Genomic DNA, 57,671 nt, shown 5'->3' on the forward strand with positions numbered 1-57,671 from the left:
GCCGCGGCAGGACCGTTTCCCATATGAACAACCGCGACGGCAAGCGCAATGCAGGTTGTAACCGTAGCTGCGTCGTAGGTGTGGCCGTAGAGAATGCGAAGAACCCATGGCATCACCGTGATACCGACGGACGCTATCATGAGAGAAGCAAATGTTGCTCCGAAAGTGCAGAGCGCCATGACGTGTTGAGGCGTCTCGGAACCCTCGCCTTCTGGATCCGTCATAAAGGCATAGCCGGACTCCGTCAGAAGACTCGGAGGAAGTGCGGCGATATTGCGCAACTGACTAGCAATCGCAAAAAAGCTCATTTGCACAAGCGTCGTATCCGCTCTGGCCACAAGAGTGGTCAACCACCATCCGGAAAGGTTCAATCCAATCAGCCCTGCCAGTTGAACAAAGCCAAACGACCAAACCTCTCGCAGCATCGGTCCGAGCTTGCCAGTAGCGGCTGTTCCAGGAGTGAAGAGTCCCAGCGACCGGGCTAAAAGCATGCAGACCAAAATCGCACCGATCGCGATCGAACCTTGGGAGACGATCATTCGAATCGGGCTATGCATCTTGGCGGCGAGAGGAATAAACGAAATCATTCCGACGCCAACCAGAGTCGAAAGAAGCACCAGGGCTCTGAGGTGGCGTTGTCCGACGAAGAAACCACGCGCGCATTCAACCAGAACAATACCCGCAGCTGAGAGCGCAGCCCAGCGCAGTAGAGTTGTCAGACTCTGCTTCTGAAGAAGGTGTGCGATTGGCGCTGCGCCAAACCAAAGACCTGCCGCGGCAATCACCGCCGAAACCAGAGAGACGATCGTCAGGGCCCTTGCAAAGGTTGAATAGCCGCGGCTGCCCCGGGGATATTTTCCCGAGAATCGTGCTGCCGTTGCTCCAATTCCGCCTGCGGCGTATGTGGATATGTTGTTCGCCGTACTGATGGCCAGAGAATAGCCGCCAAATGTCGAAGCGCCTCCAAGCCGTGCTGCCAACAGATTGGCTAGGAACCCTGCGCCTCGTTCGATGAAAACGCTCACACCTAGCGCTGAGGTGCCCCCGATCAGACGTTTCGTGACGTGAGTCGGAATCTTATCAGCTGAAGAAGTCACCGGCTGTAAGGTATCTACCGTCGCAGCTTCCGGAATACTGATCGAACTCATGAGCCGGTGCTCGCCTTCTTCAAGGTTTCCGCTTCCTGTTTGTAGCGATGGTAAGACTCGTAGTATTTGGGGAGACCTTCTTTTACCGGATGGAAGGCATTAAGGATTGTCCCAATCAGTCGCACACGATCTTTTTCGAAGAGATCGCGGGCTTTTGCCGCTTGTTCGCGTGATGTCGATCCTGCACGAACTACAAGAATCGCACCTTGAGAGTAGAAGGCAAAGATTCTGGCGTCGGTCATATGCACCATGGGCGGCGTATCGATCAGGACGACATCGAACTCTCTATGAAGTCGATTGATCAACTCGCCAAGAAGAGGTGAATGCAGCAGCTGGACGACCTCCTCTGACCTCGATCCCGAAGGAATGACCGAGAGATTCGGTATCTTTGTAGGCTTGCAGAACTCTCCAAGCGGGGCGAGCGCCGGGTCAATTTCGCCTCTTAATATATTTCTTACGCCAATGTCATTCGGCAAGTGGAAGGCGTTATGTATCGCCGGCTTGCGTAGATCACCGTCAACGATAACCACGCGCAAATTGGATTTGCTGAGAGCCACCCCCAGATTGGAAGTGACGGTGGTTTTGCCCTCACCCGCATTGGGACTCGAGACTACATACACTCGCGCGCGCTTTGAAGAATTCCCCGTCAGCAGAATTGAGAACGTCGCACTGCGATACGCCTCAGCAGCGATGGAGAAGTTGCTGCTCCATCCAGTCACATCCAAAACGTTTTCGGAACGAGTCGCAGATCCGTTTAGACTGATCAGCGAATTGTTCCGGACTACTGGGAAAGACTTGTCCCCATATTCGGTCGCTGGGATCACGCCGAGTTCGTTGACGTTGAGATATCGTTCCATCTCGCCGGGAACTCGAAGAAGGTCGGAGTTGCGCTCTTTGAAGAACGCAAAGCCTATTCCAAAGATCGACCCTAACAGCAGGCCAGCCATCGTGGCGGGTCCCCTTCGTGGCGAGAATGGAATCTTCGGACTCCGAGCAGCATCCACTACGCGAACCGTAGAGGCCTGCATCGCAGATGCGAAGCCAGCTTCTTTTGCTCGCTGAAGAAGCGTCTGGTAGAGTTGCTGCTCCGACTCGACTTCACGACGCAGCAAGGACACCTGGGCCGCTTTTCCCATATCAGAAGAGACGCTGCCCTCCTGTAAGCGATAGGCCTCCGTCAGAAGCATCTCGCGATGTCTTGCTGTCGCCAGCTCATTCTTTAATCGACTCGAGTTGGCGTTGCGCGTCGCTTCCATAACCGCTTCTATTGCGCGGATCTCCGAACGCAGGTGGATGACCTTGGGATTCTCTTCAGTCAGCGGAGGGACTAGTTGTGCGACCTTGTCTTTAAGGTCGGCAAGCTTCTCCTGATAGCTCCGATATTCCGGGTTATCCATGACGCTAGGCACAGTAGTCGGCGCAGCAGCAGCAGCAATCTGAGCCTGCGATTCTTTTTGGATGCGGTCGGCCTGCGCCCTCACCAATTCAGCCTGAAGTTCACGAAGCCTGTCTTCTCCGACGGTGGCGCTCTCCTGGCTGAGCACCAGGCCGTTCCCCCCCGTGGCCTTCTCGAGCTTGTGCTCCGACTCCTCCGCCTTCAGCTTGATATCCGCTGCCTGTTGCGCAAGCCACAGGCTGGTCTTTTCAGACTCACTGCTTCGCGTCTCAAGATCAGCCTCTTTGAACTGTGTCGTCAGCGTGTTACAGAATTGAGCAGCAAACTCCGCGTTCCACGAGTCACAGGTAATTTCGACCAGTCGCGTGATCCCCAGCGGCTTCACCGTGACATGCTTCGCGGTATCTTCGATCAATGCGTCGTTCGAAAGAGGCTTTCCCAGAGAGAACGGGAGGTGAAGCATTGCGATTATCTGCGAAGCCAGATCGAGACGCGGCGTCGTGGTAGAGTGTGGTTCGACAGCGAGTTTCGCTTTCGTACGTTGAAGCAGCGTTTCGCTCTGAAGGAGCTTGATCTGGGTCTGCACATTCGTCTCAGCCGACGAACCGCTTCCCTCCCCAATCGGAGAGGACGCACGCATATTCATGAAGTCGCTGTTCAGACCTTGAATGTCTAACGACGTACGTGCGCGATAGTAAGGAAGAGAGGTAAAGTTCGCCAGGAAGCTGAGCAGAATTCCGGCTATTCCGAATCCAAGGATCGCGCAACGGTGACGGGACAGGGTTTTGACATACTCCGCGAACAGACTCTTCCTCGGCTCCTCCCGATCAGTCGCCTTCCACGACTTCGAGAGAGTCTCACCACTCTCATCACGCGCAATGATGCCCAGTGGCTGGCGATCAATCCCGTTGGTGTTGAAAGTGTTTCCCATGTTGCTCCTTTTATCCGTCTCTTTCTTCCGGTAGCCGTTTAAAACCTGTAGATCGCGGCACCGCTGGCGACCTGCAGAATGTCCATCGCGCGATGAGAAGCTGACTTCAACCCGCTGTTGGGGACGAAGAGAATATCGTTGGCAAATAAAGGTTCATCCGGTGCCTTTCCCGCGAGGATTGCCTTAATATCCACCGGAATCTCCCGAGGATTTCCATCACCGCCCGGTGCAGGACGGATGATCTTGGACTTGCCTTCGGCGGAATCACGCCCCAGGCCCTCCGCGAGCGACAACGCCTGCAACAAAGTGATGCTGGTATGCGAGGAGAGTTGAAATCCTCCTGCCTTCTTTACGTTGCCTAAGACGTAGACCACCTCTGCCTTCGGAATCGAGATAATGTCGCCCGGAGAAATCAGGATGTTATCGGAGGGATTCTTGGACGCCATCAGATCCTCAAGCGACAAGCTGGCCGTGCTTATGCCTGTTACTTTGTCTACCGCCGCATGCGGCAACGGTAACGCTCCCCATCTCTTTTCGCGCGTGACGATAACCCTCGAGCCGGCGTCCGATTTCGTTCCTCCCGCCAACAAGATCACGTCGATGAGGCGTTTCGGGCCCTGCAGTTGATGAACTCCAGGCGCATTAACAGAGCCAACAATCGAGACTGGCCTGCTCGAATATTCCGTAAGACTGATCGAGATCTGGGGTGAACTTATGTACTTGCTCAGCTTCGATGCCAATGTCGTCTTCAGTTGTGAGATTGTGAGACCCGTCGCTTCAATAGGACCCGCGAGCGGCAGGTCTATATAACCGGATGGATCGATCCGAACCGGCTTACTGGATAGCTCCTCTAAGTCTTGGACATTGATAACAAACTGATCGCCATCTCCGAGAACATACTCATTCATCACAGGTTTGCGGGGAATCAGCGTGACTTGTCCATAACAGCAAAATGAGACTAAGAGCAACGAGATACACAATGGACGTCGAATTGAGTTTTGAAAATTCATTCGGTCGATTGAAGTACGAAGTTGTTGAGGTCGTTGGATGTCAAAAATCAGTCGGCTGATAGACGGTCCGGTAATTCGGAACCCGTTCTCACAAAACGATAGCTTCGGCGTCGCGGGAACAGTTACACCAAAGACATCGCAATTTGTGTGCCAAATTCGATTTCGTCGCTTGCGAGCGAAAAAATGCAGGCAGCGACCATCGGGAATTTTGTCGCTCTTTAAACGACGCTACTTCAGAGGGTAAGAGATATGACAGCTGTCCCAAAGAAATTTGGATCAGGGATCGTAACGATGAAGACATGAGAACATCTCGTTGATTCTAGGATGATTCTGGCATGAGTCCATTTTCGAAGAATTCAAAATCGACATGCGAGGAGCGCAGTTCAACGCTCCGCCTATGTTCGCTCGTCCTGAGGAAATGCGAGTTTTAAAGTCTTCCTTGCGTCAGAGAATGGCAAAAATTGCGTTCGCGCTTTACCTCGAATGCAGTAGAAAGATCAACACCCAAAATTAGCCGTCCTCGCAGATTTTTTCACAACTCAGGAAATGGATTACACATCGATCCAAACAGCAGATATATCACGTCTTCTGCTGGGTTTGTGGAAGCCTCTCCAGTGGCGAAGTAATCCGAAGGGTCAGTTCTTCTCGAAAACCACATGAAAAACTTTACCCACGCGAGGAACTGCTTAATTAGTTCTTTTCTTAGGCATGAGATTTAGAATGTCTAGCCATTGGCCACGCGCGGCAAGTTCCGCGTATCCGGTCTGTCAGGGGGAACGGCAATGACAAACTTACCGTTAGCTGGATTCGCTTCTCTTCTTTGCTTTACAGTGACAGCCAATTTAGTTCGAGCTGATCAAGGCTCGCCCGTGGTGAAATGGCGCGATCGTCGCCCGATCGGAGAACTGATGCTTGCACCAGTATCGGGCCGTGGCGCCGTTAATGACGGCTTCGGGGATGCAAATCCACGTGGCTGGCTCAACGATAGAACAATTGATATTACGAACAGTGCGGGTATCGCCAATTTTCAGCGAAAAGTTTTAGCGTACGCTGATCAGAGCATCGGAATTTTAAAGAGCATGAATGCTCAAGGTGCAATCACATGGGATCTCGAAGGCGAGCAATATCCCCAGGACACCACGTATATCGGCGATCCGTCGCTTGCTACAAACATCGCTCCTGAATGGGAATCAATCGTCTTAGGGTCGGACACTCCTTATGACGGAATGAAACTTATTGATGCATACTTCAAAAAGTTTCTCGATGCTGGTTTGCGTACGGGTATGACAATTCGCCCGCAAACGATGGAATTTGGCAATTTTTCAGACTGTAATTTGCCAGGAGACCTCAATCATTCCTGTCAGCCTTTTTCCATTGACGAAAATGCACAAGTAAATGCTTTGAAGCAAAAGATTGCCTACGCGAAACAACGGTGGGGAGCCACTCTGTTTTACATCGACTCAAACGTTAAAGCGGATCAGGTTTGGCGTTGCTATCCTCCCGAGTGCAATAACAACGCAGCTTCGTGCCCTGCGACTTGCAGCACCGGTTCGACATTGATTTTAGGTGGAGGAAAGAGTCGCTTAGGGGGATCTCCACTTGAGGGCTCTGTGTTTGCGAGTGTTGCTGCCGCGAATCCTGATGTCTTACTCATTCCAGAGCATAACTACAACGTTCATGACGTTGGCCACGCAGACTACTTTGCGGTAACGACCCCACTCTACCAACTTTCCCAAGACTACAACGGAGTGCCCGCACACACATCGGATGAAGAGCGAGCCTCTGTGTCTGACGCCTTTAGTGCCGTCATCATCAACAATGCCGGTCTCGCTGTCGGGGATCAGCGGTATCATGAGCTCGTTCAAGGGGTGAAAAACGGTGATATTTTGATCGCACGTGCGTGGTTTCGAGATTCCGATCTTGACATCGTCCGTGCAATCTACAAAGAGGCCGGTGTTTACCGACATCGGCAGTAACAATACCCGTGTCAGTTTAACTGATACCAGCGACGTCATCTATACCCGCGGGTACAAATCTAATTTCTACTCGTCTTCATTCACTTTGATGACATTGAGATCGCCTGGCGCTCAAATCAACACTACAACGGTTATAGAACTGGACGTTTGAGAGACTCATCGGAGGGCATTCGGTACCTCCACAATCTTTGCTTGGTGTACATCGGCACCTTCTGCGGCCCACAAGCGAGCGAGGTTCTCGGCCTGCAGCGGAAGTCCTGAACGGAACAGCACTGGTTCCCACGGAACTGCGTTTGAAGGGCGTTTGTATCCCTGGCAGTCTGAAGTATCGTTTGCGTCGGGCACCAAGTGGCGCACCGGAACAGGTGTGACCGGACATCGATGCATGGAGGAAGCTGGAACTCAGATTCGTCAGAGGCTCAAACTTATGGGGCGGAGCCTCTGGCCACCAGTACGTTTATTTTTTCATTTCGATGGTACGACCGATATTAACCTTGTGGTCACAGGCCAGGCTAAAAACCTCGAAGGACAAGTGCTCGATTTCGCCCCCGGAACCATTGGCAGAAGCGTTCTGGAGAAGGCTCTCGTGGACAGGTATTAAGGCGATTGAAGCGAGGAATGGCATATGACGCAACAAATCGCGGCTTGAGCCGACACTCTGAACGACGGACTGAAATAGCTGCGATAAAACTCAATTGGTCATTGATCGCCATTAGTCAGAATCTCAATTGAGAATTTCAGCAGTTAGCACCTATTGAGCTGACAATGGACGTGCGAGTTGTCGATTAAAGACATTCGGTGATCTCGCGTTTGGCGGACAAAGGTCGATTTCGCGACGGGCTGCCATTTAGTCCTCACGTGGAAACTAGACGGCACCACGGCTGATCTGGAAATAGATGGTGACGTGAAGTATCTTCTCGAGAGTGATCTCTGGGGTTGGTAGCGAAATCGATGAGGAGTAGAGACGATTCCTTATCGATGTGATACACACCGGGTCCTTCAGAGGAAACTGTAAAGCCACATTGTTTGACGACAGTCCTCTGTCAACATCGATGAGACTCGGACTTTGAGCAACTAACGAGAAAATTTATTGAATTTATTAACCGGACTTAACGGTCGATTCGGCAATTTGCATGGAAACACAGGTGGGGTTCGGCCTATGGTTTCGTGACCGTTAGTGGTTGACGACTCAAATAGCCACATTGACGCCGCCTCGGGTTTTCGCAAGGCGAAGCTCATGATCCGTGTTCATGAGCGTCTCACTTTCGCACTCAAATACAGTGTAGTCAAAGTGTAGTCAACGGATGATCCGGGGCTTCCGCCGGCAAACCTATAACGTGGACCCTCCAATCTTCTTGTATGAATCGGAGTAGTGCGGAGTTACTCAAGAGCCGCACCGGTTTACCTTCGTTTGAAGACCCGAGAGCGAGACGTCGCTTCCCGGCCAGAAATGGACATGCATATAGAGAGTGTTGCCGCGGCGCGTAAACATTGCATGCGAAGGGCGCCACGGTTGGCAGAGATCCGTATCGAAGATGGCTTCGCCATTTCGTTTTTAGCCAATCTCCAGCTTCGGTCAAAATACGCACGGCCGGCTCGGGAAACGTCCCGTCTGCTCTAGGCCCAGCATTTCTCAAGAAGTTGCCTTGATCACGGGCGCAGGTAATCAAATTGCGCAAGTGTGTGCTCGGTGATTTCCACTCAACATCCTCCGGGTCATAGCCCAGCTCTCGTTCAGAGTCATGCAGCTTTCGCGGCTCTCCCGTTGTGAGCCGCGATGATGCTTTGTTCCGGAGTGGAGAAATCGCCAGGTGCCCAATTGCGTCCGTTCACCACGATATCCGGTTGAAGCTCGAAGACCATTTTGTTCATGCGTTCGGTTTCCCGATAGAGCCCGTGGATAAAGAGACCGTACCTCGCTTCGCGCCACCACTTCAACCTTCGAATCTGTTCAGCTGTTGGTGGAGGAGACGGAGGTCGCGAGGATAAAGGCTGGCATGGCTGAGGCGCGCGTTTGCCGCTTTGGTCTCAGCCTCCATAGGGATTACTGCGCCGATCAGTGCAGTACCGCTACCGAGCAATAAACCTCTAGGTGTGATGTGATCCAAGGTCTCTCCTTCGGAAAAATTCCGACCATAGACAACCGTAACTCACTGGAATCAGTGAAGCTTAATTCTATTGCCGAACCTGATCGCGAAGCTTTATTTCATGGATCTCAAGAAGATTTACGGCTAGACCGCTGAGATTCCGGGGTGCATGATGGGCCGTTTGAGCCTGGAGACGGCAGGTGAGAATCCGCAGTTAAGGCAACAGATAAGCGCAGCTTTTGCACATTGGCAGCATGCGATCGCCATGGTTATCGAGCAGGCGGTTACACAGAAGGAACTTCCGACGAATACGGATTCGGAATCGCTGGCGGGGTTCGTGCTCAACGGCTGGGAGGGGCACTCTTGCGTTCGCAGGCGGAAAAAAGCAACGCGCCGCTTGAGATTTTCATACGCTACGTCTTCGATGGGTTGCTGACGAAGGAACCGAAGACAAGGTCGGCGGCAAATACGGCGACATTCACCGCGTCAGCAAAATAGGTCCAAGGACTTCGGAGCAAGGCGGTGCAATTTCATTTACATGAAGGACGGTCATCGATCGTCTGACAAACAGTGTTCATCAGAAAGGAAAAACAAATGTCCACGATTCATCTTCATCAGACAACTACCCTCACACCGGAGCAGTATATCGCTGGGCTTACCGACTTCGGGCCGAACCGCTCGAAGGTTTTTGGCAATAGCGCGAACGAGTATCTCAAGGTGCATCAACGGGAAGCCTCGCAGGCCGATGTCACCGAAGGCTCAGCCGGCATCTGGGAACGCCTGCACTATGACTGGTCCAATCCTCAACATGTCGTTCTCACGACGACAGATTCCAATGTGTGGGGCGGCGCGTCGGGCCACAGCTACACCTTCACGCGCTTATCCAATGGCATGACCGACATTGACGTGGATGTCGTGCGCGAGGGCAAAGACCTCAAAGGTCGACTGCTTGGCCTCGTGCTTGGGACGGTTGGCAAAAGCGTCCTGCAAAAGGCATTTATCAACAGCGTCAAGGCCCTCGAAGCGCGTGACGGCGGGTCCCGGACTCCGCGGCCAAGTACCAGCCGTGGTTCTAAAGGTGACCGAGAATTCCGTTACATCCACCCTTGACACGATACTCTTCCGTACACAAGAATCCTCGGAGAGAAGCTGTTCTCCTTCATCACCGCCCGCCTTCTTGTTCCCGATGTCGTGGAACCTCCGGCCGGGATCATCCATCACCTAAGACCTAGGGGATATCTGTGAAAGCATTGATCTTTCGCGAGACCGGTGAACCGAAGAGCGTATTGGAACTGGCTGAGATCCCTACTCCGCCTTTGCGCCCTGGCGAAGCGCTAGTCCGGGTACTGCTTAGCCCCATCAACGCGTCAGACCTGCACATGGTGCGCGGGCGCTATGGCTATCAGCCGGAGTTGCCAGCGAGCCCGGGCATCGAAGGCGTCGGGATTGTGGAGGCCATAGGTCCGGGCCTGCAAGCTCCGACCGTTGGAACTCGCGTAGTCTTCGTAGACATCTGGAACACCTGGCGCGAGCAGATCGTATGCCCCGCGGATAAGCTCCTGCCCGTTCCGGATGGGTTGAACGATTCGACCGCTGCTGTTTCTTACATCAATCCTTTGACGGCGTGGGCCTTGGCCATATCAACTCACAACCTCAAGGAGGGCGACTGGCTTCTGCAGACGGCGGCAGCTTCCAGCGTCGGGAAGCTCGTTCTTCAACTGGCGCAGCAGTATCGATTTAAGACCATCAACGTCATCCGGCGGCGCGAGCAGGAATCGATCATACGCAGCCTCGGAGGCAACGAGGTCATCTGCACCGCCGACGAGGATCTCAGGGTACGCCTTCAGGAATTGACTGCGGGCAAAGGCGTTGAACGAGCCATCGACTGCGTTGCCGGGGCTGTTGGCGCTGAGGTTGCTCGCAACCTTGCTCCGGGTGGAACCATGCTGGTGTATGGAGCCCTTTCCAGTCATCGGCAGACGGATCCCGCGAAATTCATCATGCCGCTCTTCGCTCCACGTTTGATCTATTCGACAGCAACTGTTCGCGGGTGGTGGCTTCCGCGTTGGGTGCCTTCCCAGCCGCTCGCTGACGTGCGAGCAGCGGTGAGCGATCTTCTCACCATGTTGGCGGAGGGAGCCCTTACGCCAGCGGCGACAGTGCGGTACTCGCTTAAGAACTTCCAAGAGGCGGTACACCTGGCCGACGGTGAGGCAGGACAGGAAAAGGTTTTGCTCGACTTCTCCGAAAGGGCCCTATAACCCGTGGAGCCTTATGGCGATCGTCGCGAAACAGGCCGTAGCGTTCGGCCACAAATCTTCACTCACGGCGAAGCGAATCGGTACTCCTCAAGGGGTGTCATCGGTTACTTTCGGAGTTTTTTCTTCGACATCAACGCCAGAGATGCGAGCTTGAATCAGATTTCCGAGCCGGATCTTTGTGGCGGGCCAGTCGTTCATCGTAAAGGAGTAGTTCACAGTGTCGCGAACGAAGCCATCACGCATCACGGTGTGGCAGCGCAAAACTCCGTCGCGAACAGCACCGAGTCGTTCCAAGGCACGTTGCGATCGAATATTTCGTGCGTCGGTATTCAGCTCGACTCTGTTTGTCAGAAGCGTTTCAAATGCGTGAGTGAGCATTAAAAATTTTGTCGCTGTGTTGATGTGTGTCCGCCGGTAAGGTGCTCCCAGCCAGGTCTTTCCCAGTTCGAGCCTCCTATGTTCTGGCACGACGCGGTAAAAGCTCGTTGTCCCGACTGCCGATTGATTGGCTTCATCGATGATTGCGAAGTTCATCTCAGTCCCGTGCTCATTGGCATCCATCGCAGTGCCTATCCAGGCCTGCAGTTCGGCCTTCGATGCAAGGTGCGCAAAGGTCATATACCGCCAGATATCCTTCTCTGCTGACCAAACAGAAAGCTGATCGAGATGAGAGTAGTCGATGGGAGTGAGACAAACAGAATAGCCTTCGAGAACCACTCGTTGCAGTGGCCATTGAAAGCGGCGGTCAGGAAAACTTCGTGTCAACATGTTGATGGCATCCTTCACTCTATATCAATCGTGTTCCCGCGTTACGAATCGATAAGCCTGTGCGTTCACCGGGAAAGACGCACTTATACGGGGTTACTCGGCGACTGTTGGGCAACAGCGATTGAAGGCGCCAAACAGGCGACCAGGATCAGATCATTTCGCCTATTGAGATTCAGGAACACTTCAAGAGAAGTTAGCGGCACCACTCACCGGATTGATATGAAAGGCAATTGAGCGGGTCGTCACCTCAAATGGTAAATCGCTGCCTGACCGGAGGGGCCTATCAAATGGCGCCAGGATGTTGTTTCCGCAAACATCTTCGAGACTCGAGGCAACACGGACGTGATAGGACCCTGCCGCCCACGGCGATGTCGGTGTAAAGCTCCATCGTTTTTCGCCCTGATCGATTACGATCCGGCCGTTTATCGATTGCCCATCGGTGGATGCAATGGCGATCGCATGCCCAAGCAGTGCCCAATCCAACGGTTGTGGAAAGAGCAGCACCAAGGGCTCGCGGCTTTGACTCACGGGAGACACGATCTTCCACTGCTCGACCGCGATGTGTTCCCGTACGGCCTCTGTGATAACGAAGCGCTTGTTGACAGTCGCCGTCAACGGACGACCATCAAAGTCAAGCATCCCTGCACCTACTGCGAGCGTGTACACCTGACCAGCCTTGAGTGGTGGGCCCAGCTCGCGGTTCGGCCCTACCTTCCGTTTAAGCCTGCCAGGATCGAGCAGTATCGTTAGACACCGCATGCTCCTGTCCCAGAGTTCAACGGGGGCACGATAAAGTACGTCGGTCGCTGGTTCTCCATCGGGGCCGAGAAGCCTAATCTCAGCTTCGGCTTGACCGCGCTGCATCGGATTCGAAAAACCCACGTAGAAGCGAAGCAGGTTTTCTGGAAGATCGTCGCTAGAGGGGAAAATATGTTGCACCTCCGCAGGCGCGGCGCTCAGCGCTTTCGGAAGCGAAAACTCAAGCGTGAGCACTTCTGAGAATTCAGGACGACCGAGCGGTCGAGGGTCGAAGCTTGCTCGATAGGAGAGACCCCGTTCGAATGGAAAGTGGGGGATGAACCGCAAGCAGTCTTCCAAAATCTGATAGCGGCCGAAAATATTGGGAAGGTCGTCACCACTCGATGCTCCCGTTCGGACCACGCTCACACCGAGCAGGGACTTCAGCAGGCCATTCGTCAGTGTGCGCTTGCCGAGTGAGACCATCAGATCTGGATCGAGGCCGCGTACGGTGACACCGACCAAACCCGTCTCAGGCAGATCGGAGTCGACCGTAAGCGTCGGTTGGCTTGTCACATGTGCGCTCATAGGTCCTCTTTGACCGGCGTCTTCAAACCCATTACGGCATGTACGATATCTCTCTGTGATGCTCGCGGTAGTGAAAGGGATCCGGACCATTGGGCCAGTTCATTTCCGACATATCATCTTTGCGTTCGAAGCAGTACGGCATCGCCAGGCTGCTGAGATCCAGGCGGTACCCTGTCTTGGGATGCCGCCAAATCTGGACTGCCCATTTTGGACTAAGGACCGCAAAATGCTCGGCCTTTATCGGAAGAGTGGCCTGTGTTTTACCCAGGCCACTCGGTCCGAAGTCGATGGGGACACCTGTAGGTTGAGGCTTCGCCGTCGCAATATCCAAGACAGAGAGTCGCGACGCGCTTCGCGTATCCATGGTGACGAGCAGATATTCCTTCTGATCGAAGGGATCGGTGAATGTGAGCATGTCAAGCGGGTTGGCACCATACCCGAGCTCTCCGATCACATCGCCACGAACGTGAGCGCCATCCTTCAGAGAACTTAGGGGGATGCGCACCAGAGGCGTACAACCATAGACGGCGAACAGATATGGCTCGCCTTGCAGCTCTCGGATGAGTTGCCGAATGATGGGAGCTCGCGTTTCAAATTCACCGTGTACGGTGTGCCAGATTTCTACGGTGCTCGTTGCCATCTGAGCGTTGAAAGGGTAAGGGATTCGATACAGCGTTGAGGCGAACCGCTGGTTCGAAACGCCGGTTACGAATATCTCCCCTTTGTAATACTTAACGTCTGTGATTGCGAATGATCGCTGCGTGGCAAACTCAAGCATCGCTTTCTCATTGGGCTCGTGCGGAATACGGACTTGCGAGTGCGGAATGCCGTCCAGTTCCAGTACCTCCAGTTGGCCATGGTTCACCTTCACGATCGCCGAAATGGCATCCGTACTGCGGCCGCGTTCAACCGATAAAAAGATCTGCCCCGAAGGTTGGTGAACGACCATGTCGTTGACAACGATCTTGTCGTACGTTGTGCCCAAGAGTGCGGCGAGCTTCTTATCCAGACCGGCGACGAGGTCGCGACCTTCAAAGTTTTTGAAATTGCCGAGCTCTACGCCCGTCTGTGACGTCAGATCCTTATCTCGCAGCGCGAAGGCATGAACCGCCGCGCCTGTGATGTCACCCACAAAGAGAATGCCGGATGCAAAGTTTCCGGGAGGAAACCTTTCTTTTTCAACGAATCCATTGTGAGTCCGGATTTGTCCAAAGCCACCCGCTTCGCGTAGAGCACTGTACCATCAGACGCCAAGACAATGATCGGATTGGCAATAGCATCAGTGATCGTGCGTAGATGTTCCTCACTTCACTTCAGCTTCTCCTCGGTGCGCTTACCTCGATGTCAACTGCCGCAACGTACCAGCGGATGATATGGCCATGTTCGTCCTTTAGCGGGTTGTACTGAGCGAGATGCCCGAAGGCATGGCCACATTCTCTGGCGGTGTGATTGCCGTCATCATCACCATCATGGTGCTGGATCCTAAAGTTACAAAGCGTGATCGGACTTTCCCGGGAGCAGTGTGAAATGGGTCTCAATGATGAGGAATACTGTCCCGTTCGGCGCGGAATACTTCGTCGAGATCTGAATCCAGAAATGAGGAGAGTCCCATGGACGGAAGTAAAACGCTCTTGAACCCATCGGAATGTTGCGACGGACGTCTTCTTTTTCCCAAAGACCAGAGATGACTCTACGCCAAGCGATAAGCAATGGGAATTACTGCTTAGCCTTATGACCTCTGATAACTCGGCGCATCCGCGACGTGCCAAGCATACTCAGCCGCTGAAGCCGTTGTTTGCTCGCTTGGTGCGGAGTTTCGTCGGTGTAAGAGTCAAGGACGGCTGAGACGTTCAGTGATCGAGACGGTGAGATCGTCCCAGGGCTTTATCTTATGGAAGAAGAGTTCAAGGATTGCGGCCATAAGGGTCGCCAATGAAATGGCACAGCGTATCTTCCACCTTCCGCTTAGCCGGAATCTGCAGATCCCAAGCGGAATGGTGATGACGAGCAACCACTTGTCGTGAGGTACTTCTCTCAGTCGGGTGGGCCTTAGTGGCAGGAACGCACAGTTCCACTTCAGTACGTACGCCAACTTCGCTCCGCACCTCGAGCGTTCCTCCCATGATTGTGGCGCGCTCCCGCATCCCGCCAACACCGTAGTGTCCTGCACAACTCTGACCGGATAGAACCGCTGGATCAATGCCTTTTCCATCATCCCGCACTCGCACTCGGAACTGCTCATCGTCGTATCGGATTTCAACCCTGATTGTTTGCGCATCAGCGTGCCGAAAGGTGTTGCGTATCGCTTCCGCGGCAATCTTGTAGACCTCATCGCGAAGTATGGGATGAAGATTTTGCGCTTCACCCTCAACGGACACACGGAATTCCGGTGGTGGACGATTGCCTGCGTCTTTTGCGAGTTCTTCCCCAAGCGTGTTGATAGCCTGCGCGAGATTGTTGGCCTGGATTGTGGACTCGCGCAATCCCTGCACCGCATCCCGGCCTTCGGTGATAGCGTCTGCCGCCTGCGCATCGCACTTTGCAGCTTCTCCTTAGCCTCCACTGGGCGATCGGGCAGCAACTCGGAAACGGTTTGGAAGCGGAGCAACAAACCGTGAAAGCTTTGCAGCAGAGTGTCATGAATTTCACGAGCAATGCGTAAGCGTTCGGCCACGCGCGCCTCCAGAGTTGCCTCTTCGGCTCGCTTGCGCTCAGAAATATCGCGGACAAGAGCGAGGTTGTAGCCGATACCGCCGTATTCGAAATAGGTAACGTTGATCTCTACCGGAAAGTCGTGACCGTCTTTGGCACGGTCCCGGCTTTCAAGAGTTTCTGAACGGGTTGACCGGCGGCGTCGGGCCCAGCTTTCAGCCCAATCAGCCATAGGGTAATAGGGGTCTATATCCTTGATCCCCATACCGAGCAGTTCTTCGCGGGTGTAATGCAGGGCCCGACAAGCTTCCTCGTTGACATAATGGAAACGGCTTTCTTGATCAAACAGAAAGGCCGATACTTGCACGTTATTAAGGGCAAAACTTGTGAGAGCGAGTGATTCTTCGGCCCGCTTGCGCTCAGTAAGGTCGAGCACGAATGCCACACCTTGCCCTTCGCTCTTCGCCGCACCGATGAGCACGGGAACCCGAGTCCTATCTTTGCGGAGATATCCCCTCTCGAATGGTTGTAAGCTCCCGGAGGCCTTCAAGTCCGGCACCCATTTTTGTCCGTCAACGCTAAGCCATTCCGCAGGCGTCAGGTCCGTCCAGCACATGCGACCCGCATTGAGATCGTCACGATCGTATGCCACGATCCTGAGAAAACGCGTCATTAGCCTCAAGAATCTTTCCTTCGATATCCCAAATGAATATATTCCAACGATGTTGGCATCGAACAGCTGTCGAATCGTGGCTTGACGCTTAAGGAGCTCCTGTTCCGCTTGTTTGGCCGCCGTGACGTCTGTGATGGCTCCCACAAATTCGGTCTCGCCGCCTGAATCACGCACAACACGACCTGCGACCCGAAGATACTTGACTCTGCCGTCCGGCATCAGCAATCGGTGCTCGTGGTGCAGGTGTTGCGCGTCAAGTGTTGTCTGATTCGAGATAGGCGCCAAACACGTTTGTGAGATGTGAGCAAGAATCTGCCCTAGGTGAGCTTGATCGTCAGGATGCACACGCTGCCGCACAAATTCCAGCGTCGGTTTCGTGAGAGGATCCAAATCAAAGATTCGGTACGTTTCCACCGACCAGAAGATCTCGCCGGTAGCAACATGCCAACCGAAGCTGCCGGTGTGACTCAAGCTCTGGGCGAGTGCCAGATAGGCTTCGCTCCGGCGCAGCGCATCCTCGGAATACCGGAGTTCCCTTCGCTCTTTTGTTTCGCGCATTGCCCGCTTGACCGAGGGTACTAGGCGAGACAAGCGCGTTTTCAGAATGTAATCCGTCGCGCCGATCTTGAGTGATTCGATTGCAACATCTTCACCCAGAGTCCCAGAGACAAAGATGAACGGCATGTCTGGGCTTTGCCGCTGAGCAATCTTCAATGCCGAAAGACCATCAAACGAGGGCAGCGTGTAGTCCGCCAGGATCAGGTCGAAGTCGCCCTGCTTCAACGCAGAGATGAATTCGGATTCCGTTTCGACGCGAATCACCTCACAGTACACCCATCCGTTGCGAGCGTCTCACGAACCAACTCCGCATCGGGGACGTCATTCTCCAGATGCAAAATGCGCAATCGGACACTCATTTGTTTCATCGCTTCCTTGCGCTGCCAGGCGGCGGTTCGTTGATCACCGCCCAAACACTCCTAGTTCCTTGATGGCGTTCACAAATTCGTGAAAGTCCACTGGCTTAACTACATAAGCGTTGACGCCCAATTCGTAAGTGGCCACCATGTCCTTTTCTTCGCGAGAGGACGTCAGTACGACCACCGGAATCATCTTCAGGTTCTGATCCGACTTGATCTGCTTAAGCACCTCGAGTCCATTGACCTTGGGCAGTTTCAGATCGAGCAGGAGGACAGCAGGATTTCCGCGCCCGCGCTGCAGGTAGTTTCCGCGGAAGTACAGATAATCGAGCGCTTGTTCACCATCGGCTGCAACAACAACCTCGTTCGCAAGGTTGTAGTCATCTAAAGCCGTGAGCGTGAGCTCCACGTCTTTCGGGTCGTATTCGACGAGTAAGATGCGTCCCAAAATGTCCATCGGTCAGTTCACTCCCGTGCTCTTGCAAAGAGAGAAGTAGAAGGTGGCGCCGCCATCCACTTTGCCTTCCGCCCAGACGCGGCCGCCATGGCGGTGTACGACGCGTTGAACCGTGGCCAATCCGATACCGGTGCCTTCGAAGGCCTCCTGCGGGTGAAGTCGCTGGAAAACGCCGAACAGCTTGTCAGAGTATCTCATGTCGAATCCCACGCCGTTGTCTCGAACAAAGACCACCAGTTCCTCCTTGCCCTGGTCAGTGCATCCGATTTCGACTTCCGCCTGCGGACGCGTGCGGGTGAATTTTGCGGCGTTGGAAATCAAGTTGATCAAAGCCAGCCGCAACATCGAACGATCCCCGTAACAATCGGGAAACGAATTTAGCTTCCAAACGATCTTGCGCTGCGTCACGTCCTGGCGGACCTCGGCAACGGCCTCATGAACGAGTTGCTCCAGGTTGACGACGGACTTATGTGCCTCAGCGCGGCCGATTCGCGAAAACGCGAGCAGGTCGTCGATGAGGCAGCCCATACGGTTGCTCGCTTCCATAATCATCGATATGTAGCGTTTGCCTTTTTCATCGAGAGATGTGGCCGCACTCTTGCGCAGTAGCTCCGCGAAACCCGACATGTGGCGCAGAGGCGCGCGGAGATCGTGCGAGATAGAATAGGCGAAGGCTTCTAGCTCCTTGTTGCTGGCCTCAAGCGCGAGCGAGCGATTTGCAAGCTCCTTGTTGAGAGCTTGAATCTGTTCCTCCCAACGCTTTCGCCCGCTGATGTCGTTGCTGGTTTCGAGGATCGCAATCGGGGTGCCCTGTGAATCGCGCCGCAGAGACCACCGGCTCGCCACGATGACCTGTACGCCATCGGCTTTCGTGCGCGTGAGTTCACCTTCCCAGCAGTCCTTCACCAGCAGCTCCGCCCGGATTTCCTCGATTGGCTTCGGGAAGATGGTACGCAGGAGTTCGTCGGAATGCCTGCCAATGGCTTCGCTCTGTTTCCAACTGTAGAATTTTTCAGCGCCTCGGTTCCAGTACGTAATGATGAAGTTCGTGTCGCCGACGAAGATCGAGTCGTGCGTCAGGTCGAGCAGGCTGGATCTCTCCTCTACTTCAACCTTGAGCTTGTCGCGAGTCTGGAGAAGATCTCGCTCGACGCGGCGTCGGATCGTGCTGAACCATGAAACGAGCGAAGCGAATGAGGCAAGAATGATGAAGTAGGGGACATCCTGGATTGGATGGAGAAACTGTGGAGGGGTTCCGTGAAAAAATAATCGAAGCTTAGCGACGACAGGACCAGCGCCAGCACCGCAGGTCCTGCTCCTCCATACCAGGAACTTACGGCGATCGCAAAGAGAAGCAGTGGAATGCCGCTGTCGTGGAATTCGAAACCATTAAGGAGGAGCGCGGCCGAAAACGCGATCCCCACGGAAACGAAGGCAAGCCCGTCGCGTTGGAGATGCGTTAGGCGTGGCCATGACGCTGACCGATGCACTATCGAATCGCGAGCATCAGTAACTGGCACGTTCATTCCATACCCCAAGGCCGGTGCTTGTAACACCGATATGACGCTGACCAGGGCACCTAATCAGGAGGCACCCATGACTGCACATTACCGTAGCGCCACATCCCGGACGACTCAACCCAGATTTCCATCTGGATGGATCGTGCTGCGCGGAAAGCGATGGTACGGCTACTACCGCAGGCAGGTCATTCACCCTACAACCGGGGACGTCCGAGTTAGAATCGTTCCCATTCGACTCGGCCTTAAATCGCAGATGACGAAGCTCGCGGGGGAACGCGCCGCGAGATGAGATCGCCAAGTGAACAGGCAAGATCGCAGATGCCAGATTCTGAAAGACGGACCTGTCGCTCTCGATTGGTTTGTTCCCAACCGCTATTTCCCGCTACGCGAAGGGGGACTGGCGACCTGAAACGGCGAAAGAGAAGAAAGCTCAAATCGAGCTTGATTTGATCTCAAAGTTCGGCGCGGATCCAATCGAGTCGATCGACAAATTCGAGCTGCAAACGCATGTGAATCATCTGGCAAAAACCTACTGCCAGGCGCGCTCTTATCTCAAGTCCATCTTCGACGAAGCAATCGAATGAGAGTTCCTCGTCAAGGACCCGACCTGAACGCTGAAGATTCCGAAAAATCTCCGGCCGAAGACAACCAGATCTTGACGTGGGAGCAGTTGCGAGCGGTCTTGAAAGCAGCCACTCGGCGGGATCGCATTCTGCTGATGCTGGACATGACCGATGCGCTCCGGCCCAGCGAGCTCTTCGCTTTTCGCTGGAAGTCCTTCGACGACGTGAATACGTTGTCGATTACCGAAACGATCTACCGAAGGAAGATTCGTCCCTTCGGAAAGACCCCAGGGAGCATGACGAAGGTCCATCTACCCGATGGACTTGCCGGCGAGCTCAGGCAGTGGAAGCTGGAATGCCCAGATCCGTCCCCGGACGCGCCGATGTTCCCGAACGCGGACGGCGGGTTCCTGGACCCGGCCAACTTCCGGTATCGAGTTTTGAAGCCCCTTCGGGAGGCGTGGGAACTTCCCAAGCTGAACTTCCAGGTGCTCCGGCGGACGATCGCTACCCGGGCACAAAAGCTGGGTTTCGGTGAAGGACGTTCAATCACACTTGCGTCACTCACGAGCAGACACCACAGCGAACGAGTACATGCAGGAGCTTCCGGAGAGTGTGCAGCAGATGGTAGGAACGGTCTACGCGATGCTCACGTCGACGGCAACAGAGCGGAAGGCAGGGTAGGTTTGAGCCGGTAGAACCGGCGCAGTTGATGCCAGCCGGTTGAGTTTGGCATGAAACCACTAACGCCGGTGTCGCTAAGTTATTGATTTCTATGGTGGGCGCAGCAGGATTCGAACCTACGACTTCCACCGTGTGAAGGTGGCACTCTACCGCTGAGTTATGCGCCCTGATCCCTCCAGGCCGTCAATCCAGCGCCGAGGATCTGCCTCAAAGAATAGCATCTCGCAGCTGCAACCCGAAACTCTCATCTAAGTCACTCAGCAACGGCCACTAAGTGGCCGTCACAGGCCTCCCGCGCAAAGGATACAATCAGCACAATTGCTTTAGCATGCCTTCTCCTCCCCAGTCCGGCCCCGCAAATGAAAATCCTCGGTCTCCGGACTCCACTCCTGCCAGAGATGTGTCGCAAAAGCACGATCAAGCGCAACCTGACAGCGGAGATGGGGTTACTAAGGATATGGCCACGCTCGCAGTCAGCCCGACGCTCCTTGAGGACCTCCGGACAGCTGAGCAACAACAGCGTCGTCCCGGCGAATTCGCCAATATGGACGATGCCGCCATCATGCTTGAGCTCCGCGCCGGAAATATGGCCGGCTTCGACTACCTTATTCAGAAGTATCGCAAGCCCATCATTCACTTCATGTTCCGCATGGTTCACAACCAGGCCATCGCTGAAGAGCTCGCACAGGAGGTCTTTCTTCGCGTCTATCGTTCCCGGGAGACCTACCGCGCCGAGGCCCGCTTCAGCACCTGGCTCTACCGTATCGCCACCAACCTCGGGGTCAATCACGCTCGCGATACCCGGCACGAACGCAACGCCTCGACCATATATCTCGACCAGGTCGACGCCGAGACTGGAACCACCCCCGACGTCGCCGATTCCACTCCCGGAGCCGAAGCCAGCATCCTCCGCCGCGAGCGGATGCAGGCCATCCGCGAACACGTCCTTGCCCTGCCCGAACGCCAGCGCATGGCCGTCCTCATGCACAAATACGAGGGCATGGACTACAAGCAGATCGGCGATGTGCTCAAGCTTAGTGAGTCCGCCACCAAGTCGCTGCTCTTCCGGGCCTATCAGACCTTGCGTGGAAAGCTGAAAGGTTTTATTTAGTCCCTTGGGGACCTTTATTACACCGCCTTTGCCGGTGTAGCTCGATAAGAGAAACTGGAGAGAATCTCATGAACTGCCGTGACTGCCAATCCGCGCTTCCAGATCTTCTGCTCGATCCCACTGCGCCATCCATTGCCGACGCTCAGGCCCACGTAGACTCCTGCGCCGAATGCCGTCAGGAGCTTCAGGCGCTGCAGGCGACGATGTCCTTGCTCGATACCTGGGAGGCTCCCGATCCCTCCCCCTACTTCGACCAGAAGCTCGCCGTCCTGCTCCGCGAAGAGCAGTCCAAACCTCCGGTTGGCTGGTTTGAGCGCATGCGCTCCCGGCTGCTCTTCAATACGGGCCGCCAGTTCCGTCCTGCTCTTGCCGGGGCTTTCGCTCTTGCCCTGCTCATCGGCGGCGGAGCCTTCGCCGACCTCGCCAATGTTCACCTCAACCAGTTAGACAAGGCCCCTGCTTCGGCAATCGTCACGGACCTTCAGGTGCTCGATAATAACGACCAGGCCCTGCAGACGATGGACCAGCTCCTTCAGGATGAAAACTCGCCTGACGATGCCTCTGGGTCTCCGATCAGCTAAGCAAGAAAGCATAATCTACTCTGAGAGGAGCCCGAAGAAGTAAGCTTCTTAACGAATCAGAAGTTCCTTGCACGAATCCCTTACGGTTTATGCCCTTGTCTGTCACATCCCGCCATGCCGGTGCTTCAGCGCTGACGGCTCTGTTGCTGTCTGTTCTCTGTCTTCCTGCCGCCGCACGGCAATCCGCGCCTGGCCAGAGCTCCCCCCAGCCGCCTCGCGCAATGAAACATCCCGGCTTCCCTGGCCCAAATCATCCAGGAAAAAATCAGGAACACCTCCTCCAATGGATGAACCGCCACAGCAATCTCACTCCCGAGCAGCAGCAGAAGGCTCTCGAGCGCGAGCCCGGCTTCCACGACCTGCCCGCCGAGACCCAGCAGCGAATGCAGCAGCGCCTCTCGCAGCTCAACAACATGAGCCCCGAGCGACGACGCCGCTGGCTCGAGCGCAACGAGGCCATCGCACAGCTCAGCCCTTCTCAGCGGCAGCAGGTTCGCGATGCCATGGGGCAGTTCCGCGGACTCCCCCCCGATCGCAAGCACCAGGTCGCTCAAGCCTTCCGCGAGCTTCGCGAAATGCCGGAACCGCAGCGCCAGGCCCTGCTCAACTCCGATCAGTACCGCAGCCAGTTCAACGACCAGGAACTCGGCGCGCTCTCAGGACTCCTCTCCATCGAGCCTTACCACGTGATCCTGCCCAACTCGCAGGGCTCGCCGGACAGATAGCTCCGCCCCTGCAGCAGACATCATTGTCTTCCAGGGATGCCATCGCTCTATCGCTGTAACCCTTGCGCGAGAGCCGGACCGCCCTGTGCGGCCCCGGCTCCGATATCGTATGTCTCCTATTGCGTCACGCCAGCATTGGATGGGCTTAGACCGAGTAGGGCTTTCCGTTGACGATCACGTTTTCGAGCCTGAGGTTAGTGACGCCGGAGGTATTGAGCTTGTCGTTCTTGATGGTGACGTTGAAATCCTTCAACAGGACGTCGCTGATTTCGGTCTGGCCGGGGTTGGGCTTGATGGTGCCGAAGGAGGTGAACGTGCCCTTGATGCCGACGATGTTCAGGTTCTTGACGATGGATTTGGGCGGCTCCATGCCCTGGAGATCGAAATACTGCGACCACGGTGCCATGTTGATGATGCCGCTGGAGGGGCCTTCGGATGTGATGTTGCGGAAGGTGATGTCCTCGTAATGCTGGGGGGTATCGGGGCGCAGCTTAAGGGTGGCGATGCGGACGCCGCCAGTAATCTTGCAGTCTTCTGCGATGACGTCGCGGACAATGGTGGCCTCGCTGCCGCAGGTGAGAACGCCGCCGCCGCGCTTGAAGGTGCAGTTGCGAACGCGGATGTGCTCGACAGCCGGGCTATCCTTGTCCTCCATGGCGCGGGGGCCCTTGGAACCTTTGCAGGCAATGCAGTCGTCCGTGACAGAGAAGACGCAGCCATCGACAGTGACGTTGCGGGAGCTGTCGATGTCGATGCCGTCAGTGCTGGGAGCCTGCCTATAGTCGTCGGGCACCTGGAAGTGGACGTTGTGCACAAGAACGCCGTCGTTTTTATAGAGGTGGCAGTTCCAGAACTGCGAATCCTTGAAGGTAATCCCTTCGATCTTGACGTCCTTCGAGCCTTCGATGAGCGCGAGCCGGGCGCGCGGCATGCCGGTGTTTGCAAAACCTTTGTTTTGGGCTCGATTCTTCCAGAAGAGCTCCCAGATGGGCATGCCGGCACCGTCGAGAGTGCCATCGCCGGTGAGCTGGAATCCGTCGCAGTTCTTCGCATTGATGAAGGCTGGAGTGAAGTTGTCCATGAAGTGGCCTTCGATACGGGTCCGCTGCGCGGGGAAGTTCGAGAGGTCGGTGGAACACTTGAGGACGGCGCCTTCCGTGAGGCGAAGATGGACCTTCGTTTTGAAGAAGAGAGCCCCGGAAACGAAGACGCCCTTGGGGACGACAACGGTGCCTCCGCCCTTTGCGGCAAGCTGATCGATGGCAGCCTGGATAGCCTTCGTGTTGACGGTGGAGTCGTCGGCGATCGCACCGCACTTGGTAATAAGGAGCTCGCGAGTGGGAGCAGCGAAGACTTTCGCGGCGAGTGACCAGAGAGGGGCCGAGGCGACGAGGGAATTGAAGCGGCGGCGGGAGTAGCGCTCAATAGACATCAGCGGATCCTTGGAACGGGGTCTGGGCCCGAGTGACGTCAGGTCCCGTCTCTGATGATCAGACTTCGGAAGGTTTGTTGTCCACCGCGGATGCTGATTGCGAGGGTTCTGCATTCGACTGCCAATGAATACTCGGAAGCGGCTTCTCGTCAGCAATCTTTCATCTCCGAGAAGCGCCTTTGCGAGTAGTAGTCCAACCGCCACGCGTGATGGATTGTTCCGCGTGAACGACTGTTCAAAGGTGCCTGGATCGCTAATCTATCCGCCGCATCTGTCACCGCATTGAACCATGCCTACCGGGACTGATCAGCTCCTGAGCATGTGCCGCTCTCTTCACATGCTCGCCTCCGCAGTTCATCCTCAAGTCTCTTCTGGTCATCGATATCGTCTGCGCTGCCATACCAGCGGATGATCTTTCCTGTCTCATCGCGCCGCGGAGCTCCCCGGGAACGGACCCAGCGCCACTCTCCGTTGGAGGAGCGTACGCGGCATTCCACATCAATCAGGTCACCGGTGCGCACGGAATGTTCGATCACTTCCTCCACGCGCTTCTGGTCGGCCGGGTGAAGTGCGCTGACGAATCCTCGACCGTGATAATCCTCTTCGCGCATCCCAGTGATCTTCTGCCAGCGGGGGCTGATCATGATAGCCATCCCTTTTTCATCGAGCACCCAAGGGATTTGCGGGTTCAATTCCACCATGTGACGGTAGTGATCCTCGCTCTCCCGCAGGGCCGCTTCAGCTCGCTTGCGGGCCGTGATATCAGTCACTGCCACGGAGATACCAAGCACCTCGCCGGCTTCGTCGAATACGGGCACGTAGGACAGGAGAAACGCTTCTTCCTCCCGCCCCTCGAGCTTCGGCCACGTGACCACCACGTTGGTGGCAGATTCTCCAGCCAGCGCGCGCCGCAGATATGGTTCGATCTGCGGATAAAGAGACGGAAGCATCTCGCTGACAGTGTGCCCCAGGTGCCTTTGAATCGTAGCGCCGTGCATGTTCGCTAGTTGCTGGTTGATGCTGACGTACCGCAAGTCAGGGCTCAGAAACGCAAGACCAGCAGGAGCACCATCGTAGAGCGCCTGCAACTGGGCGAGCCGCTGGCCTGGAGGCGAATTATAGGAAATGTCCCGCCATAAGCCGGAGGTAGACCGCGACGGGGATCGAGGTGGCTGCGCGGCAGTTACTTCGCTTAGCTTTTCTGCTGGAACGGGTCTTCCGAAAAGCCATCCCTGCGCCATCTCGCACCCCAGCGACAGCAGCATCTCTGCCCGTTGCTCGGTCTCCACGCCCTCAGCAATGGTCTTCATTCCCAGGCTCTGACCCAGGCCTACGACTGCCGAGACGATCTTCCGGCTCTCCCGCCGTTCCGTCATCGACCCCACAAAGCTGCGGTCGACCTTCAACCCGTCAAAGGGAAGGGACTGTAGATGAAGCAGGCTGGAGTACCCGGTCCCGAAATCGTCGAGCGCCAATCGGCATCCTTCTGCCTTTAGCTCCGCTGAGATTGTCTGCGCATGTTCCAGGTTCTCTAACAACGCACTCTCGGTAATCTCGATCACCACCCGGTTCAGGGGAAAACCGGTTGCTTCCGCGGCCTCTCGGATGCGCTTAGGAAGTGTCAGGTCGCGCAGCAGATGCGGGGAGATATTGAACGCAAGCCACTGCGGACTCGGTAACATTCTGCCGGCCGTGAACGCCCTGCCGATCAACATTGCAGTCAGATCGCCGATCAGCCCTTCCTGCTCTGCCTGAGCGATAAATGCGCTGGGTGGCACAATGCCTAAGGTTCCGTGTAGCCATCGGCCCAGGACCTCCACACCAGCAACTTCGCCAGTACGAAGCGTCACTACAGGCTGAAAGAACGGAACAAACTCTTGGTTCTGTAGGCCAACGCGAAGCTGTTCATTGCTGATGTACATTGAAGAACCTGCAGTTCAGCACCGCCACTATAGAACATCCTCGGGTTATCTGCTCGCCCTGGTAATAGCTCAAAGGCGGAATTGAACCTGGTTCAGTGAGTCCATTTTCCCTGTTGGCGACAGTCGAGGCATCAACTGCGGAGGTCCCTTTCACAAACCGCGAGGCCACACCGGACTCGTAAGCACCATCGTCCATATGGGGCCTTTTTGATAGAGGGCGCCCACCATCTTGAGGAACGTCGGTACTTCTCCATCCATGACCCAGACCTTGATATCCGAAGGTTGTTTACCAATCACAGGGGCAACGGCACCGGCGACCCCCCCGATCTCGATATGAATGTTGAACGCACCTGCCCGCCGGCTAGTACCTCCTACATGAAAACGGTCCTCTTCACTCCGCTTGATTGCTAGCTTCACCAGGCGCGGCTTGGAGCCTCCTGCGATATAGGACACCTTCATCTCTGTCGCCTTCACTGGGAAGTTCTCAAGGATGGGTGACATGATGCCATTCGCCAAGTCTGGAGGAATATCCATCTCTTGGCTCTTGACTTCGTCTTTGCCGTCCTTCATCTCATGCCAGGTAACCTGCTTGGTCGCAACGTTCACCGTCATATCGAGAGGTTCTGGGAACGACGGCCCGCGCTGGATATGATGGTCGCTCACTAAGGCAAGGACAGTGCCTTGCCTGAAGACGGTAGTCTCATCATCGATAGACCCGTCTCTGAAGTGGAAGACCAGCCGGGAGCGCACCTGGTCGCCGTGAGTGATACTGATCTGATCTCCCACGGCTATGACCTTGCCATCAGAAGACTTCAGCAATAGAAAGCCGTGACTCGAGCCCTGCTTACGGTGAGCGGCCACAGGTTCCCCCGATGCCAGGCTACAGGTCGCAAAGCAACAGATCAGAAGCCACAGTACGTTAGAACGTAAGCCGATCACGATGCTTCCATTCGTGGTCCGCCTTCCGGAAGCCACTAGCCACCTGCTTGGCCGTATAGAGAAATCCCACCACATCGACAAGTCCCACCACATCGAAAAATCTCACCACATCTCCCTTTTCGTATTTCGATGTCAAAAACGAATCACCGGCTGTCCGGCACATCTGGACATTCGACAAGCAAACAAGCCTCGATCCGCATCGAATGTCATTGCGATGCAACCAGCCCCATCAGCTCCGCCGGAATCCCTCGCCCAGGCATTACCCGAGATGATTCGAAGCCCTCTTCGAACGATCGTGCCTCCGTGGAGTTCGAAGGCAGCTGCATGCACCGCCACGGTGCGTGCCGTGGCTTTCTTTGTGACGAACCTTCAATCCGGACGCGGAGAAGCTACGAAGGCTATGCTCGTCGAAGCCGTTTACGCCATCTTTGCCGGAGGATTGATCGGAGCGGTCTCGCAGCACTTGCGACGCGCCAGGCCTCTCTGGGCTACCGGGCTTCTCATCTGCATCGCTCTTCCCGGAACGATGACCCTTGCCCAGCTTGGAGTACATCACCTCGTAAAGACCCCACATCAGAGCGGGGGACTTCTTGTCTCTTTTTTCCTTGCGGCACTCGCGGCAGCCTACACCTGGTACGCCATGCGCCACGGCGCCATGTTGGGAGGCATCGACGAAACCACAGTCCGGCATGACCTGCGATCTCTGCCGCGCATCTCCCTGGATTTCCTTCTGGCCGGTCCGCGATGGATAGCCTCAAAGCTTAAATATAAAGACAAGCGCAGTTCGACCAGCGAAACTCCGGACCCCGGTGAGCGATAGATCGCCGACTCATCGAGAACCGATCGATACTCACAACTCGGCTTCTCGTCAGCAATACACTCCTGGCGGGAAGCGTGTTTATGGAATCGATGCGCAGATCGCCGGAGGCTGACTTCTTGGAATTGTGCGTAGGGCTGGGACTAATGGACTCTGGGGGACAGGCCGATTCCTTCACCTGCCCGCCTCCACAATTCTTCCTCGAGTCGCTTCTGGTCGTCGATATCGTCTGCGCTGCCATACCAGCCAATGATCTTTCCTGTCAGGTCACGTCGCGGAGCTCCCCGTGAACGGATCCAGCGCCACCCTCCGCTGCAGGTCCGGACGCGGCATTCCACATCGATCGGGTCACCGGTGTGAACGGAATGCTCGATGGCTGCTTCCACGCGACTTCGGTCAGCCGGATGGAGTGCGTTGATGAAGCCTCGTCCGCGATACTCCTCTTCGCGCATCCCCGTCAAGCACTGCCAACGGGGGCTGATCATCGTAGCCATCCCTTTTTCATCGAGCACCCATGGAATCTGCGGGTTCAACTCCACCATATGCCGGTAGTGATCCTCGCTCTCCCGCAGCGCCGCCTGGGCTCGCTTACGGGACGTGATATCGACCACTGCCACGGAGATACCAACGACCTCGCCCGCTTCGTCGAATGCGGGCAAGTGGGACACGAGAAAGGTTTCCTCATCCCGACACTCAAGTCTCGGCCGCGTTACCTCCACATTGATGGCAGATTCTCCCGCCAGCGCATGCCGAAGATGTGGTTCGATCTGCGGATAAAGGGCCGGAAGGATCTCGCTGATCAGGCGGCCATAGTGCTCTTCAATCGGAGCCTCGTCAATGTTCGCTAGTTGCTGATTGATGCTGATGTACCGCAACTCAGGGCTTATAAACGCTAGGCCTACAGGTGCACCGTCGTAAAGGGCCTGCAATTGGGCGAGTCGCTGGCCCGGAGGCGAGTTATAGGAGATATCCCGCCACAGGGTGGAGCTGAATCGCGAGGGTGTTCTGGGTGGATGCGCAGCCGTTACCGCACTGATCTCTTCTGCCGGTACGGGCCGTCCGAAAAGCCATCCCTGCGCCATCTCGCACCCCAGCAACAGCAGCATCTCGGCTTGCTCCTCGGTCTCCACACCCTCAGCAACGGTGGCCATTCCCAGGCTCTGCCCCAGGCCTACGACTGCCGACACAATCTTCCGGCTTTCACGCCGTTCCATCATCGACCCCACGAAGCTGCGGTCGACTTTCAATTCGCCAAATGGAAGGGACTGCAAATGAAGCAGGCTTGAGTAACCGGTTCCGAAGTCGTCGAGCGCCAGCCGGCATCCTTGCGCCTTTAGCTCGGTTGCGATCGTCTGCGCATGCTCCAGGTTGTCCAGCAACGCACTCTCGGTAATCTCGATGACTACCCGGTCCAGGGGAAAGCCGGTGGCTTCGGCAGCTCCCCGAATACGCTCCGGAAGCGTCAGATCGCGCAGAAGATGCGGCGAAATATTGATGGCCAGCCATTGCGGACTGGGCAACATCTTCGCGGCGGTGAACGCCTTGTCGATCACCATGGCGGTGAGATCGCCGATCAGCCCTTCCTGCTCTGCCGTTGCGATAAATAATCCGGGCGGAATAACGCCTAGCGTGCTATGAAGCCACCGCGCCAGGACCTCCACCCCAGCAACTTCGCCGGTTCGAAGCATTACGACAGGCTGGAAAAATGGAACAAATTCTCCGTTTTGTAGTCCGGAGCGAAGCTGATCACCGCTGATATACATGGATACCTTGAGACTGACAACGCAACTATAAAACATCCATCCGGCCTGGTCACGACCACGAAAGTGGGACTAGAGCATACCTCTCAAGCGATTGCAAAGAGCGTGGGCGATACGGGTCCATCGAAGGGATGAACACGCGAATCATCAACATTGACGGTTTAACTCGCATCAATTCTGCTGGTTACCGAGAAGCCGGCTTCTCGTCAGCAATACACTGCGTCCGGGAAGCGCATTTATCGTAGTTATGCATCTGGCGTGAGCTGGATTGCTCAATTCGGGAGAGTTTATGACCGACACAACCGAGTTTGACGGCGGACGAAAGGTTACCGTGTATATTCCGCTCACGCCGCCTGAAGCCATCGTGTTTGCAGGTGATGGTCAACGAATCGCCGGGTGGGGCCGTTCTCTTGAAAGCGCTATGGTGCCGTCAACCATGATCGTGGGCGTCCATAGCCTGAACGATGAGAGACTGCGCCTTCATGACTACTCGCCGGGCTTTGACCCAGAGCGCTTCGCTGCACATGAAACATTCTTCGTCGAAGACGTACGCCGATGGACGAAGGCTCGCTTCGGCGTAGCACTGCCTGCGGAACGTACCGCGATCTTTGGTGCTTCGGCGGGTGGAGAATCGGCTCTTGCTCTCGGGCTTCGGCACCCGCAAGTCTACGGAGCGATCCTATGCGCTTCTCCCGGCGGCGGCTATAAGCCGCCCGCTACTATGCCGTTCCCACTTCCACGCACGTATCTTGTCGCCGGTACGGAGGAACCTTTCTTCCTCGACAACGCTAGAAGATGGGCGGTCGCTCTGCACAATGCGGGTGCGGATGTCGTTATGCAGGAGCGAGCTGGGTCGCACGGTGGCGCATTCTGGAGAGAAGAGTTAGCCCTGATGGTGGCGTGGGCGTTTCCTCCCTAGTCCTGATAAGTTCGGCTTCTCGTCAGCAATACACTGCTTCCGGGAAGCGCATTTATGGAGAGAGATCACCGGACCGCCGCTTGTAGACTTCGACGATGTCCATCCACGCACAGCCGCTGACGATGTACGTCAGCCCGGAAATCAGACGGCGTGTATGTTTGTTGCAAAGCATCACGATACTTTGGTTGCTGGTCGAATCTGCTGTCTCGCGTTCGCTGCATCCGATTTGCACAATCTGTCACTTGTCGCGTTTGTCGGCGACAGGATCGTCGAACTGTTGTCCGCGCCTCTTGTTCTCCGTTCGTTCGGGCCGAAGTAATCCCTTACGAAGGCTCAAACCCATCAGTTATAGGAATTAATATGCGCAAGCTCAAAATCATCGAACATATCTCGCTGGATGGCATCATCCAAACCACCAGCGGTCCGGAGGACGATTTCCCATACGGCGACTGGACCGCGCCGTATCGCTCGCCTGCCGGGTTACAGGTAGTGAACGAGATGTACGGCAAGACCTGCGACGTGCTGCTTGGCCGCCGGACCTACGACACGTTGGCGAGTTACTGGCCGAAAGCGCCGAAGAGTCCGATGGCGGACCGCCTGAACGCATCGATGAAGTACGTCGTAACCCACAGGCCGGAGAGTCTGGAGTGGGGCCCGTTTGAGACGGTTGGATCGGATCTCGTGGAGAGCATTCGACGCATTAAGGCCAGGAACGGCCCGGACCTGATGGTGCCTGGCAGCGGTTCGCTGATCGCCACCCTTCTCGAGCACGGGCTGGCGGACGAGCTGGTTCTGCTGGTTAATCCGATTGCGCTGGGCAAGGGCAAACGCTTCTTCGAGGGCGGGACGCTGCCGCGCGGCTTTGCGCTGGGTAGCTCACAGGCTTTGCCCTCCGGCATACTCGTGAACGTCTACAAGCTTATTCCCACGCTGGCAGAGGAGGCCCTCTCACGCGCCAAGCTGGACCGTGAAATGGAGATTGCCCGCGAGGTGCAGGAGCGATTGTTCCCGCAGACGTTTCCTGACGTTCCCGGCGTAGAGATGGCCGCGCACTGCAGACCAGCCCACACGGTCGGCGGCGACTACTACGACCTGATCTCGATCCGTGATGGCTCGCTCATCGCAGCAAAAAATGCGCAAGGCTGCGACCGCCTGGGTATCGCGATTGGCGACATCAGTGGCAAGGGCGTCTCCGCCGCGCTGTTGATGGCAAGCCTTCATGCCAGTCTGCGCGGTCAAGTGCTGAGTGGCGCGGGCGGACTTGGGACCGATCTGGGAGCCAAGATGGCCAATGTCAACCGCCTGCTCTACGACGCGTCCGACTCCAACCGCTATGCCACGTTCTTCTACGCCGAACTGGACTGCGGCTCGCGCACCTTGCACTACGTCAATGGCGGACACAATCCTCCTGCGGTGCTGCGCAAAGAGCACGGCGCTTGGCAGGTATTTCGCCTGGGAGACGGCGGCCCCGTCGTCGGGCTGCTTGACGGTGCGGCCTACAAGCAGCAGATGCTTCCCCTGATCCCCGGCGATATTCTACTGGCCTTTACTGACGGCATCAGCGAAGCCATGAACGCTGCAGAAGACGAGTGGGGTGAAGACCGTATGATCGCCGAGGCGCAGGCCCACGCAGACGGCAACGCTGCGGAGCTGTTGCAACATCTGTTTCGTGCGGCCGACGCCTTTGCTGCTGGCGCGCCGCAGAACGATGACATGACGCTGCTCGTGCTGCGGATTTCAGCTTGAGATCATTCGGTTGATCCTCGGATCAGCCATGGCTTTCTGGTCTGGTCGACCGAAAGTCGTCATCCTGCGCTTGGTTGATCGGACGGGCACATCCTGGCACCATCCGGGGTAATCAGGCCTTGAACTCTACATTTGTTACGTTGACCTCCTCCGTTGCGCCCGCGACGACTCAAGAGAAGGTCCTCACAAGTCCGCTTCTCGTCAGCAGTACCCCACGCTGCTTCCGGGAACGGCGTTTCCGGATACTCATCTGCTAAACGAAGCTCAATGAGTTCGTTGGCCTGTTATCGCCATTGCGATCAGGAGAGTAAGCATGCCGAGGGTGGCAAACTGGCAACGAACGTTGGTTGACCTCTGAGATCCGGTTCGCATAAGACAGACCATGTTCATTCGATTTTTCCCAGTATCGAATTGACCCCTCTTGGTGCCCAGCGTAAGATTTGCCCGGCGCGTGAGTGATCCTCGCGACGTTCCTCGGTCCTCGTCCGTGGCTCTCTTCAGAATTCTATCTGCCCCCTAAATTCCCAGGAATCCCCGGCTCCCTGCTTCATTCCAACTAAACCGATGCCTCATCGAGAGCCCTCATCCGCTCTCGAAAAGCTATCTACCAGGCTCTGAAACAAATTCAGATCAACCATTGTGCAAACTCTCGGTTATCTCCTGTATCTCCCGTGTGGGTTGCCATTCCGGCTTCGGGCCTCTCCGAGGTTCACTCTCAGCAGCAACGCATTTCTTCAATTGGAGAATAGACAATGAAACGCAGAGACTTCCTGAAAACTACCGCCGCCGTCGCAGGCGCCAGTGTCGCCACTCGTCTTGGTTTCTCTCAAAACATTACCGAACCAGGAGCGAAACCCAACATCCTCTTCATCCTCGTCGACGAATTGCGTTGGCCCACCGTCTTCCCCGTCGGCGTCAACAGCGCCGAAGAATACTTCAGGCGCTTCATGCCGAATCTCTACAAACACGTCTGGAAAGGCGGCGTAAAGTTCTCCAATTACCACACCGCGGCATGCGCGTGCACGCCTGCTCGCGGCACCATCATCACCGGACTCTACTCCCATCAAAGCTGGCTCATCTCTACCATCCTCTCCAATCCCAAGCTGCCGGTCCTCAATCCTTCATTTCCCACCTACGGCAAGCTCCTTCAGGCGGCCGGCTACACCACCCCCTACTACGGCAAGTGGCACGTCTCCATCCCCAGCGGCCCCAGCGACACCGCCCCCTACGGATTCGCCTGGAACAGTCCCCCAGACGTAGTCGGATTCAACCTCCAAGGCACCTACGGCGACCCCATTCCCCCACCGCCTCCCCCCAACCCAACGGAACCTCCTCCATACCACAACGACGCTTACACCACCAACCAGGTCATCTCCTACCTGCAAAACGTCAAGACCACCGATGCCCCTTGGTGTCTGACTGTCGGCTACGTCAACCCGCACGACCGCGAATTCTATCCCGCTGGCACCGAGTTCCTCACCTACACCAACGTCTTCGCGAACTACAACCAGAAGAAACCCCCAAGTGCCCAACTCAAGCAGTTCACCGACTACACAACGACTCCGCCCATCGTTAACTGGAACATCAACAAGCTCAAATCACCTCCGCCTCAGGGGTATCCCTTCTTTCCCCCTAACTGGGAGAATCCCACCAAGTACGCGGCATTCAACAAACCCACCACTCACACCTACATTCAGCAGTTTTCAGCCGCCATTTGGGGAGGCATTGCTCCTAACCCATTTCAGCTCGGCTTCGAGGTCACTCCCTACGGCAAGGGAAACCTCGGCTTCGGTGTCGGCAACGCGCCCTTCTACTACTGGCAGCGCGGGCTCGACAGCTACACCCAGGTCACCAGGCTCGTCGATCAACAGATCGGCGAGGTACTCGATCAGCTCCACAAACTGCCCCAGAGCGTCATCGACAACACCGTCATCATCTTTGCCTCCGACCACGGCGAATACAGTGGCGCGCACGGCTTCGTTCAGGGCAAGATCGGCACCGTCTATGAGGAGTGCACCCACATCCCGCTCATAGTCATGGACCCCAGCGGCCGCTTCACCGGCGACACCAACACCATCCGCACAGGCCTCTGCTCCTCCGTCGACCTGCTCAACATGTTCGTCACCCTCGGCAACAAGGGCGACACAACCTGGCTAACGCAGGCCCCCTATAACCAGATCTACAACAACCGCCATGACATATACTCCATGCTGAAGTCGCGCTGGGCCCCCGGCCGAGACCATCTTCTCTTCGCTACCGACGAGATTGCTCCCAGCTACTTCAACTTCAACAACTCCCCGACCAACATCCTCGCCCTCCGCACCGAGGACACCAAGGTCGGTGTCTATGCCGACTGGAAGCCGCTCTCCGTCACCATTGACCCCACTACCGTGCAGCTCGAGTTCTACGATTACTCCACCAAGGCCGGTAAACTCGAGCTCTTCAGCAACCCCAAAGACCCCCGTGCCCAGCAGGGGTACGACGCGCTCATCAACAACTACATCCCCAACGAGCTCGCCGCGCCTCTACCCGGCAATCCCCTCGATCCCAACTCGCTGCGCTTCCAGCAGATCAAAGCGGAGATCGCCCACGTAGCATTCCGCGATCTCATCAAGAACGAGCCGGACTCCACATGGCAGACCGGCAACGGCTTGCGTAAGCTGCTCGGTTACGGTGGGCAATTCTAACGAATGGTCCGAACCGCAAAAACTCAGGGGGCGCTCATTCCGCGCCTCCCTTTGAGTCTTATTCAACACCTAACGCCTTGAGTAGCCAGCCTCCGAGATCTCGTTCGATCAGCGAGATCGCGCACTTTCCATACTCGCAGTCACAGATACTGACTGAATCTGCAATCAAAAGTGTCTGCAATCCGGCTATCGCAAGCTCGCGCCTCTGGGAGAGGAGGTATACAGTTTCCGAGGACGAACTGGATTACTCCCTACAAGTCGGCTTGTCGTCAGCAATCCTAAACTGACGCTATGAGCGTTTATCGGGACTTGGCGACTCTCCCGCAAACAGACTCGAATTGCTTCCAGACCGCTGCGTCGTCTGTGACGCTGAAAAACGGTTCCATCTTTTTATGCATCATGATCTCAGTTACGCCCGCCACCGTAACCGCGGTGTATGCCGGGTAACTAAATGGTGCTCCGTTTCTGAAGGGGTCCTTCAAAGACCAATATCCGCAACCCTCGCTGCCTTCTGCACTTCGCAGAGTATGCTTCGCATGGTCTTGCATAACGAATCCTGCTCTGCTTCCCCAAGGGTAGCTGTAGTAACTCATTGTTACGGAGACATCCATTGGCGCGAAGCCTGCAGGTAATGCAAGCCACCGTGGGAGCCGAGAAGCCTTCTCCAACTGGAACGTTGACTCAGGGAGGGCATGGCAACCGACGTAGGTCAGAGGCAGCATCGTTGCAAGAACGATCAAGAAATACGCCACAGTACGCGAACGGGATAAGGTCATCACTACGCTCTCGTCACCTAGTTGCCTGATTGCATGAACTGCATTCTATAGAAGCGGTCCATTCCAAGTCGGCTTGTCGTCAGCAATCCTAAACTGACGCTATGAGCGTTTATGAGGAGTAATCCTTTTAGTACCGCTGTACTGATTAATCTGAATCTTCGCGTTCGTGGGAGTACAGGTAGTAGAAGTCGCAATCTATGCCGACATTCAATTCGGCCAGCCCAGCGATAGTCGAGGAGTCCAGACCAAAGCCGGGATAGTCAGTGTGGAACCAACCAACAAGCTGAATGAAGACTGTGTGCGCACGCCCTACCTGCCGGATCTGCTCTGCGTAATTGAGACTTTGTTTTAGTACATCGCGAACGTGATCCTCAAGCGAGGCAGACCGAGCCAAGCGTGACTCCAGAGACCAGCGGCTGAACTTACGCTCGTAGTGTGTGCGCTCATTTCGGTCGCCCTTACTCCAGCTCTCTGAAGGCACCAATCCCAAGACAGACGTGATCTGTTCTGGGTCGAAATCGCCCGTCACGGTGAGGTACGCGTATTGCTCGTTATCTTTGACCATCAAGGTCAGCATATCGTTTAGCTTGGGTATTGAGAGCGTCCTCGGCCTCATCAACCGCAATCCACGTGATTACTCCTGATATGTCGGCTTCTGGGAAGTGACTGGGCGGTTCTCCGAGCTTCGGGAGAATACAAAGGCGTTCTTTGAGCCTTCGACCCAACGATGGCATTCAAGAAGGAGGTCCTGGTCGGAGTCGGAGGTCGTTCACGTCAAATTGGCCGACCACCTATTGACGATAGGCCAGGATGCCAGCACCCCCTGAGAAGCGCGCCGCTGTCGCTTGGGGATGTCTCCAGGAACCCCGCACGCGCGCCTGGCAGATCACAGATCTCCCGAGCCTTGGCGGTGTTCCTGCGAGCGATAGCGACGCCTGATCAGGTACCGGACCGTCCCCGCGCTCATCGTGAATCCTCGTCTCCTCCAAGGTGTCATCCTGAGCGAAGCCGAAGGATCGTGGTTCTGACCGGATTTCAGGCAAAAGACCACTTTGTCCTCAGCATGCAGAGTGCAGATCCTGAGAGGAAGCAGGAACGAAACTGCCTATCCTCTCCCTTCCAAGCCGTACGGCAGACCTCCATCTCACTTGACGCCTCCGCTCCGCCGTCCTATCCTTAAATAGGATGAACGCTAACTACACCCTCTGTTGCCGCTGTCGCCGCTCCTAAGCTGGCCAGCGCAGAGGCGTGTACGCTGTAGCTCTTGAAAGCGTTCCCTTCCTGCATCCCCCCACACTCCATACAACCTGAAAAGAGTCGAGCCTCTATGAAAGCCCTTGCTCGTAAGTTTTCGGCTGCTTCGGCGCTGCTTGCAGGCCAGCTCCTGCTCACAGCCGCGCTCCTCCACGCCTCCTCTCCCTCCGCCATCGACGGTCTGTGGGAAGGAACGGCAACTGTGCGCGGTCAGCAGGTCCCCGTCCGGCTCCAGATCACCGGATCCGCCTCTCACCTGGAGGCTAGTCTCCTCAACGGCCCTGAGCGATCGCCCGCGTCCTCCGTCACCTTTCAGGACGGCAAGCTCCTGCTCAGCTTCAACTACTTCGCCCGAACCCTCGAGGCGAACCTCGCCGGCGATCAGCTCACCGGCACCTTCGGCCTTACCTCCAACGCGCCTCACGCCACTCCCCGTGTCCCGGTCGCGCTCCACCGCGGAACCGCCAACGCTTCCTCGAGCGAAACCGGTCCTGATAGCTCGATTAGTCCTGATATTCGCGGCGACTGGGAGATCGCCGTCTCCAGCAACAAGGGCGAATCCGCCTGGCTCCTTCGCATCCAGCCCTCCGCAGATCCCGGCTCCCGGACTACCATCAAGGCCGTGGTCCAGCGCATCGATGGCGACACCGGTTCCCTCTACGGATCCTGGGACGGCCATCAATATACAGCGAGCCACTTCACCGCCGCCGGTCCCGCTCTCTATTCCATCGTTCCCCAGCCTGACGGAACCCTTCGCGTCTCCAATCTTCTGGCCTCGGATGCCCTGCGCGCGCAGTCTCGGGACCTGGTCGCTCGGCGGCCCGTCGAGGCACGAAAAGAGAATCTCGCCGCGCCAACCCAGTCCACCCAGCAGACTCGAATCAAAGATCCCGCCACCCCGTTCACCTTCAGCTTCCCGGATCTGGCCGGAAAACAGGTCTCCAGCTCTGACCCGCGCTTCCGCGATAAGGTCGTCATCGTGGCCATCGGTGGCTCCTGGTGCCCCAACTGCCACGACGAGGCTCCCCTGCTCGAGAGCCTCTACAAGCAGTTCCACTCCAGGGGTCTGGAGATCGTCGACCTCAGCTTCGAAGAAGAAGATCAGCTCCAGAACCCCACCCGTCTGCGCGCCTTCATCCAGCGTTACGGAATCACCTACCCGGTCCTCGTCGCCGGAACACCCGATCAGCTGACCGAGAAGATCACCCAGGCGGACAATCTCAACTGCTGGCCCACCTCGTTCTTGCTCGGGCGCGATGGCCGAGTCCGCGAGGTTCACGCAGGCTTCGCCGGTCCCGCCAATCCGGAGGCCCACAACGCCCTTGAGGAAGAGGTCACAGCGACGGTTCAGCGGTTGCTCGCCGAGCCATCACCCTCTCGCACAGCAGCCAAATGAACCTGCATCGCAGATGGGGCTCGGCCACCATGTCAAGCCCCATCTGCCCTCAATCCTTTTTCCTTCAACGATATAGAATTGCCGTTTTGTTTCCGTCCACCAGCTATCCTTAATTAGGAGGAGAGATGCGGGTACCGTCTTTCTGGAGCCGACCGCGGTCTCCGCACGAAGGGAAATACCAAGACGATCATTCCCGGGGAAAATCCCATAAGTCTCCTAAATAGAATAATTTGCATGAGAGAAGCAGATAACGTTCTTTATTTTCAATAGTTTGACTTACGGGCAGCAAAAGAGGTCCGAACCTAAGTCCTTATCTTGGAAGATTTTGCGCAAAATGCGGGGAGGGGTACCTAGGATTGCACAAGACTCTTGAGAAGAAAGATCACGTTCGCCGGACGCTCCGCCAGCCTCCGCATAAAGTATGGATACCACTCCGGACCGAAGGGAACATAGACCCTGACGCCGAACCCCATCTTGATCAGCCGTCGTTGCAGGTCCCTCCGGATCCCGTACAGCATCTGGAACTCGAAGGCCTCCTTCGGAACTCCCTGCTCGCGGACAAAAGCCAGCAGATTCTCGACGATCGCCTCGTCGTGAGTCGCAATCCCGCAGAACACCCCGGAGGTCATCATCCTCTCCGCCAGCTTCACGTAGTTCGCATCCACGTCTGACTTCTGCGGAAAGGCGATCTCGGCCGGCTCCTTGTAAGCGCCCTTACACAGCCGTATCCGGATTCCCTGCCCCAGCAGCCGTTCCGCATCGGCCTCTGTGCGGTAAAGATAAGCCTGCAGCACCGTCCCGACACGAGCCTTCCCGTCGCCGCGGCTTTGCAGACGCTCCGTGATCGCAATCGTCGCCTCGGTGTAAGAGCTTGCTTCCATGTCGATCCGAACGAACGACTGTACAGCGGAAGCGTGCTCGACCAGCTTGCCCACAATCCTCTCGGCCAGATCGGGATCGAAGTCCATGCCCATCTGCGACAGCTTCAGACTGACATTCGCATTCAGGCTGCGAGCTGCAATCGCATCCAGCAATCGGTGATAGACCTCAGCAGATGCCTCGGCCTGCGGCCCTGTCGTCACGCTCTCGCCCAGCGCATCCAACGTGGCGGCGATTCCTTCGCGATTCAGCCGATCACAAGCCGCGAGCACATCGTCGAGCGTCATGCCCGCCACAAAGCGCCCGGACATTCTTCTTCCCATCGAAGAGCGCTCTGCAAACCTTCTCAACGGACGGTTCTGCGACAGGGCTATGAAAGCAGATCGAAGCAAATTGCAAAAGACCTCGGTGCGGCCCGCGCCGCCACTGAAATCTTCTCACACGCTTCTATCCTGCGACTCCGACAGCTCGACTCAGGGACGCTTTCCAACCTGGTTCTTCTTGAGCGCAACCTGCAGCGGAATCGTCGTTGGCCCTGCCGCGCCGATGTACTCGAACAGGCTGTTCACGTAGTTGTCCGAAGTCCAGACGTTCCCCGATGCATCGATAGCAATGCCGACTCCAGCCGTCGCTCCGTTCGAAACGTATCCTGTCGACGGCGAGATCGCTGCTCCCTGGTTCGTGAACCTGCTGACCGAGCCGTCCGAGTTTGCCGTCCAGACCGTGTTATCGCCATCCACAGCGATCGATGCCGCGCCCGCCGGAATCCTGTAGCCCGCCCCGGACAAAGCCGCCCCGGAAGGATTCAACTTGCTGACGATGGGCTGATCGAAGCTCGCGATCCAGGCATTTCCTCCGGCATCCATCGCAACACCGACTGCACCGTTGATTCCGCCGCCGGTGTAGCCGGTGGTTGATGCCGCTGTGCCCGCGTTGGAAAATTTGCTGGCGCTGTTGCTGTAGCCGTAGTTCGCGACCCAGACGTTCGCCGAGTGATCCAAAGCGATTCCGTAAGGAAAGTCGAGACCACCCTGCGAGAACTGGCCAGCAGCGCCGCCCCTCGCATTCAGCTTGGTGATCGAGTTATCTCCATTAGCCGTGAAGATATTTCCGCTGGCGTCGAGGGCCAGCGCGTAGGGCAGCTTCAGTCCGCTTGCTCTGAAGCCTGTGCCTGACTTCACACCACCGCTCGGAGTGTGTTCGCTGACCGTGTTATTGCCTTCGTTTGCCGTCCATACATCCCCCGCGTCGTCCACCGCCACAGCCTGCGGATAGCTCAGTCCTCCCCCGGTCACGCCGGAAGATGCAGTCAGAGCCTCTCCCGCAGGACCAAATTTGCTCAACGTGCCAGGATCAGTCGCGTTGGGAACCCAGATGTTTCCATCGCCATCTGCCGCGATCAGCTGACCATACGTCAGGCCGCCGCCGGTGTACTCCACGCTCAGAGTCCAGTCATTCGGCACCCCCGCCAGCCAAGGCTGATAGGGACCAGTCAGCCCCAGAGAGTTCAGGCGAATCGCAGGATTCAAAGCAATATTCAAGATCGAGGCCAGCGTATCCTTCGGAGCGACTCCCGATATAGTTGTCGACTGGAAGAGCTTCGTACAGGCCAGCGATCCGCCCGAAGATTTCACACAGTTGGCAAGAAGATTAGCCAGACTATCGATCTTCGTCTGCGGCACGGTGCCGTTACCTGCGGGGGTCTTCGCGCGCAGACGGCCGCTGTACCTGTCATACAGGTTGTTAGCGGTCTTGAATCCGTTTGCGATCCCAATCGAGTTCGTACTGCTGCTGCCAACCGCCGTGCTGCCAACTTTCATGAACTGCGCCAGAGCATACGCGCTGGCAACCGTCGTAATCTCGTTCACCACGAATGCATGCCCATCTACCGTGCCGCACGCTCCCAGCGCGGACATCAGGACTGCGCCGCTATTTCTGCCCGCTCCCGCATCGCCTCCAACAACGACCAGATAGACCTGTACGGCCGCGGAGGGGCAGGTATACATTCCCACGAATGCTCCCTGGCTGTCGGTAGCGACAGAACCGGATCCGCTGAGAATCGAGCGAGCTCCCGTTCCATAACCTGTCGTTCCCACCGCATAGAGAGACACGCTCGCACCGCTGACCGGCAGGTTTTGCCCACTATAGATCTTCCCTACCAGCGAGGCCGAGGATGCCGTGACAGGCGTAGAAGGTATCGAAGGAGACGTAACCGGAGGGCTTGTTGTGGCGGGTGTGCCGGCGGCGGGTGTGCCGGCGGCGGATGTGGCGGCGGCGGATGTTGTTGTCGACGTCGGTGTCGACGGATTGGCGGGCGTTGTAGCAGGTGGAGTTGTGCTCGTTGTACCCGTCGCTGGCGGAGTGGTCGTCGTAGAAGACGAAGAAGAGCCGCTTCCGGACGGGACGGAGCCGGTCGATGAGAAGGATGAGCCGGGACCTGCTCCGGTCCCGCATCCGATGAGCAACATTCCTGTCGCGACCACGAGGCACGCACCTATCCCCTGCCGGGATTTCGTACAACGCATAACACTCCTTGGCTGACTCGCCGTTCAAGGCGATTCAGAAGAAAAAAGGGCTGCAGCGATTCATGGAACCAAGGGGGCGGCACACGTCATTTCTCCCTCATTGAGGGGAGAAGAAAACACAGCAGGGTCGTGCTCTACAGAAGGAATGATTGAGTGTGTCGTGAAAGACGGTGCCGGGCTATCCCACATTGGTGGAATGCAAAAGAAAACGGGAGAGCGAGGGCTCTCCCGTTTTCGCCATCTTGAAAGGAGTTATTTGGTGACAGAATCCTGAGAAGGCTGTACGACCACAGGCGGTGCCAGACGAACCGGCCTCGTCACCATCGACGTCGTGTCCCGGATCTCGGCTATCGCCTCGTCATAACGCCCGGCGATCGAGTTTGCCCGAATCACCGCCATATCTTCCAGCATCTTCATGCCGTCTTTCAGATAGCTGAGACGGCTGCGTTCGTCATGGCCCCAGGTAACGGGAACTTCGCGAATCTCGTAGCCAAGTTTCTGCGCGATAAAGAGGATCTCCGGGTCGAAGCCCCAGCGCTCGATGGTCTGCAGACGGAAGACCACCTGAGCGGCAGAGCGACGAAATGCCTTAAATCCGCACTGCGTGTCTTTGAACGGAAGTCCCATCACCGTCCGAGTGATCCAATTGAAGCAACGTCCGAAGAACTGTCGATAGAGTGGCTGATGGATCGTCTGCCTGGCGCGATCGAGCCAGCGAGAACCGATCGCCACATCGGCTCCGTCGCGGATTGAGGCTAACAGCCTGTCTGCCTCCTCCATGGGAGCGGAAAGATCGGCGTCGGTAAACATGACGATCTCGCCCGCTGCCTGCAGCAAACCATTTCGGACGGAGTAGCCCTTTCCACGATTTCCTGGATTCTGGATAAGGTGCAACCGGGGATGAGTTTTCATCCAGCGCTTTACGATTGCTGCGGTGTCATCGGTTGAGCCGTCATCGACGACCAGAACCTCGGCGTCCCATCCCTGCTGCTCTGCGCAGGACAAAATGCGATCTAATGCATGCTCAATGCGTGTGCTTTCGTTGTACGCAGGAACGACGATACTGAATTCTGGGTGCGCCATGGCGCGGTCCGGCCCTCCCGGGGGTTAAATCCTGCATGACGACAGTGAATCCTTGGGATAACGCCGTTCATCATACTGCAACTATTTGACGTGTGAGAACCACTTTCTGTTTCAGTTTCATACACAAGCATAAACTGCCTATCGCCTGTTTTCCCAGAGACAGTGTCCTGCCGGTGTTTACACCGGTGAGTGCCTGCTACACTCCACAACATGCCCGACGATTTTGCGCCGCAACCGTCGTTTATGCCTCCGTCACCACCCCCACCTCCACCGCCCGCAGGCGGATATGGTGCAGGGCCTTACAACAATGCTGCGGGGCAGTATCCTCCGGCCTACCGGCCCGGTCCACGGACCAACCGCTCTCCGTGGTTCTACGTGCTAACCATCGGAGGTTCTTTCGCAGCGGTCTGTCTGGTGTTCGCCTGCATGTTCTGGTTCATGTTTCGCTCGATAAAAGGGACCGAATCGTCCGGGCTCGGAATCGGTGGTACGGACAGCATCGCGGTGATCGACATCGAGGGCGTCATCCTCTCGCCGGAGACGGTAAACAGTCAGTTGCGCAAATTCGGTGACGATTCCTCTGTGAAGGCGATCATCCTCCACATCAACTCGCCCGGCGGAGGTGCCGCGGCTTCGCAGGAGATCTACCACGAGGTTCTGCGCGTCCGGGAAGAGAAGCACAAGAAGATCGTGGCCTCCGTGGAGAGCGTCGGTGCCTCGGGAGCCTACTACATCGCCAGCGCCTGCGACCGGATCTATGCCAATCAGGCCTCTGTAGTAGGTTCGATCGGCGTAATTATGGAGTGGATGAACTACGGCGATCTGCTGAAGTGGACGAAGTTGAAGAATGTAACCATCACGGCGGGCGAACTGAAGGATGCAGGGGATCCCAGTCGGGATCTGACCCCGAAGGAACAGGCTTATTTTCAGTCGCTTGTGGACAATATGTACTTGCAGTTCGTTCACGATGTCGCGACCGGCCGCCATACGAGCGATGACAAGATCAAATCGCTTGCCACTGGCCAGGTATGGACCGGGCAACAAAGCCTCCCATTGGGACTGATCGACAAGATAGGCGGCTTCCGCACGGCGCTGCTGGATACGGCCAGGCAGGTGGGTATCTCCGGAGAGCCGACGATCGTTCGCCCGGCGAAGAACAAGCGGGGCCTGTTTTCCATCCTGGCCGACAATGGGGAGGACATCTTTCCCAATCCTGGCCAGATGCTCAATCGAGCTCCGGGTTTCTACTTCATGTGGAAGTGACCGGGCACCAGGCTTTAGGCACTGATCCCTCTCTCTCGAATTTTGACTCAGTTTTTTCGCCTCGGCTCCCGGGTTACCGGGAGCCGAGTTTTCAGGCCGCCTTCGTGAGCCCAGATATTCTTCCTTTCCTTTCCGGAAGCCGGGTTTCCTTTCGGCCTCGAGATGCATCCCATTTATAATCAAGCTAGTAAGCCGGCATTTGGATGCAGCCCGCTCGGCCCTCCCTGATTGAAAGGACCCCGCTCATGACCAAAGCTGATCTTGTCGACAAAGTAACCTCCCTCGGCGACCTTACCCGTCGCGACGGAGAAGTAATCGTCGATACGCTCTTTGAATCTGTCATCGGCGCACTCAAAGCTGGTGACAAAATTGAAATTCGCGGATTCGGCAGTTTTCGAACCCGGCAGCGGAATGCGCGGACCGGTCGCAATCCAAAGACCGGCGACAAAGTGGACGTTCCCGCCAAAAGAGTGCCGTACTTCAAACCTTCGAAGGAACTTAGGGATTCGGTGAATCCTACGGGGATGAAATCTTCTCCGAAGACGGAGACTGCTTCCTCCTCTGAGCAGGTGGATCCGCATCATCCGCCGGCGATGTAAGTCGTCGTCTTGTTTTGAGAACGGGCCATTGTCTTCTCCATTGAGACACTGGCCCATTCGTATTTTGCTAACAAACTAGTGAGCAGCCGAGTCTTCTTTTCAGCATGCTTTGCCAAATGCTCTATACTCGGTAGAACGTGGAGCTACTCCTCAATTTCTTGTGGCTGTCTGTCTCGATCGCTCTGGTCATCACTTGGGCGCGAGCGGTCCGAAACGGCCACTCGAAGCAGAACTGGAGCGCCTTCATAGCTCTGGTACTTCTTCTCATTCTCCTGCTCCCCGTGATCTCGATGACAGATGATTTGGTGGCGATGGACAATCGCACGGAACTGGAACATGTCGTCCGGCGAAGCGAAATGCCCCTTTCGCAGTTGGCTCATGACACGGCAGCGCTCCTTGATATCGGAATGCTCGCCGTTCTGTTTTTGATTGGCTTTGCGGTACTGTTTTCACGATTGTCCCGCTTCACGCTGCGTGGTTCTGCAAGAAAATTGATGGACGGATTTATCCGTACCGCCGGAGTGCGCCCGCCTCCGTTCGCTGCCTCCGCAGCCTAATCACAGTCTTTCCCACATAAAACTTGCAATTCCGTTTAAGCGGATCTCTGTTTCCCTGCTTAAACCTGAAGGTAGGCATGACACCGAAAGCCCTTCGTGTCTTCGGCGCCGCATTTTTCTCTGCGGCGTCGTTACTCACGGCACAGACGTCACCCTCTGCGCAGTCTCCTGCGCCCGTCGCACCTCTCACCCTGCAGCAGGCTGTTGATCGAGCCATCGCCGCAAACCCGAACCTGGCTTCTGAGCGTGAGCATGTCTCTGCGGTACAAGCGGACAAGATCACGGCCGGGCTTCGCCAGAATCCCAACCTCACCCTGTTGGGGCAGACGATGACGCTTCCGGAGGTGAATAACACCGGCGGCAACCCATTCTTCTACTCCGCCGGAGTCTCCCGTCTGTTCGAACGCGGACAGAAGCGCCGCTGGCGTCTGGAATCCGCCACGGCGGTCGCGGACTCCACGCAGAGCCAATATCGAGACCAGCAACGACAGCTTGTGCTTGCAGTTCGTCAGGCGTTTACGACCATGCTGCTGGCCAAAGCTTCGCGCGCGATCGCGGAAGAAAACCTGAATGACTATCGCAAGACTGTTGATCTGAGCCGCGCGAGACTCGATGCTGGGGACATCACGCAAACAGACTTCGATCGCATTGACCTCCAGCAGGCTCAATTTGAGTCCGATCTCGACACCGCGAACCTTAGCCTGCAGCAGGCATCGGCACAGCTTCAGCTCCTCTTCGGCGTGGACCGCCCGGCTTCGTCGATGGACGTCGTCGGAACGCTGGATCCGCCGCAGATCCCGCTGACATTGACCGAAGCAGAAGAAAAGGCCCTGGCTGCGAGGCCGGACTTTCTTGCCGCACGACAGGCGCTTACCGCAGCGGAAGCGAATGCTCGTCTGGCGATAGCGGGAGGAACGGCTGATCCGACGCTATCGAGCGAGTACGAGCGAAGCGGCGCAGACAACACGTTTGGCGTAAATGTCTCTATTCCGTTGCGCATCTTCGATCGCAACCAGGGCGAGAAACAACGGACGCACTACGAGGTCGAGTCAAGCCGTCTGTCTGTAACCGCCGCGCGCAACCAGGTATTCTCCGATGTCGATCAGGCATGGATCGCACTCGATACTGCGCAACGATTGGCTCAGCGCTACAACAGCCATTATCTCGTCGAAGCAGGTCACGTTCGCGACAACCTGCAGTTCAGTTATCGAAACGGCAACACCACGCTGCTCGATTATCTTTCTGCTCTCCGCGACTATCGCTCCATCCGAGTCGGCGCCCTCACGGCGAATGCACAGGTATGGCTCGCACTTCACCAGCTCAGCTTCGCTACTGCGACGGACATCCTCCCATGAAGGTTCGAATGAACAAGATCAAGAAAAGTCCCGAATTTCTGCTTCTGCTTGCCATGGTGGCGGCTCCGCTGACGGCATGCAAATCCTCAGCGCCACCCTCTGCGCAAAGCACACAGCCTGCGAATGCAGGGATTGAGACCGCTGTGGCTCACTCGCAAAAGAGCACAGATTACCTTGAGATTCCGGCGCACATCGAGCCCGACCCCTCGCATGTCGTTCGCATCTTTCCTCCGCTGAGCGGACGAATCCTCGGCCTTCGTGTTCTTCCGGGCCAGGAGGTCAGGAAAGGCGACGTCATCGCACAGCTGCAAAGCAGCGACGTCGCTTCGGCCCGATCGGACTACGAGAAAGCAAAGATCGAGGTGCTACGAACCGACCGAGCGTTGTCGCGAGGCAAGCTTCTGCTGCAGCATGAGGTTCTGTCGCAGGCCGACTACTACGAGTTGGAAGCGGCAGATCAGACCGCGCACTCAGAGCTTGAGCGCGCGCGGGAACGTATCCATGAACTCGGATTTTCCGAGGACACCTCGTCCGATCAGGTCGCGCTGCGGGCTCCAATCTCTGGCGTGGTTCTTGATATCGGCACGGCAGCCGGAGAGATGCAGCGATCCCTCGACAACGCCACGCCAATCGCGACGATCGCAAATATCGACTCGGTCTGGATCGTCGGAGACATCTTCGAGCGCGATCTGGCCAGCATAAAGCCGGGTCGGGAGGTGCAGGTCTCTGTACCGGCCTACGCAGGGGAGACGCTCTCAGGCCGCGTTACCAATGTAGGCGATGCGATCGATCCCAATACACACACGCTCAAGCTGAGGGTCGTTCTGCCGAATCCGAAGCACACATTGAAGGCCGAAATGTTTGCGACGATTCGGATCCCCGGTGCTGCACGCGATGCCATCGTTCTTCCGTCCACCGCTGTGCTTCATGAAGGCGACAAGAACTCGGTGTTTGTCGTGAACACATCGGGCAAATACGAGGAGCGTCCCGTGACCATCGGTCGAACCTTCGATAACGGTACGAAGAAGAATATCGAGATCCTTACAGGAATCAACGACGGCGATAAGGTCGTCACATCAGGCGGGGCTCTGCTCCGTCCATCTGACGGAGAGTAACCGCGTGCAGTCACTGGTTCGTTTGTTCATTCGCTATCGCGCGATCATCCTTATCCTGTTCGTGGTTATGCTCGCGGCCGGCGCCTTTGCTCTCTATCGTCTGGATATCGAGGCGTATCCCGACCCGTCACCACCGCTGGTGGAGATCATCACGCAGAATCCCTCCTGGTCCGCAGAAGAGATGGAGCAGCAGGTCACGGTTCCGGTTGAAACTACGCTCAATGGCGTGCCGCATCTGGACCAGGTCCGTTCTATCTCGATCTTCGGTCTCTCGGACGTGAAGCTTTACTTCAGCTTCGACTCTGACTACTTCCACGATCGTCAGGAGGTCCTGAACCGCCTACAGACGCTGCAGCTTCCCAATGCCCTGCAGCCGCAGCTTTCGCCGTGGTCGCCCATCGGCGAGATCTTCCGCTATCAACTTGTAGGCCCTGGATACAGTCTCAACGAGCTGAAGGCAACGCAGGACTGGCTGGTACGAAGGGAGTTGAAACAAGTTCCCGGCATTATCGACATCACGACGTATGGAGGGACGACTCGCCAGTATCAGGTCGAGGCGGATCCCGATCGCCTGCTGAGCTACGGGGTGACCCTTCCGCAGGTTCTCACCGCGATCCAGTCTTCCAATGCCAACGCTGGTGGAAACTATGTTGAGCTTGGCAATCAGAATGTGAATGTCCGCGCATTGGGTCAGGTTCACTCGGTGGACGACATCGCGCACATTGTCGTCGCAGAGAAAAACGGCGCACCCATCACGATCGGGGACATCGGCAAAGTCAAGGAAGGATTTCAACCAAGGCTTGGACAGGTCGGGCGTAACCATGACAACGACATCGTTATAGGAATCGTTCTTCTTCAGAAAGAAGAGAAGTCTCTTCCTGCTCTGAAGGCTTTGAAGGAGAAGATCGCCAGTCTCAATACCGGCAGCCTGCTTCCCCCGGGCATGAAGATCCGAACGATCTACGACAGGACGACGTTGATCAATCGAACGACTCATACCGTTCGCGAGGTCATCCTTACCGGCCTTGTACTTGTGACGTTGGTCTTGCTGTCGATGCTGGGAGATCTGCGCATCACCTTCATTGCTGCGGTAACAATCCCGTTCGCCGTCCTGTTCGCATTCGGAATGATGGTTCTCAGCGGACGTTCTGCGAATCTTATCTCTATCGGAGCGATCGATTTCGGCATCCTGGTTGATTCCTCGATCATCGTCCTTGAGAGCATCTATCGCAAACTCTCGCGACGCCTGCCCGGGGAGCAGACAGGGGACCTGATTGTCGAAGGTGTCACGGATGCTGCGCGTCCGGTGCTTTTCTCAACTGCGATCATTCTGATCGCCTTCATCCCGTTGTTTACGATGCAGGGCGTAGCTGGTCAGATCTTTTCGCCCATGTCAGTCACCTATGGATTCGCGCTAATGGGTGCCCTGCTGTTCGCGCTCATCTTTGCTCCAGTCCTGGGGTATATGACGGCACCTGCAGAGCAGAAGGTGGGAGATGGATACACCTGGCTCAGCCGCCGACTGAAGAACGGCTACGAGCGGGCGTTGCATCATAGCCTTCGCTTCCCTCGCCTTGTGTGGATCGGGGCAGCCATCATGCTTTGCATTGGAATCCTGTGCTTCGCCCTGGTTGGAGGAGAGTTTATGCCTCCGCTCGAGGAAGGAAATCTCTGGATCCGGGCGACGCTTCCACAGGACATCTCCTTCGACACCTCGGTGAACATCGCGAACCAGCTTCGAGGCCTGATTGCACAGTCTCCGGAGGTGACACAGACGGTATCCCAGATGGGAAGGCCCGATGATGGAACCGACGTCTCCACCTTCAACAACATCGAGATCTCCGCAGCGTTGAAGCCACAGGAGGAGTGGCGCCCGGGCATGACCAAGCCGAAGCTCATCGACGAGATGAGTCGCCGATTATCGCGTTTCCCTGGCATCGAACTCAACTTCTCGCAGAATATTCAGGACAACGTCGAAGAAGCGATGTCCGGAGTCAAAGGCGAGAACTCCCTGAAGCTATTTGGAGATGATCTCGATACACTTACCTCGCTGGCAAACAAGATCGAACACACGATGCAAAGTGTCCCCGGTGTTGCGGATGTCGGCGTCTTCAAGGTCGGAGGTCAGCCCTCGCTGGTCATCCAAATTGATCGCAGCCGAGCAGCACGCTATGGCATTCTTTCGAACGATATCAATGCGGTCATCCAGGCGGCTGTGGGTGGCGCTCCCGTCACTCAAGTCATTCAAGGAGACCGGCGTTTCGACCTTACCGTTCGATATCCTGAGGCTAATCGCGCGACGCCGGAGGCTATCCGATCCATCCTCATTCCTACTCCCGACGGAAGCCGTATTCCGCTCGCCCAGATCGCCGATGTATCCATACGTGAGGGAAGCTTCCAGATCTTCCGGGAAGGGGGCAGACGATATATTCCCATCAAGTTTTCAGTTCGGGGACGCGATCTCGCTACCACCATCACGGACCTGCAGGCAAAACTCAAGCAGCAGGTTCACATGCCCACGGGTTATGACTACACCTGGGCCGGCGAGTTCGACTCACTCCGCAAGGAGCAGGCACGGCTTGCAGTCGTCATTCCCATCTCGCTTGCGATCATCGTCGTCCTGCTCTACATGCAGTTCGGTACGTGGAAGGACGCCTTCATTGTGGTGGCGACTCTCCCCTTCGCTGCTGTTGGAGGTACCGTCTCTCTTTTCCTGACCCATACGGCCTTCAGCATCTCGGCAGCGGTCGGATTTACCTCTCTGATCGGCGTGGCTACCCTGGGCGCCGTCGTCTTTATGTCCGGAGTCCGCAGAGCACAACGGGAGAGCATCAACGGAACGGGTCTTGAACACGGCTGTGTCGACGAGATGCGTCCTGTCGTGATGGCCTGCATGGCGGCTGGCCTTGGCCTTCTACCCGCTGCCGTCTCCAACGGTATCGGAGCTCAGGCGCAACAGCCTCTGGCGCGCGTTGTAGTCGGCGGAATGGCAACAACCATCATTGCCATCCTCTTCGTGATGCCCCTGCTGCTGCGTCAACGCACACATCTGACGATCGAGGAGGATGAAGCAACGATGGAAGACACTGAGGCCCGGTAACGGGCCTCAGTGTCCTCCTGAGGGCTTACCGGAGACACTGAATCTGCGCACAAATAAGAGCAGCGGCGTTACGGCCAGAGTCACCCAACCTATGGCGCGAAAGACGTCCATGAAGCCCAGCAGACTAGTCTGCGCGATCATCTGGTTGTAACAGCGCAGATAGGCAGCCCTGGCTGCATCGGCATGCGAGTATCCCTGGCTGGCCAGATAGTCGGTAGTCCGGCGTATCGAATCCTGGAACCACGCTCCTGAACTCGTCAGGTTGGCCGACATGATGGACTGGTGAAAGTCCTGACGCCTTTCGCTTAATGTGGTCGCGAACGAGATTCCGAAGCTGCCGCCCCAGTTTCTAAATAGATTGGTCAGACTCGACGCGCGATTATTCTCATTCGGCTTGAGCTGCGAGTACGCTAAGACACTTAGCGGAACGAAGAAGAAGGCATACCCCAGACCTTGAAACGCACGGGCCAATGCGTAGTGTCGATAGTCGGTCTGTAACGTAAGGCCGCTGTAGTAGATCATCGACGCAGAGACCGTCAGCAGGCTTCCCATCAGCAGAGTCCTGGGATGCACGATCCCACGTTGAACCAACTGTGCTCCCACCGGGGCAAGCAGCGTTATCACGAATGCGCCCGGCCCCAGGACAAGACCTGCATCAATGGCGCGATACCCATAGAGTGACTGCAGAATCTGCGGAATCATGGTGGTCGTGGCGAACAGCCCGAAGCCAAAGATGAAGTAAAAGACCGATGCGACTGCGAAATTGGGATAGCGTAGCAGGCGCAGCTCAAGGATCGGGTCGTCGGTCTTTAACTCCCAATAGATGGCCAAAGCCCAGCAGACGATCGCAATTGCGAGTAGCGAGCAGATGAAGCCGCTTCCGAACCAGTCATCGATCTGTCCGCGATCGAGCATGATCTCAAGAGCTGCGGAGCCTAAAGCTATCAAGCTGATTCCCACCCCATCGATCTTCAACTGGCCGCCGCGCCGCGCGCTCTCACGCTCTTCCTTGAAGGCGGGGGGATCATTTACAAATCGATTTGTAAGGTAGAGCGAGAGGATGCCGATCGGGATATTGATCAGGAAGACCCATCTCCAGTTGTAGTTATCGGTGATCCAGCCGCCCAAGACAGGTCCGATCGCCGGAGCCGTCACGATGGCAACCGTGTAGAGTGCAAATGCAGACGCGCGTTTTGCCGGAGGAAAAGTATCTACCAAAATCGCCTGTTCCACCGGCGCCAGCCCTCCACCCCCGATGCCCTGCAGAACGCGACTGAACAACATCACGCCCAGGCTTGGCGCAATGCCGCAGAAGAACGAAGTAATCGTAAATAATGCGACGCAAGCCATGTAGTAGTTCTTCCGACCGAAGACACGGCTCAACCATGCACTCATTGGAAGAACGACAGCATTGGCTACCAGATACGTGGTCAGGATCCAGGTAACTTCGTCGAAGCTGCGCCCGAGTCCTCCTGCAATATGAGGAAGAGACACGTTAGCAATCGAGGTGTCGAGCAACTCCATGAAGGTTGCAAGGGTCACTGTGAGCGCGACCACCCACGGGTTGACTGGAGCTTTGGACTTTGCGACCTTCTGCTGAGGAAGTACCTGAACCGCTCCCATTCCGAACCTCGCGACTCACATTTGAGACCAATCAGTCTCTTTGTGATCAAAGATTCAGATGTGCGGAGAGGCAGGAGGATTCTGAAATCAGTGAGGCCCCGGAGAGGCTGCCTCAGGCTTTCTGGAATTTCGGTACCCGGACCGTGGCTTCCAGATAGGTATCCAGATGCTCGAGAGCATCCTTCAATGCTTCGTCATTCTTCTCGATTCGACTCACGAGCATCCCGCCTTCCAGCCCCGAGATGATGAGGCGTGACACCTTTTCCGCATCGGCGTCTTGGCGGATGGTTCCGGCGGCGATCCCTTCCACGATGATTGACCGCAGCATCTTCTGCCATCCCCTGAGTGCATTTCGAACTCTCTCACGCAGGATGGGATTGCCGTTGTCCGAGTCCACTCCGGTATTTAGCAGTGGACATCCACCAGGAATGCTCGGACGAGTTACAAAGCGCGCGATGTGCTGCTTCAGGCGATCTACATGATCTGGAATATCTTCCAGTCCCTGACGCCGGGCAGCAAAAGCTACCAACCATGCATAATCAAAGGCTTCGGCCGCGATCTCCTCCTTGCTCTCGAAGTGACGATAGATTCCGCCTTTTTCGAGTCCAGTGGCCGCCATGATGTCTTTGATGACACACCCGGCGTATCCCTGTTTGTTGAAGAGAGGCGCCGCTGCCGCGATAATCTTCTGCCGTGTCTCCTCGCCCTTGTTCATATATCTCTCTCCATTGGATGCAAAAAGAGACTGGGTAGTCTCATCAGCTTTGCTGCTTCGTGTTCCGAATCCCGATGACATTCAGCATGCGTCCGGTTCTTCCAGCCTGGGCGCGATGTGAAAAGTAGCGCGGCTGCCCAGAAGGTTCCAACGTGCAGGCGGTGCATTCTCCAATGACAGTAATGTTTTTCTTCTCCAACCCGGCATCGAGCAGTTGCAGGTTATTTGCCTTCCAGAGGTCGATCTTGAACTTTATCTCCTGCGCGGTATTCGAAGTCTCGTGAAAAAGAGTCGAGCTGTAGGAGAACTCATCGTCGAACTTCTCTCTGACGTCTTCCCCGACGGTATAGCAACAGCTTCCGATGCTGGGCCCAATTGCTGCCAGAAGGTCATGGCGATTGGACCCATAGTCCTTCTGCATCTTCTCTACCCCTTGTTCCACGATCCTTCCTGCGGTCCCCCTCCAGCCTGCATGGAAGGCTCCTACAACTCGCAGATGCGGATCCAAAAGCAGAACCGGAACGCAGTCCGCCGTGCCCGCAGCAAGCAAAACATCGTGCTCGTTCGTAATCAAGCCATCGCCTTCAAGAACCGCCTTTCCTTCCGGAGTCTCCAGCCTCCCCGCATGGGCATCCTGAGCCTGGATGACATGGATGCGGCTGGAGTGGACCTGGCGAACCGTTACTAACTTCATACCATTACTGGAAGAAGCTTCCCCGGCAGCGGCATTGACCAGAAGTCTCCGATTTTCGCGCACTGCACTAGGGTCATCTTCGGCCGTCCAGCCCAAATTCAACGCATCTTCGCCATACACCTTGGATACACCGCCGTGACGGGTGCTGAATCCATGCCTAAGCCAGGAAAACTTTAGCCATTCAGGAACCTGAAGAAGCGGTAACTCTGTCATAATTTATTCATTCTAGAAGTAGAATGGCGATGACGTTTCACCTTCCCCAACGTCTCCCTTAAGGCGGTTCGAGGCAACCGATCCACCATGGTAAGTATCTTCTCCATCAACAAAATTTGCATCTGTTATCGCGGCTCTGTAAGATACCGCGATTGTAGATAATGAGAGCGAACGTGCCCACTCCCACCGCAGCCACACAACTTCTCCGTACCCGCATTGGCAAGGTTTGCGTCGCCATTACCGGAACGACAGCCGTTGAAATGATCGAAAAAGCAAGCACTGTCGTCAAGGAGACCCCCTTTCTCGAGTTCAGGCTTGATTACCTGGATAAGCCTCTCAACGCTATCCCGAAACTGAAGCAGTTCTTCGCTGACAATACGGCTGCAACCGGAATCGCCACCTGTCGCAGAGAAGAAAACGGTGGAAAGTTTACCGGCACCCTGGCAGCAGAGATGGAGATACTTTGCAAGGCTGCCGTTTCTGGCTTCCACATCGTCGATGTCGAGCTCGAATCGGCGGAAGCACTGAAAAAGGGCGAACTACAGAAGCTGCGTGATACCGGAGTTGCACTGATCATCAGTCACCATGACTTTACGGCGACTAAGGATCTGGACAAGATCTACGAGCGCATGGCCCCCTTCCAGCCGGACCTTTACAAGATCGTTCCCACGGCGAAGAACCTCTCCGATAACGTAACCTTGATGCGCTTCATGGAGCGCATGCGCGACGAGGCAAACATCATCGGAATCTGCATGGGTGACGCCGGGATCATCTCGCGAGTCCTGGGCCTGCGTGCCGGCTCTGCCTTCACCTTCGCTGCGGCAACGCCAGGAGAAGAGACCGGACCCGGCCAGATTGCCGCCCGTACGCTGATTGAGACCTACCGTATCGATCAAGTAGACGCCGCGACCAAGGTCTACGGTGTCGCAGGAAATCCGATCCGCAGTTCCCTCTCGCCCATCATGATGAACACGGCCTTCCGCCGAGAGACCGTCAACGCCGTGTATCTCGCGTTGCAGACTGCCAAGGTTAGCGATCTGCTGAAGCTGGTTCAGGAGATGCCCATCCAGGGGCTCAGCGTTACGATGCCGCACAAGCAGGAGATCATGGCTCATCTGGAGAAGACTGATCCCCTGTCAGCGAAGATTGGCGCCTGCAATACGGTTCTACGCGCTCAGGACGGCAAGCTGTACGGCTTCAACACCGATGTCGCCGGAATCATTGGACCGCTCGAAAAACGGATGTCGCTACGCGGTGCGAAGGCGCTCGTACTCGGTGCAGGCGGCGCCGCCCGGGCTGCTGTCTTCGGCCTTCGCGATAAGGGTGCCGATGTCTTCATCCTTAATCGCACCGCCGACACAGCGCAGAAACTGGCACGGCAATCTGGTTCGAAGACAATCAAAAAAGAAGCCGTCGCAAAGACAGAGTTCGATGTAATCATCAATGCGACTCCGATCGGCATGGCAGGACAGAAAGCCGCGCCTCTCCTCGAAGGGAAGGATCTGAACACCAAGCTGGTCTTCGACCTCGTCTACAACCCGCTGGAGACACCGCTGATCCGCCTTGCACGGCAACAGAGCATTCCGTTCATTACCGGAGTTGAGATGTTCGTGCAGCAAGGCGCCCGTCAGTTTGAGATCTGGACCGGCAAGCCTGCCCCTGAAGAAGAGATGCTGCGCGTCGTCATTCACTCTCTTCGACAGCAGGCAGAGGCCGCGGCATCCGAGTCTTCGCAGGAGCCAGATAAAACGGCGGGAACCAAGCGGAAGAAGGCGTCCTGATCCTGCTTTCACAGAGCAGAAAAAAGAGCCACCCCACAATGGGGTGGCTTATCGTTTGAACGTCTGCAAATTCTTAGGTGCGCTTCCCCTCAGCAGAGAGGATCTTCGCTTCGGCCTGGCGGCTCATGGCGTTAGCTTCGTCATACTTCTCGCCGTCGTCACCAGCTTCATTCCACAGCTTTTCGCCTTCGGCCAGCTCCGCACGCGCTGCTTCCACGTTGATCTCTTCTGGATGAAGAGCATGTTCCGCCAGAATAGTAACCCTCTCGGGAAGCACCTCGACGAAGCCCCAGGCCACGAAAAAGGTCTGATCCCCTGATTGACCGCCGTGCAACCGAACCTCGCCGGCACCAAGCTCTGCGAGCAATGGCGCATGACCATAAAGGGCTTCAAGATATCCCGACATCGATGGCAACTCGACCGCTTCTGCTGTTGTATCCACCAGCACGCGATCCGACGTCACCAGGCGAACTGTAAGGAGACCGGATTGGTTAGTATCTGCCATACTCGTCTAACTCTACGCTTCCAGAATCTAAATCAAACAACATCGTATGTTTTGCGGCTCCGCACATATCGAACATTCGGAGCCGCAGAAGGTAGTTAAGCCGTGGCCTTCATCTTCTCAGCTGCAGCCAGAACGTCCTCGATACCGCCCTTCAGATAGAAGGCCTGCTCCGGAATGTCATCGTGCTTGCCGTCGATGATCTCCTTGAAAGAGCGGATGGTATCTTCCACCTTCACGTAGGCTCCGGGAATGCCGGTAAAGATCTCAGCCACGTGGAAGGGCTGCGAGAGGAAGCGCTGCACCTTGCGGGCGCGGCGAACCGTCATCTGGTCCTCTTCAGAGAGCTCATCCATGCCGAGAATCGCGATGATGTCCTGCAGATCTTTGTAGCGCTGCAGGATCTTCTTCACACCCTGAGCGACGTCGTAGTGCTCCTGACCGACAACGCGAGGCGAAAGAATTCGCGAGGTCGACGCCAGTGGATCGACGGCAGGATAGATTCCAAGCTCAGAGAGAGGACGTGAGAGCACTGTCGTCGCATCCAGGTGAGCGAACGTTGTTGCCGGAGCCGGGTCCGTAAGGTCGTCGGCGGGTACGTACACTGCCTGTACCGAGGTCACCGAGCCCTTCTTCGTCGAGGTGATGCGCTCCTGCAGCTGTCCCATCTCCGTAGCCAAGTTTGGCTGGTAACCCACGGCCGAAGGCATACGGCCCAACAGCGTGGAGACCTCAGAGCCCGCCTGCGTAAACCGGAAGATGTTGTCGATAAACAGAAGCGTATCGGCACCCTCCTCGTCACGGAAGTTCTCGGCGACAGTCAAACCGGTCAGAGCAACACGCAGACGCGCTCCTGGCGGCTCGGTCATCTGGCCGTAGATCAGTGCTGCTTTGGACTTCGTATAGTCTCTGGGATCGATAACGCCTGACTCCTGGAACTCGTGCCAGAGGTCATTTCCCTCACGCGTACGCTCACCCACGCCAGCGAATACAGAGAAACCACCGTGCTTGGAGGCAACGTTGTTGATCAGCTCTTGAATGACGACGGTCTTACCGACACCAGCACCACCGAAGAGACCAATCTTTCCGCCCTTCAAGAAGGGCTGAATCAGGTCGATGACCTTGATGCCGGTCTCGAACATCTCTTCGCTGGTCGACTGCTCATCGAATGCGGGAGCCTGGCGATGGATCGGAAGATACTTCTTTGCGTGCACGGGGCCCAGTTCGTCTACA

General features: G+C 56.3%; 49 protein-coding genes, 1 tRNA gene and 1 pseudogene (2 of these 51 running past the window's edge). 22 read left to right on the top strand and 29 right to left on the bottom strand.

What is annotated here, in order from left to right; genetic code table 11:
- The 3 genes in view from JAO29_RS10035 to JAO29_RS10045 are tightly spaced (at most 38 nt apart) and all read right to left on the bottom strand, a layout consistent with a single transcriptional unit that may run on beyond the window.
- Window positions 1–1,148, bottom strand: the 5' portion of a protein-coding gene (locus JAO29_RS10035) for a lipopolysaccharide biosynthesis protein (RefSeq protein WP_334268072.1). 460 nt of this gene lie to the left of the window's left edge; 1,148 of the gene's 1,608 nt are visible here — the first part of the coding sequence; its start codon is at window positions 1,146–1,148; its stop codon lies off the left edge, out of view.
- Window positions 1,145–3,475, bottom strand: a complete 2,331-nt coding sequence (locus JAO29_RS10040) for a GumC family protein (RefSeq protein WP_334268073.1) — start codon at window positions 3,473–3,475, stop codon at window positions 1,145–1,147. Before JAO29_RS10040 ends, JAO29_RS10035 begins: the two co-directional genes overlap by 4 nt.
- A 38-nt stretch (window positions 3,476–3,513) precedes the next feature.
- Entirely contained in the window at window positions 3,514–4,383 is an 870-nt protein-coding gene (locus JAO29_RS10045) for a polysaccharide biosynthesis/export family protein (protein WP_334268074.1), read from the bottom strand.
- An 833-nt stretch (window positions 4,384–5,216) separates the two neighbouring features.
- Between JAO29_RS10045 and JAO29_RS10050 the strand changes: the two genes are divergently transcribed.
- A complete protein-coding gene (locus JAO29_RS10050) occupies window positions 5,217–6,461 on the top strand; it encodes a hypothetical protein (RefSeq protein ID WP_334268075.1) in 1,245 nt (414 codons plus the stop codon).
- Between the two features lie 1,286 nt (window positions 6,462–7,747).
- Here the strand turns inward: JAO29_RS10050 and JAO29_RS23500 are convergent.
- Both JAO29_RS23500 and JAO29_RS10055 read right to left on the bottom strand, forming a co-directional pair.
- Window positions 7,748–8,140 carry a hypothetical protein gene (locus JAO29_RS23500; RefSeq protein ID WP_442886356.1) on the bottom strand — a complete coding sequence of 131 codons (393 nt, stop codon included), beginning with the start codon at window positions 8,138–8,140 and terminating at the stop codon, window positions 7,748–7,750.
- A 61-nt stretch (window positions 8,141–8,201) separates the two neighbouring features.
- Window positions 8,202–8,333 (bottom strand): hypothetical protein, encoded by a 132-nt coding sequence (locus JAO29_RS10055; protein WP_334268076.1) that lies wholly within the window; start codon window positions 8,331–8,333, stop codon window positions 8,202–8,204.
- A gap of 387 nt (window positions 8,334–8,720) precedes the next feature.
- Between JAO29_RS10055 and JAO29_RS23505 the strand changes: the two genes are divergently transcribed.
- From JAO29_RS23505 to JAO29_RS10065, 3 genes are all read left to right on the top strand, one after another.
- A complete protein-coding gene (locus tag JAO29_RS23505; RefSeq protein WP_442886359.1) occupies window positions 8,721–8,984 on the top strand; it encodes a TetR family transcriptional regulator C-terminal domain-containing protein in 264 nt (87 codons plus the stop codon).
- Between the two features lie 158 nt (window positions 8,985–9,142).
- Entirely contained in the window at window positions 9,143–9,658 is a 516-nt protein-coding gene (locus JAO29_RS10060) for a hypothetical protein (RefSeq protein WP_334268077.1), read from the top strand.
- 131 nt (window positions 9,659–9,789) lie between these two features.
- The gene (locus JAO29_RS10065; protein ID WP_334268078.1) at window positions 9,790–10,809 is read left to right on the top strand and encodes a zinc-dependent alcohol dehydrogenase family protein; all 1,020 of its coding nucleotides are present in this window, start codon (window positions 9,790–9,792) and stop codon (window positions 10,807–10,809) included.
- 87 nt (window positions 10,810–10,896) lie between these two features.
- Here the strand turns inward: JAO29_RS10065 and JAO29_RS10070 are convergent, their stop codons facing one another.
- The 7 genes and pseudogenes from JAO29_RS10070 to JAO29_RS10095 all read right to left on the bottom strand — a co-directional run bounded on the left by JAO29_RS10070 (window position 10,897) and on the right by JAO29_RS10095 (window position 18,667).
- Window positions 10,897–11,577: a GNAT family N-acetyltransferase gene (locus tag JAO29_RS10070; RefSeq protein ID WP_334268079.1), complete on the bottom strand. Its 681-nt coding sequence runs from the start codon at window positions 11,575–11,577 to the stop codon at window positions 10,897–10,899.
- Between the two features lie 183 nt (window positions 11,578–11,760).
- The gene (locus JAO29_RS10075; protein WP_334268080.1) at window positions 11,761–12,903 is read right to left on the bottom strand and encodes a hypothetical protein; all 1,143 of its coding nucleotides are present in this window, start codon (window positions 12,901–12,903) and stop codon (window positions 11,761–11,763) included.
- Window positions 12,904–12,934: 31 nt separating this feature from the next.
- On the bottom strand, window positions 12,935–14,035 hold the full coding sequence (locus JAO29_RS10080) for a hypothetical protein (protein ID WP_334268081.1): 1,101 nt from the start codon (window positions 14,033–14,035) through the stop codon (window positions 12,935–12,937).
- A 772-nt stretch (window positions 14,036–14,807) separates the two neighbouring features.
- Window positions 14,808–15,395, bottom strand: a complete 588-nt coding sequence (locus JAO29_RS23510; protein ID WP_442886360.1) for a sensor histidine kinase — start codon at window positions 15,393–15,395, stop codon at window positions 14,808–14,810.
- A gap of 47 nt (window positions 15,396–15,442) precedes the next feature.
- Window positions 15,443–17,062, bottom strand: a pseudogene (locus tag JAO29_RS10085) (PAS domain S-box protein); the annotation flags it as partial.
- 126 nt (window positions 17,063–17,188) lie between these two features.
- Complete coding sequence (locus JAO29_RS10090) at window positions 17,189–17,602, bottom strand: response regulator (RefSeq protein ID WP_334268083.1); 414 nt, start codon at window positions 17,600–17,602, stop codon at window positions 17,189–17,191.
- A 3-nt stretch (window positions 17,603–17,605) separates the two neighbouring features.
- Window positions 17,606–18,667, bottom strand: coding sequence for an ATP-binding protein (locus JAO29_RS10095; RefSeq protein ID WP_334268131.1), 1,062 nt, complete (start codon window positions 18,665–18,667; stop codon window positions 17,606–17,608).
- Here JAO29_RS10095 and JAO29_RS10100 point away from each other — a divergent pair.
- Complete coding sequence (locus JAO29_RS10100; protein ID WP_334268084.1) at window positions 18,572–18,781, top strand: hypothetical protein; 210 nt, start codon at window positions 18,572–18,574, stop codon at window positions 18,779–18,781. The genes JAO29_RS10095 and JAO29_RS10100 overlap by 96 nt on opposite strands.
- Here the strand turns inward: JAO29_RS10100 and JAO29_RS23515 are convergent.
- On the bottom strand, window positions 18,706–19,128 hold the full coding sequence (locus JAO29_RS23515; protein ID WP_442886357.1) for a DUF4118 domain-containing protein: 423 nt from the start codon (window positions 19,126–19,128) through the stop codon (window positions 18,706–18,708). The genes JAO29_RS10100 and JAO29_RS23515 overlap by 76 nt on opposite strands.
- Before the next feature lie 70 nt (window positions 19,129–19,198).
- On the opposite strand from JAO29_RS23515, the gene JAO29_RS10105 reads away from it, so the two are divergent.
- Window positions 19,199–19,411 carry a hypothetical protein gene (locus tag JAO29_RS10105; protein ID WP_334268085.1) on the top strand — a complete coding sequence of 71 codons (213 nt, stop codon included), beginning with the start codon at window positions 19,199–19,201 and terminating at the stop codon, window positions 19,409–19,411.
- A gap of 291 nt (window positions 19,412–19,702) precedes the next feature.
- Window positions 19,703–20,383: a hypothetical protein gene (locus tag JAO29_RS10110; protein WP_334268086.1), complete on the top strand. Its 681-nt coding sequence runs from the start codon at window positions 19,703–19,705 to the stop codon at window positions 20,381–20,383.
- A 78-nt stretch (window positions 20,384–20,461) separates the two neighbouring features.
- On the opposite strand, the gene JAO29_RS10115 is transcribed toward JAO29_RS10110, so the two are convergent.
- Window positions 20,462–20,536 (bottom strand) — tRNA-Val (locus JAO29_RS10115).
- A gap of 290 nt (window positions 20,537–20,826) precedes the next feature.
- On the opposite strand from JAO29_RS10115, the gene JAO29_RS10120 reads away from it, so the two are divergent.
- The 3 genes from JAO29_RS10120 (at window position 20,827) to JAO29_RS10130 (ending at window position 22,786) form a co-directional block, all read left to right on the top strand.
- A complete protein-coding gene (locus tag JAO29_RS10120; protein WP_334268087.1) occupies window positions 20,827–21,480 on the top strand; it encodes an RNA polymerase sigma factor in 654 nt (217 codons plus the stop codon).
- A 68-nt stretch (window positions 21,481–21,548) separates the two neighbouring features.
- Window positions 21,549–22,061, top strand: a complete 513-nt coding sequence (locus JAO29_RS10125; protein WP_334268088.1) for a hypothetical protein — start codon at window positions 21,549–21,551, stop codon at window positions 22,059–22,061.
- 287 nt (window positions 22,062–22,348) lie between these two features.
- Entirely contained in the window at window positions 22,349–22,786 is a 438-nt protein-coding gene (locus tag JAO29_RS10130; RefSeq protein WP_334268089.1) for a DUF3106 domain-containing protein, read from the top strand.
- A gap of 145 nt (window positions 22,787–22,931) precedes the next feature.
- Here JAO29_RS10130 and JAO29_RS10135 read toward each other — a convergent pair whose 3' ends face one another.
- From JAO29_RS10135 to JAO29_RS10150, 4 genes are all read right to left on the bottom strand, one after another.
- Window positions 22,932–24,218: a glycoside hydrolase family 28 protein gene (locus tag JAO29_RS10135; protein WP_334268090.1), complete on the bottom strand. Its 1,287-nt coding sequence runs from the start codon at window positions 24,216–24,218 to the stop codon at window positions 22,932–22,934.
- Window positions 24,219–24,511: 293 nt separating this feature from the next.
- On the bottom strand, window positions 24,512–26,140 hold the full coding sequence (locus JAO29_RS10140) for a sensor domain-containing phosphodiesterase (protein WP_334268091.1): 1,629 nt from the start codon (window positions 26,138–26,140) through the stop codon (window positions 24,512–24,514).
- Between the two features lie 150 nt (window positions 26,141–26,290).
- A complete protein-coding gene (locus tag JAO29_RS10145) occupies window positions 26,291–27,001 on the bottom strand; it encodes a hypothetical protein (RefSeq protein ID WP_334268092.1) in 711 nt (236 codons plus the stop codon).
- A gap of 58 nt (window positions 27,002–27,059) precedes the next feature.
- Window positions 27,060–27,185, bottom strand: a complete 126-nt coding sequence (locus JAO29_RS10150) for a hypothetical protein (protein ID WP_334268093.1) — start codon at window positions 27,183–27,185, stop codon at window positions 27,060–27,062.
- A gap of 108 nt (window positions 27,186–27,293) precedes the next feature.
- Here JAO29_RS10150 and JAO29_RS10155 point away from each other — a divergent pair, with 108 nt between their 5' ends.
- Window positions 27,294–27,899, top strand: coding sequence for a hypothetical protein (locus JAO29_RS10155; protein WP_334268094.1), 606 nt, complete (start codon window positions 27,294–27,296; stop codon window positions 27,897–27,899).
- Window positions 27,900–28,039: 140 nt separating this feature from the next.
- On the opposite strand, the gene JAO29_RS10160 is transcribed toward JAO29_RS10155, so the two are convergent.
- The gene (locus tag JAO29_RS10160) at window positions 28,040–29,659 is read right to left on the bottom strand and encodes an EAL domain-containing protein (protein ID WP_334268095.1); all 1,620 of its coding nucleotides are present in this window, start codon (window positions 29,657–29,659) and stop codon (window positions 28,040–28,042) included.
- A gap of 286 nt (window positions 29,660–29,945) precedes the next feature.
- Here JAO29_RS10160 and JAO29_RS10165 point away from each other — a divergent pair, with 286 nt between their 5' ends.
- From JAO29_RS10165 to JAO29_RS10175, 3 genes are all read left to right on the top strand, one after another.
- Window positions 29,946–30,575: an alpha/beta hydrolase gene (locus JAO29_RS10165; RefSeq protein WP_334268096.1), complete on the top strand. Its 630-nt coding sequence runs from the start codon at window positions 29,946–29,948 to the stop codon at window positions 30,573–30,575.
- Window positions 30,576–30,935: 360 nt separating this feature from the next.
- A complete protein-coding gene (locus JAO29_RS10170) occupies window positions 30,936–32,321 on the top strand; it encodes a SpoIIE family protein phosphatase (RefSeq protein ID WP_334268097.1) in 1,386 nt (461 codons plus the stop codon).
- 752 nt (window positions 32,322–33,073) lie between these two features.
- Window positions 33,074–35,008, top strand: a complete 1,935-nt coding sequence (locus JAO29_RS10175) for a sulfatase-like hydrolase/transferase (protein WP_334268098.1) — start codon at window positions 33,074–33,076, stop codon at window positions 35,006–35,008.
- A 921-nt stretch (window positions 35,009–35,929) separates the two neighbouring features.
- On the opposite strand, the gene JAO29_RS10180 is transcribed toward JAO29_RS10175, so the two are convergent.
- A complete protein-coding gene (locus tag JAO29_RS10180) occupies window positions 35,930–36,361 on the bottom strand; it encodes a DUF4279 domain-containing protein (RefSeq protein ID WP_334268099.1) in 432 nt (143 codons plus the stop codon).
- A gap of 750 nt (window positions 36,362–37,111) precedes the next feature.
- Here JAO29_RS10180 and JAO29_RS10185 point away from each other — a divergent pair.
- On the top strand, window positions 37,112–38,434 hold the full coding sequence (locus JAO29_RS10185) for a TlpA disulfide reductase family protein (RefSeq protein ID WP_334268100.1): 1,323 nt from the start codon (window positions 37,112–37,114) through the stop codon (window positions 38,432–38,434).
- 350 nt (window positions 38,435–38,784) lie between these two features.
- Here JAO29_RS10185 and JAO29_RS10190 read toward each other — a convergent pair whose 3' ends face one another.
- From JAO29_RS10190 to JAO29_RS10205, 4 genes are all read right to left on the bottom strand, one after another.
- Window positions 38,785–39,636: a proline dehydrogenase family protein gene (locus tag JAO29_RS10190; protein ID WP_334268101.1), complete on the bottom strand. Its 852-nt coding sequence runs from the start codon at window positions 39,634–39,636 to the stop codon at window positions 38,785–38,787.
- A gap of 150 nt (window positions 39,637–39,786) precedes the next feature.
- Window positions 39,787–41,424 carry an NHL repeat-containing protein gene (locus tag JAO29_RS10195; protein ID WP_334268102.1) on the bottom strand — a complete coding sequence of 546 codons (1,638 nt, stop codon included), beginning with the start codon at window positions 41,422–41,424 and terminating at the stop codon, window positions 39,787–39,789.
- A gap of 31 nt (window positions 41,425–41,455) precedes the next feature.
- Window positions 41,456–41,803, bottom strand: coding sequence for a hypothetical protein (locus JAO29_RS10200; protein WP_334268103.1), 348 nt, complete (start codon window positions 41,801–41,803; stop codon window positions 41,456–41,458).
- Window positions 41,804–42,090: 287 nt separating this feature from the next.
- Window positions 42,091–42,921, bottom strand: a complete 831-nt coding sequence (locus tag JAO29_RS10205; protein WP_334268104.1) for a dolichyl-phosphate beta-glucosyltransferase — start codon at window positions 42,919–42,921, stop codon at window positions 42,091–42,093.
- A 189-nt stretch (window positions 42,922–43,110) separates the two neighbouring features.
- On the opposite strand from JAO29_RS10205, the gene sppA reads away from it, so the two are divergent.
- The 6 genes from sppA (at window position 43,111) to JAO29_RS10235 (ending at window position 50,910) form a co-directional block, all read left to right on the top strand.
- The gene (gene sppA, locus JAO29_RS10210; protein ID WP_334268105.1) at window positions 43,111–44,184 is read left to right on the top strand and encodes a signal peptide peptidase SppA; all 1,074 of its coding nucleotides are present in this window, start codon (window positions 43,111–43,113) and stop codon (window positions 44,182–44,184) included.
- A 245-nt stretch (window positions 44,185–44,429) separates the two neighbouring features.
- Window positions 44,430–44,783: an HU family DNA-binding protein gene (locus tag JAO29_RS10215; RefSeq protein ID WP_334268106.1), complete on the top strand. Its 354-nt coding sequence runs from the start codon at window positions 44,430–44,432 to the stop codon at window positions 44,781–44,783.
- 158 nt (window positions 44,784–44,941) lie between these two features.
- Window positions 44,942–45,340 carry a hypothetical protein gene (locus tag JAO29_RS10220; RefSeq protein ID WP_334268107.1) on the top strand — a complete coding sequence of 133 codons (399 nt, stop codon included), beginning with the start codon at window positions 44,942–44,944 and terminating at the stop codon, window positions 45,338–45,340.
- Window positions 45,341–45,417: 77 nt separating this feature from the next.
- Window positions 45,418–46,695, top strand: coding sequence for a TolC family protein (locus JAO29_RS10225; RefSeq protein ID WP_334268108.1), 1,278 nt, complete (start codon window positions 45,418–45,420; stop codon window positions 46,693–46,695).
- 8 nt (window positions 46,696–46,703) lie between these two features.
- The gene (locus JAO29_RS10230) at window positions 46,704–47,810 is read left to right on the top strand and encodes an efflux RND transporter periplasmic adaptor subunit (RefSeq protein WP_334268109.1); all 1,107 of its coding nucleotides are present in this window, start codon (window positions 46,704–46,706) and stop codon (window positions 47,808–47,810) included.
- 4 nt (window positions 47,811–47,814) lie between these two features.
- Window positions 47,815–50,910 carry an efflux RND transporter permease subunit gene (locus JAO29_RS10235; protein ID WP_334268110.1) on the top strand — a complete coding sequence of 1,032 codons (3,096 nt, stop codon included), beginning with the start codon at window positions 47,815–47,817 and terminating at the stop codon, window positions 50,908–50,910.
- A 6-nt stretch (window positions 50,911–50,916) separates the two neighbouring features.
- On the opposite strand, the gene JAO29_RS10240 is transcribed toward JAO29_RS10235, so the two are convergent.
- From JAO29_RS10240 to pgeF, 3 genes are all read right to left on the bottom strand, one after another.
- A complete protein-coding gene (locus JAO29_RS10240; protein ID WP_334268111.1) occupies window positions 50,917–52,533 on the bottom strand; it encodes a DHA2 family efflux MFS transporter permease subunit in 1,617 nt (538 codons plus the stop codon).
- Between the two features lie 112 nt (window positions 52,534–52,645).
- On the bottom strand, window positions 52,646–53,248 hold the full coding sequence (locus JAO29_RS10245) for a TetR/AcrR family transcriptional regulator (RefSeq protein ID WP_334268112.1): 603 nt from the start codon (window positions 53,246–53,248) through the stop codon (window positions 52,646–52,648).
- A gap of 43 nt (window positions 53,249–53,291) precedes the next feature.
- The gene (gene pgeF / locus JAO29_RS10250; RefSeq protein ID WP_334268113.1) at window positions 53,292–54,155 is read right to left on the bottom strand and encodes a peptidoglycan editing factor PgeF; all 864 of its coding nucleotides are present in this window, start codon (window positions 54,153–54,155) and stop codon (window positions 53,292–53,294) included.
- 173 nt (window positions 54,156–54,328) lie between these two features.
- On the opposite strand from pgeF, the gene aroE reads away from it, so the two are divergent.
- Window positions 54,329–55,936 carry a shikimate dehydrogenase gene (gene aroE / locus JAO29_RS10255; RefSeq protein WP_334268114.1) on the top strand — a complete coding sequence of 536 codons (1,608 nt, stop codon included), beginning with the start codon at window positions 54,329–54,331 and terminating at the stop codon, window positions 55,934–55,936.
- Window positions 55,937–56,009: 73 nt separating this feature from the next.
- On the opposite strand, the gene atpC is transcribed toward aroE, so the two are convergent.
- Together atpC and atpD are read right to left on the bottom strand one after the other, a co-directional pair.
- Window positions 56,010–56,441, bottom strand: a complete 432-nt coding sequence (gene atpC, locus JAO29_RS10260) for an ATP synthase F1 subunit epsilon (protein WP_334268115.1) — start codon at window positions 56,439–56,441, stop codon at window positions 56,010–56,012.
- Between the two features lie 95 nt (window positions 56,442–56,536).
- A protein-coding gene (gene atpD / locus JAO29_RS10265; protein WP_334268116.1) for a F0F1 ATP synthase subunit beta crosses the window boundary here: on the bottom strand, window positions 56,537–57,671 show its 3' portion. It continues 308 nt past the right edge of the window; only the last 1,135 of its 1,443 coding nucleotides appear in the window; its start codon lies beyond the right edge, outside the window; the stop codon is at window positions 56,537–56,539.

The sequence above is a fragment of the Edaphobacter sp. HDX4 genome (assembly GCF_036877565.1).
In the GTDB taxonomy this organism is placed as follows: domain Bacteria; phylum Acidobacteriota; class Terriglobia; order Terriglobales; family Acidobacteriaceae; genus Edaphobacter.

Bases quoted from the DNA above. Each gene is read 5' to 3' on its own strand.
- JAO29_RS10040 (WP_334268073.1), bottom strand. From the start codon at position 3,475: ATGGGAAACACTTTCAACACCAACGGGATTGATCGCCAGCCACTGGGC.
- JAO29_RS10120 (WP_334268087.1), top strand. From the start codon at position 20,827: ATGGCCACGCTCGCAGTCAGCCCGACGCTCCTTGAGGACCTCCGGACA.
- JAO29_RS10230 (WP_334268109.1), top strand. From the start codon at position 46,704: ATGAACAAGATCAAGAAAAGTCCCGAATTTCTGCTTCTGCTTGCCATG.
- JAO29_RS10125 (WP_334268088.1), top strand. From the start codon at position 21,549: ATGAACTGCCGTGACTGCCAATCCGCGCTTCCAGATCTTCTGCTCGAT.
- JAO29_RS10135 (WP_334268090.1), bottom strand. From the start codon at position 24,218: ATGTCTATTGAGCGCTACTCCCGCCGCCGCTTCAATTCCCTCGTCGCC.
- JAO29_RS10045 (WP_334268074.1), bottom strand. From the start codon at position 4,383: ATGAATGAGTATGTTCTCGGAGATGGCGATCAGTTTGTTATCAATGTC.
- atpC (WP_334268115.1), bottom strand. From the start codon at position 56,441: ATGGCAGATACTAACCAATCCGGTCTCCTTACAGTTCGCCTGGTGACG.
- JAO29_RS10090 (WP_334268083.1), bottom strand. From the start codon at position 17,602: ATGGACATTTTGGGACGCATCTTACTCGTCGAATACGACCCGAAAGAC.
- JAO29_RS10225 (WP_334268108.1), top strand. From the start codon at position 45,418: ATGACACCGAAAGCCCTTCGTGTCTTCGGCGCCGCATTTTTCTCTGCG.
- JAO29_RS10155 (WP_334268094.1), top strand. From the start codon at position 27,294: ATGCAACCAGCCCCATCAGCTCCGCCGGAATCCCTCGCCCAGGCATTA.
- JAO29_RS10140 (WP_334268091.1), bottom strand. From the start codon at position 26,140: ATGTACATCAGCAATGAACAGCTTCGCGTTGGCCTACAGAACCAAGAG.
- JAO29_RS10205 (WP_334268104.1), bottom strand. From the start codon at position 42,921: ATGGCGCACCCAGAATTCAGTATCGTCGTTCCTGCGTACAACGAAAGC.
- JAO29_RS10100 (WP_334268084.1), top strand. From the start codon at position 18,572: ATGCCTGCCAATGGCTTCGCTCTGTTTCCAACTGTAGAATTTTTCAGC.
- JAO29_RS10170 (WP_334268097.1), top strand. From the start codon at position 30,936: ATGCGCAAGCTCAAAATCATCGAACATATCTCGCTGGATGGCATCATC.
- JAO29_RS10075 (WP_334268080.1), bottom strand. From the start codon at position 12,903: ATGAGCGCACATGTGACAAGCCAACCGACGCTTACGGTCGACTCCGAT.
- pgeF (WP_334268113.1), bottom strand. From the start codon at position 54,155: ATGACAGAGTTACCGCTTCTTCAGGTTCCTGAATGGCTAAAGTTTTCC.
- JAO29_RS10165 (WP_334268096.1), top strand. From the start codon at position 29,946: ATGACCGACACAACCGAGTTTGACGGCGGACGAAAGGTTACCGTGTAT.
- JAO29_RS23505 (WP_442886359.1), top strand. From the start codon at position 8,721: ATGGGCCGTTTGAGCCTGGAGACGGCAGGTGAGAATCCGCAGTTAAGG.
- JAO29_RS10160 (WP_334268095.1), bottom strand. From the start codon at position 29,659: ATGTATATCAGCGGTGATCAGCTTCGCTCCGGACTACAAAACGGAGAA.
- JAO29_RS10130 (WP_334268089.1), top strand. From the start codon at position 22,349: ATGAACCGCCACAGCAATCTCACTCCCGAGCAGCAGCAGAAGGCTCTC.
- JAO29_RS10215 (WP_334268106.1), top strand. From the start codon at position 44,430: ATGACCAAAGCTGATCTTGTCGACAAAGTAACCTCCCTCGGCGACCTT.
- JAO29_RS10070 (WP_334268079.1), bottom strand. From the start codon at position 11,577: ATGTTGACACGAAGTTTTCCTGACCGCCGCTTTCAATGGCCACTGCAA.
- JAO29_RS10245 (WP_334268112.1), bottom strand. From the start codon at position 53,248: ATGAACAAGGGCGAGGAGACACGGCAGAAGATTATCGCGGCAGCGGCG.
- JAO29_RS10240 (WP_334268111.1), bottom strand. From the start codon at position 52,533: ATGGGAGCGGTTCAGGTACTTCCTCAGCAGAAGGTCGCAAAGTCCAAA.
- JAO29_RS10060 (WP_334268077.1), top strand. From the start codon at position 9,143: ATGTCCACGATTCATCTTCATCAGACAACTACCCTCACACCGGAGCAG.
- JAO29_RS10055 (WP_334268076.1), bottom strand. From the start codon at position 8,333: ATGAACAAAATGGTCTTCGAGCTTCAACCGGATATCGTGGTGAACGGA.
- JAO29_RS23515 (WP_442886357.1), bottom strand. From the start codon at position 19,128: ATGAACGTGCCAGTTACTGATGCTCGCGATTCGATAGTGCATCGGTCA.
- JAO29_RS10185 (WP_334268100.1), top strand. From the start codon at position 37,112: ATGAAAGCCCTTGCTCGTAAGTTTTCGGCTGCTTCGGCGCTGCTTGCA.
- JAO29_RS10190 (WP_334268101.1), bottom strand. From the start codon at position 39,636: ATGGGAAGAAGAATGTCCGGGCGCTTTGTGGCGGGCATGACGCTCGAC.
- JAO29_RS10110 (WP_334268086.1), top strand. From the start codon at position 19,703: ATGAGAGTTCCTCGTCAAGGACCCGACCTGAACGCTGAAGATTCCGAA.
- JAO29_RS10105 (WP_334268085.1), top strand. From the start codon at position 19,199: ATGACTGCACATTACCGTAGCGCCACATCCCGGACGACTCAACCCAGA.
- JAO29_RS10180 (WP_334268099.1), bottom strand. From the start codon at position 36,361: ATGCTGACCTTGATGGTCAAAGATAACGAGCAATACGCGTACCTCACC.
- JAO29_RS10175 (WP_334268098.1), top strand. From the start codon at position 33,074: ATGAAACGCAGAGACTTCCTGAAAACTACCGCCGCCGTCGCAGGCGCC.